We start from the raw sequence: 56,539 nt of genomic DNA on the forward strand, positions 1-56,539 counted from the left end.
AACTTGTTGCGCCCCTGTGGCTTCCGGTCCGCTCGGATCTCGAAGTCCATCGCACCCCTTGAGCTGGGGTGTTGCAACGACTCCTAGAACCCAAGGGTCGGACGGGCCCTTCGGCGTTCACGGATCAGCCCTGGTCCGGGATGAGCCCGTGCTCCTCCAGGTAATCCAGCTGGGCCCGCACCGAGAGCTCGGCGGCCGGCCAGAGCGCCCGGTCCACGTCGGCGTAGACCCGGGCGACCACGTCGGCGGCCGTCCGGCAGCCCGTCTCGACCGCGGTCTCCACCTGGGCGAGCCGGGTGGCCCGGTGGGCCAGGTAGTAGTCGACGGCCCCGAGCGCGTCCGCGAGCACCGGGCCGTGGCCTGGCAGCACGGTCCGTACGCCGTGGTGGGAGGCCATCGTGTGCAGGTGGCGCAGCGAGTCCAGGTAGTCGCCGAGCCGGCCGTCGGGGTGGGCGACCATCGTGGTGCCACGGCCGAGCACGGTGTCGCCGGTGAGGATCGCGCCATCGTCCGGCAGGTGGAAGGTCAGCGAGTCCGAGGTGTGGCCGGGGGTGGCGACCACCCGCAGGTCGAGGCCGCCGACGTCCAGGCGCTGACCGCCCACCAGGCCCTCGGAGCCCAGCCGGTGCGCCGGGTCCAGGGCCCGTACCTCGGTGCCGGTCAGCTCGGCGAAGCGGGCCGCGCCCTCGGAGTGGTCGGCGTGGCCGTGGGTGAGCAGGGTGAACGCGATCCGCTTGCCCCGCTCCTCGGCGAGCTCGACCACCCGGCGCAGGTGGCCCTCGTGCAGCGGGCCCGGGTCGATCACCACCGCGAGGTCCGAGCCGGGCTCGGAGAGCAGCCAGGTGTTGGTGCCGTCCAACGTCATCGGCGACGGGTTCGGCGCCAGCACGCACAGCGCCCGAGGGGTGGCCTCGCCGCCGATCGCGGCGGCGGGGTCACCCGGCAGGAGTCCGCTCACCGGCCGCCCTCGCCGTCGCGATGCAGGACCCTCAGCGGCAGGGCCCGGACGAGGGCGCGCTGGGCGACCTCGACGAAGGGGACCTGGCTGTCGCAGCCGGTGGAACGGGGGGTCAATCGGCGGGCGGGCAGCTCCGGGGCCGTCCGGCGAGCCACGTCGTTGTGGTTCATCGGGTGTCGGTCCTTTCTGATCGGCATCTTCGGATCATTGGTGCGGTCGGGAAATCCCTCAGGTCGGGAAAACCCTCAGCTCAGGAAAGTCCTCGGGTCGGGGTCCTCAGGTCGGGGTCCTCGGGTCAGGCCTCCTCCGGGAACTCCCCGTCGATGGTCAGCTCGTCATACCCGGGCCAACGGACCGTCATCCGGTCACCGCGAACCTCGGCCCGGCCCAGCACCGGCGCCAGCCCCCGGTCGGTGGCCGCGGCCACCGCCTCGGCGGCGGTGCGGACCGACGACAGCTCGCGCAGCACCGACACGGTCGGCGGCAGCATGCCGAACCGGCCCTCCTGGTAGCCCTTGACCGCCTCGGCCGGCGTCAGCCAGGCGACCCGGTCGGCCTCGCCGACCTCCAAGGCCGCACGCTGGCCGGACGGCAGGGCCGCCACGAAGAACCAGGTGTCGTAGCGCCGCTCCTCGAACTCCGGGGTGATCCAGCGGGCCCAGCCGCCCAGCAGGTCGCTGCGCAGCACCAGCCCGTGGTCGCGGAGGAATTCGGCGAAGGACAGCTCGTGCGCCTCCAGCGCGGCCCGCTCGGCGGACCAGTCGCGCGGCTCGGCGACGCTGTCGGCGTCCGGGCCGGCCAGCAGCACGCCGGCCTCCTCGAAGGTCTCGCGCACGGCCGCGCAGACCACCGCCCGCGCCGTCCGGACGTCCGCCCCGAGCCGGTGCGCCCACTCCTCGGGCGTCGGACCGGCCCAGCCCGTCTCGACCTCGGCGTCCCGCGGGTCCACCCCGCCGCCCGGGTAGGCGTACATCCCGGCCGCGAAGGCCATCGAGGTGCGGCGGCGCAGCAGGTAGACCTCCGGCCCGGCGGCGGAGTCGCGCAGCAGCACCACGGTCGCGGCGGGCCGGGGCACCGCCGGGGTCAGCGCGCCGGAGTCGAACGCCCGGATCCGGGCGGGCCAGCCGGGCGGCATCGGGAGCGTCGTTGCTCGATGGTCCATGCCCGGATGCTAAGCGCACGAAGGCGGGGTTGGACAGGCCCGACCCCGCCTTCGCGATCACACTCAGGCGTTCTTGACGCGCACCTGGATCTCGACCTCGACCGGAGCGTCCAGCGGCAGCACCGCGACGCCGACCGCGCTGCGGGCGTGCACACCGGCCTCGCCCAGCACCCGGCCGAGCAGCTCGCTGGCACCGTTGATCACGGCGGGCTGGCCGGTGAAGTCGGGGGCGGAGGCGACGAAGCCGACCACCTTCACGACCTGCTCGACCCGGTCCAGGTCGCCGATCACCGACTTCACGGCGGCCAGGGCGTTCAGCGCGCAGGTCTGCGCGAGCTCCTTGGCCTCCTCCGCGGACACCTCGGCGCCGACCTTGCCGGTGTTCAGCAGCTTGCCGCCGACGACCGGCAGCTGGCCGGAGGTGAACACGAACTCACCGGACTGCACGGCCGGGACGTACGCGGCGACCGGGGCGGCCACCGGCGGCAGGGTCAGACCCAGCTCGGCGAGCTTCGACTCGACCGTGCTCATGCGTTCTTCTCCCGCTTGAAGTAGGCCACCAGCTGCTCCGGGTTGGGGCCGGGCACGACCTGGACGAGCTCCCAGCCGTCCTCGCCGAAGTTGTCCAGGATCTGCTTGGTGGCGTGCACGAGCAGGGGTGCCGTCATGTATTCCCACTTGGTCATGGCCAGACTCTAGACGAGCCGTCCCGGCGATCGCCGCCGCACCGGGCCGCTCCGGCGGGCCGGGTCGGATCAGGTCGCGGCCCCGGCGTCGCGAGCCCGGGCCGGCTCGCGGGACAGGTCCTGTCGGGCGGCGTGTGAGGTGGGGCACAAAGGGGGCATGATTCAGTCCCTGTACCCCAGGTGCTCCGGGCATCGGGCGTGGACCCTGGTTACCCTCGCGAGAGGGCACCCTCGTGAGGGGCACCTCCGTCGGTAGGGGCACCCTCGTCACAGGGGCATCCTCGTCGGAGAGGAGGCCCGTAGGACGGAGACGGACGGAGACGGAGCGTGGCACGCACCCCCGGCCAGGCGGCCCGGCGCGACCCCGACTGGGAGGGTGTCCGGCTGCACGTGGTCAGCGGCAAGGGCGGCACCGGGAAGACCACGCTGGCCGCCGCGCTGGCACTGGCGCTGGCCGCCGACGGCGGACGGGTGCTGCTGATCGAGGTCGAGGGGCGGCAGGGCATCGCCGAGCTGTTCGGCATCGCCGCACTGCCGTACGAGGAACGCCGGATCGCCTCGGTCGCCCGTCCCCAGCTCGGGCTGCCCGCCGGGGAGGGCGCACCCGGCGAGGTCTTCGCGCTGGCGATCGACACCGAGCAGGCGCTGCTCGAGTACCTGGAGATGTTCTACAAGCTCGGCCGGGCCGGCAAGGCGCTGCAGAAGATCGGCTTCGTCGACTTCGCCACCACCATCGCCCCCGGCGTGCGGGACGTGCTGCTCACCGGCAAGGCCTGCGAGGCGGCCCGCCGCAAGGGCCCGGACGGGCGGCGCCGGTACGACGCGGTGGTCATGGACGCCCCGCCGACCGGACGGATCACCCGCTTCCTGAACGTGAACTCCGAGGTCGCCGGGCTGGCCCGGATCGGCCCCATACACACCCAGGCGCAGGCCGTGATGCGGGTGCTGAAGTCACCGGAGACCGCAGTGCACCTGGTCACCCTGCTGGAGGAGATGCCGGTGCAGGAGACGGTCGACGGCATCGCGGAGCTGCACGAGGCGAAGCTCCCGGTGGGCGGCGTGATGGTCAACATGGTCCGGCCGCCGGTGCTGGACGCGGCGGCGGTGGCCGCGGTGGGCGGGGACCACCGCGAGGAGGTGGCGCTGGCCCTCGGCGAGGCCGGGCTGGGCGGCCGCTCGCGCAAGCCGGCGACGGTCCGCGCCGCGGTGGACCCGCTGCTCGACCCACTGCTGGAGCAGGCCCGGGAGCACGCCGAGCGGGTCGAGCTGGAACGCGAGCAGCGCGCCGACCTGCAGCAGCTGCGGCTCCCGACGTACGAACTCCCGCTGCTCGGCGAGGGCGTGGACCTCGGCGGGCTGTACCGGCTGGCGGGCGAACTGAGGCGGCAGGGGGCGGCGTGAGCGAGCGAACCATCAAGAGGTGCGGCATGTGCGAAGCGGCTACCGAGCGCAGCGAGGTGGGCGCATGAGCAACGGGGTACAAGGCACCGGAAGGCGGCTCGCGGTGGACGAGCTGATCAACGACCCGAAGACCAGGATCATCGTCTGCTGCGGCTCCGGCGGCGTCGGCAAGACCACCACCGCCGCGGCGATCGGCCTGCGGGCCGCCGAGCGTGGCCGCAAGGTCGTGGTGCTGACCATCGACCCGGCCCGGCGACTGGCCCAGTCGATGGGCCTGACCGAACTCGACAACACCCCCCGGGTGGTCAAGGGCGTCACCGGCGACGGAGAGCTCCAGGCCATGATGCTCGACATGAAGCGGACCTTCGACGAGGTCGTGCTGGCCCACGCCGAGCCCGAGCGGGCCCGGGCGATCATGGAGAACCCGTTCTACCAGTCCCTGTCGGCCGGCTTCGCGGGCACTCAGGAGTACATGGCGATGGAGAAGCTCGGGCAGCTGCGCGCCGCCGAGGAGTGGGACCTGATCGTCGTGGACACCCCGCCGTCCCGCTCGGCGCTGGACTTCCTGGACGCGCCCAACCGGCTCGGGTCCTTCCTGGACGGCCGGGTGATCCGGATCCTGACCGCGCCGGCCAAGGTCGGCGGCCGCAGCGCGATGAGGTTCCTCAACGCCGGAATGGGCCTGCTCACCGGGGCCCTGGGCAAGATCTTCGGCGCCCAGCTGCTCACCGACGTGCAGACCTTCGTCAGCGCGATGGACTCGATGTTCGGCGGTTTCCGCGAGCGCGCCGACCGCACCTACCAGCTGCTCAAGGCGCCGGGCACGGCGTTCCTGGTGGTGGCCGCGCCGGAACGGGACGCGCTGCGCGAGGCGGCGTACTTCGTGGACCGGCTCGCCGCGGACCGGATGCCGCTGGCCGGGCTGGTGCTCAACCGGGTGCACAGCACGGGCGCACCGCAGCTCACCGCGGAGCGGGCGCTGGCGGCTGCCGAGGCCCTGGAGGAGAACGGCTCGGAGCACTCCTCGCCGGAGGCGGAGCTGCTCGCGGCCGGATTGCTGCGGCTGCACGCCGAGCGGATGCAGATCATGGGGCGGGAGCGCCGCACCCGCGACCGCTTCGTGTCGGTGTACCCGGACGTGCCGATCGTCGAGATCCCGGCGCTGCCGGGCGATGTGCACGACCTGGACGGGCTGCGGGCCATCGGGGACCGGCTGAGCGGCACGGCGTAGTCACCCCGGGGGCGACCGGCGCGGTCCGGCGCGGTGCGGTCCGACTCGCCGCGGTCCGTCCGGCTTCGGCCGGACTCAGCCCGCCTGGGCGTAGTCCGTCAGTATCACGCCGGTCGCGAGGGACTCCTCGTACTCGGTGCGGGCCGTCTCCAGCAGCTTCCGCCACGAGATGACCGTCGGGCGACGGCGCAGCAGCGCCCGCCGCTCGCGCTCCGTCATCCCGCCCCACACACCGAACTCCACCCGGTTGTCCAGAGCGTCCGCAAGACATTCCGTGCGGACGGGGCAACCGCTGCACACCGCCTTCGCGCGGTTCTGTGCCGCCCCCTGGACGAACAGTTCGTCCGGATCACTCGTGCGGCAGGCGGCCTGCGCACTCCAGTCGTCAACCCAGCCCATGCCGGCGCCGTCCTCTCCCGTATTCGAGGCTCCCCCACGGCGGCAACGGCATATTCACCGTTGCCAGTTGAGGACGTTACGGAAGAACGACAGCTTGCAACAGCCCCGTCGGGCTCAATCTCGAATGACCCGATTGGACTATGGGTATCGGCCAGCTCACTCGTTGGAGTGATCGCAGGTCGCAAGCCTTGCCAAGTTCGGCGCCCCCACTCTCGCCACAGGCGTTGTCACGGAGCGCTACCGTTCACTCGAACACGGCAGGCCACAGCCACCTCAGAACCCGGACGAGAACGGGCAATTCGGACAAGTCTTCCCACTCACAAGAGTGAATGATGTTGACGCACCGAAGCTGTCGCAAGCTTGTGACAAGCCTAGGCGAACACCTGCCCCTATGTGCGGGATTCGGGGACGTAGGGTTCTCCCCATGGCACCGAAGCGCCCACAGGCATCCCAGCCCCCAGGCAACACCGGAGCTCCGCGCCGCAAGAGCAGCGGATCACCGTTGGACCACGTCGGCAACGGCGTGAAGTTCCTGGGCGTCAGCGTGCTCTCCGGAGTCCTGCTGGCAGGCCTCACCCTGCCCGCCGTCGGCGCCATCGGGCTGACCGCCAAGGACACGGCGGAGAGCTTCGACAACATCCCCGACGACTTCAAGACCCCGCCGCTCACCCAGGCCACCCAGATCTTCGACGCCAAGGGCGGCCTGATCGCCAAGGTCTACGAGCGCGACCGCACCGTCCTGACCGCCGACCAGATGTCGCCGCTCATGCGGCACGCCCAGGTCGACATCGAGGACGCCCGCTTCTACGAGCACGGCGCCGTCGACCTCAAGGGCGTCCTGCGCGCGGTCGGCAAGAACGCGGAGAGCGGCACCGCCTCCCAGGGCGCCTCCACGCTGACCCAGCAGTACGTGAAGAACGTCAACGTGGAGAAGGCCGGCGACGACCAGGCGGCCGTCCTGGAGGCCCAGCGCAAGACCCTGGGCCGCAAGATCCAGGAGCTCAAGGTCGCGATCAAGCTGGAGGAGGACCTGACCAAGGATCAGATCCTCACCAACTACCTCAACATCACCTTCTACGGCCACCAGGCCTACGGGGTCGAGGCCGCGTCCCAGCGCTACTTCAGCAAGAGCAACAAGGACCTGACCGTCGCCGAGGCCGCCACCCTCGCCGGGATAGTGCAGAACCCGTCGTCCTACGACCCGGTGCGCTACCCCGACAACACGGTCAAGCGTCGCAACGTCGTCATCGACAAGATGCTGGAGAACAAGCACATCACCGCCGACCAGGCGAAGGAGGCGAAGGCCGCCCCGCTGGGTCTGAAGTTCAAGGACCCGCAGAACGGCTGCATCACCGCCCAGGCCGGCATGGGCTTCTTCTGCGACTACGTCCGCCACGTGGTCAAGCAGGACCCGGCCTTCGGCAAGTCCGCCGACGAGCGCAAGAAGCTCTGGGACACCGGCGGTCTGAACATCTACACCACGCTGGACCCGGACAAGCAGGCCGCCGCCCAGAACGCCGTCACCAAGAACGTCAACGTGACGGACCAGGTGTCGGCCGCGGCGACCATGATGGAGCCCGGCACCGGCAAGATCCTGGCGATGGCCCAGACCCGTCCGTACGGCCTGGACCAGAACAAGAACCAGACCGTCGTCAACCTGAACGTCGACGCCTCGATGGGCGGCGGCAACGGCTTCCAGACCGGTTCGACCTTCAAGCCGATCCTCGCCGCGGCGGCGCTGGAGTCGGGCATGTCGAACACCCAGGCGTTCCCGTCCCAGAACAAGATCGAATACCCGCAGATGACCACCTGCTCGGGCACCTGGAAGAACACCGACAAGCCCAAGGCCACGGTCAAGAACGAGCAGGACAGCGAGGTCGGCCCCTACGAGCTCAAGGAGGCCATGGCCCGCTCGGTCAACACCTACTTCGTGCAGATGGAGCAGCAGGTCGGCCTCTGCGCGATGAAGCAGATGGCGAACAAGCTGGGCATCACCCAGTCCGCCAAGGGCGACCAGTTCCAGGAGGTGCCCTCGATGGTCCTGGGCACCCTGGAGCTCTCCCCGCTGACCATGGCGAACGTCTACGCGACCTTCGCCGCCCGCGGCAAGTACTGCACCCCGGTCGCGATCAACAAGATCACCACGGTGGACGGCAAGGAGCTCAAGGTCCCGCAGTCCCAGTGCAGCCAGGCCTTCTCCGAGCAGACCGCGGACTCGCTCAACGCCGTCCTGCTCAACGTGACCGAGAAGGGCACCGCAGCCGCCCTCGGCCTGGACGACGGCCGCAAGATCGCCGGTAAGACCGGTACCACCGACGAGAAGAGGGCCGCCTGGTTCGACGGCTACACCCCGTCGCTGGCCACCGCGGTCTGGCTCGGCGGCCCGGCCGGCGGCGTCAAGATGAAGAACATCAACATCGGCGGCAAGCACTTCGACGAGGTGTTCGGCGCGACGGGCCCCGGCCCGATCTGGCAGATGGCGATGAACCAGGCACTCAAGGGCACGCCCCTGGAGCCGATCCAGACCACCAACATCCCGGACCCGCAGCCGGCCACGCCCCCGGCGACCGCCACCCCGCCGGCCGACCCGAACACCCAGCCGCAGCCGCCGGCCGGAAACCCGCAGCCGCCGGCCGGGAACCCGCCGCCGCCTCCGGGCAACGGCAACCCCGGTGGGGTGATAGGGGGAGGGTTCACCCTCCCGCCGGGCCTCATCGGCGGCGGCAACGGGAACGGCGGCAAGCACGGCGGCGGCAACGGCTGACGGGCCGTCCGCGCGACCGCACGGCGAAGGGGCGCCCTCCGGTTCTTCCGGGGGGCGCCCCTTCGGCGTGTTCCGGGGCTCCGCGCCTACGGCGCTCAGGCCAGGGCGGCCTTCACGGCGGCGGCGACCCGGCCGCCCTCGGCGAGGCCGTCCACCTTCGGCTTGACCAGCTTCATCACGGCACCCATCGCCTGCGGGCCACTCGCCCCGCTCTCGGCCACGGCGGCGGCCACGATCGCGGTCAGCTCCTCGTCGGAGAGCTGCTTCGGCAGGTACTCGGCCAGCAACTCGCCCTCGGCGCGCTCGCGCTCGGCCTGGTCGGCCCGACCGCCCTTGTCGAAGGCCTCGGCCGCCTCCCGGCGCTTCTTCGCCTCGCGGGTGATCACCTTGAGCACCTCGGCGTCGGACAGCTCTCGCTTCGCCTTGCCCGCCACCTCCTCGGCGGTGACGGCGGCCAGCGTGAGCCGGATGGTGGACGAACGCAGCTCGTCCCGGTCCTTGATGGCAGCCGTGAGGTCCTCCTGCAGCTGCGCCTTCAGCGTGGTCATGGGCATGAGTCTCCCACCTGCGACGTTCGGTCGCTCGCCATTAACCGGGCGCGGAGCGGGAGCAGTGCCCCGGAACGCTCTGTAACCATTTATCCTGGTTACATGACCCATGGAGAGCGGGAGCCGGCGACCGGTCTGGTCCTCACCACCCCCGGCGGAGGCCGCTTCCTCTTCGACCCCGGCGCCCTCTGCCTCGAACTGCTCCCCACCGGCGGCCCCGGCGACTACGCACGGTACGAGGTGCTGCACCGGCCCTCCGACCTCGCCGACTGGCTCCCGCAGTCCCGGCTGCGGCTGCCCGCCGACACCGTACGGATCTCCGCCGACCAGCTCGCCGACGCCCGCACCCTCCGCGACACCCTCTGGCGCCTGGCCGCCGCCCGCGCCCGGGGCGAGGACGGCACCGCCGAGGACTACACCGTCCTCAACCGGGCCGCGGCCCACCCGTCGCTCGTCCCCCAGATCGCCCCGGACGGCACCGCGGCGGCCCCGCTGACCGCCGACGGGGCGCAGCTGGTCTCCACCCTCGCCCGGGACGCGATCGCCCTGCTCACCGGCCCGTACGCGGACCGGATCCGCGAGTGCGGGGCGCACGACTGCCGGCTGCTGTTCGTCGACACCTCGCGGCCCGGACGGCGGCGCTGGTGTTCGATGGAGCGGTGCGGCAACCGCAACAAGGTCCGGGCCCTGCGCGCCCGCCGGGAGCCCGAGGAACCGGCCCCGGTCACCGCCCCGGTTCCGTCCCGGGAGCCCGTTCCCGCACCGGGCCACCGCACGTTCACCAGCTGATCCACCGTCTGAGAGCATGGGCTGATGCGACCGCTGTACTCCGTTCCGCTCGGCTTCGCCGCCGCCGGCGCCGCCTGTCTCGCCTACTCCGTCGGGTACGAGGTACGTGCCTTCCGGCTCCGCCGGGTCGAGGTCCCCGTCCTGCCCCGCGGTGCCAGGCCCATCCGGATCCTGCAGGTGTCCGACATCCACATGGTGAGCGGACAGGGCAAGAAGCAGCGCTGGCTGAAGAGCCTGGCCGGCCTGCACCCCGACCTGGTGGTCAACACCGGCGACAACCTCTCCGACCCTCTCGGCGTCCCCGCCACCCTCGACGCGCTCGGGCCGCTCATGGAGTTCCCCGGCGTCTACGTCTTCGGCTCCAACGACTACTACGGCCCGGCCCGCAAGAACCCGGCCCGCTACCTCCAGGCCATGCGCAGCGGCGTCCACGGCATGAACAACCCCGACGGCACCGCCAACCGCGGCATCAGCGGCGCCGTCCACAACCCCTGGGAGAAGCTCCGCGACGGCTTCGACGCGGCCGGCTGGCTCGACCTCACCAACACCCGCGGCCGCCTCACCGTCGCCGGCCTCGACCTGGAGTTCACCGGCCTCGACGACCCGCACATCCGCCGCGACCGCTACTCCGAGGTCGCCGGCGGCCCCTCCGCCGACGCCGACCTCTCCCTCGCCGTCGTCCACGCGCCCTACCTGCGCGTCCTCGACGCCTTCACCGCCGACCGCTACCCGCTGATCCTGGCCGGCCACACCCACGGCGGCCAGCTCTGCATCCCCTTCTACGGCGCCCTGGTCACCAACTGCGACCTCGACACCCGCCGGGTCAAGGGACTCTCCACCCACCTGGCCGGCGGCCACCGCTCCTACCTCCACGTCTCGGCCGGCTGCGGCACCAACCGCTACACCCCGATCCGCTTCGCCTGCCCGCCCGAGGCCACCCTCCTCACCCTCACCCCGGCACCCCGCTGACCAGCGCCGGACGCCCGCACGAAACCGGATTTCGTGTCTCGGCGAGCGTCCGGTAGAGTTCTACTCGTCGCGAAGGAGACGGAGCGACAAACCGCAGGACCGGGGTGTGGCGCAGCTTGGTAGCGCGCTTCGTTCGGGACGAAGAGGCCGTGGGTTCAAATCCCGCCACCCCGACCCAGTCCAGAGGGCCTATCGGAGAAATCCGGTAGGCCCTCTGGCGTTTCCGGCTGCCACGCTTGTTGAGGCAGCGTCGGCCGGAGCCATCCGTTCGGGCCGAAGCCCCTGCCGTGTGGTCCAACGCACACGGCAGGGGCTTCGGCGTTCCGAGGTGACAGGGCGTCCGCTCCGAACGGCGGGTCCGCGCTGCGCGGAGTGGGGCCGAGGACGTCGCCCGGGTCCTCGTAGCACGCGGCCGAGCCCTCGGGCAGACCGGAGACGGCCCTGCCGGTGCCGGGGGGCCGGCCGCCCCGCTTGGTGCATGAGGGCCGATGGGAGTGCCGCTGTCAGAGCGCGGCTGCGAGCTCCGTTCGGGAGGTGATGCCGAGCTTCGGGTAGGCCTTGTAGAGGTGGTGGGCGACGGTGCGGGGGCTGAGGAAGAGTTGGGCGGCGATGTCGCGGTTGGTGAGGCCTTGGGCGGCGAGGCGGGCGATCTGGAGTTCCTGGGGGGTCAGGGCGGCCAGGGGGGCCGCGGGGCTCTGCGGGGAGTGGGGGGTGTCGGGGGCGGGGGCGCCGGTGGCGGAGAGTTCGGTGCGGGCGCGGGTGGACCAGGGGTGGGCCGAGAGGCGGTCGAAGGTTTCGAGGGCGAAGTGGAGGTGGGGGCGGGCGTCGGTGCGGCGGCGGGTGCGGCGGAGCCATTCGCCGTAGAGGAGGGCGGTGCGGGCGTGCTCGAAGGGGCGGTGGGTGGTGGCGTGGAGGTCGAGGGCGGCGCGATAGGCGGGTTCGGCGAGTTCGTCGGGGCCGAGGAGGGCTTGGCAGCGCAGGCGTAGGGCTGCGGCCCAGGGGCGGTCGGCGGCGGCGGTCCAGCGGGCGAAGCGTTCGTAGGGTTCGGCGGCGCGGTCCGGGGTGCCGAGGCGGACGGCTGCCTCGACCAGGTCGGGGACGGCCCGGGTGGCGCAGACGTGGTGGCGGTGCGGGCCGGTGGTGAGGGGGTGGAGGCGGTCCGCGGCGCCGGCGGCGCGGCCCTGGCCGAGGTCGAGCAGGGCGAGGGCCCAGTGGGCCCAGGGGCGGCCGGCCGCGGGGGCGGCGGTCTGCGGGCCGGTGGTGGCGAGGGCGGTGGTGGCCAGTTCGGTGCAGCGCTCGGTCCGGCCGTCCAGGGCGGCCAGGTAGGCGAGCAGGGCGCTGAGTTGGCTGACCCACTGGTGCTGGCCGGTGTCCTGGGCGAGCGCGAGCGCCTCGGTGGCGGTGAGTTCGGCGTCGGCGTGGCGGCCGTGGAAGAGCTCGGCTTCGGCGAGGAAGAACTGGAGGGTGGGCATCACCCCGACGGTGCCCTTGGCGCGGGCCTCGGCGACCAGTTCGCCGCCGAGTTCGACGGTCTCCTCGTCGCGGCCGAGGATGAGGGTGGCGCCGCAGAGCTGGACGAGGTCGACGGGGGTTTCGGCGCCGGCCTTGCGGGCCGCCTCGGTGCTCTCCCGGACGGGCAGCAGGGGCGCGGCGGGTCTGCCGAGGGCCGGGAGGACGGCGGCGGGCAGGTGGCGGGCGAGCGGGGCCAGGGGGTCGTCGGGGGCGAGCGGGAGGGCGGCGAGCCGGTCGAGCACGGCGGTCACCGCCTCCTCCCCCGCGTACCAGGCAGCGTGGAAGGCCTGGAAGAGCATCCGGGCGGCGTGCGCGGGCTCGATGTCGGTACCGGCGGCTTCGAGCAGCAGCCGGTACGCCGTCGGGTAGGAGCCGCGCCAGAAGTGCGCGGTGGCCCGAACCTGGTCCAGCAGGGCGTGTGCGAGGACGCTGTCGGTCCGGCCGGCCGCCTCCTCGGCGAGCGTCTCGGCCCGTGCCAACTCGCCTTCCTCGGTCGCGGCTTCGGCGGCCAGGACGAGGCGGCGGGTGGCGGCGTCGCGGTCGGGGGTGAGCCGGGCGGCGCGTTCGTACGCGGCGGCGCCGCCGTGGCCGCCGCGCCGTTCGGCGCGGACGGCGGTGCGTTCCAGCGCCTCGGCGAGGGCGGCGTCGGGGGCGGTGGCGGCGAGGGCCAGGTGCCAGGTGCGGCGGTCCCCCTCGGGCAGCGCCTCGGCGATGGTCCGGTGGACGGTCAGCCGCTGGTGGTGCGGGGCGCGTTGCAGGATCGCGGAGCGCAGCAGCGGGTGGCGGAAGGCGATCCGGCGGTCGGCGGTGACCGTCACCAGGCCGGATTCCTCGGCGGGGGTGAGCTGTTCGACGCCGACGCCGAGCGCGGCCGCGGCGGGCAGGACGACGTCGAGTTCGCCGCTCTCCTCGGCAGCGGCGACCAGCAACAGGGTCTGGGTGGCCGGGGGCAGGCCGGTGACCTGGCCGTGGAAGGCGATCAGCAGCCGGCTGGTGAGCGGCAGGCCGCCCCCGGTGTGCGCCTGCTGGCCTGCGGCGACCGGGAGTTCGGTGAGGGCGAGCGGGTTCCCGGCGGCCTCGGCGAGCAGTCGGTCGCGGACGGCGGCGGGCAGGTCGGGGCCGGCCCGGTCGGCCAGCAGCCGGGTGGCGTCGGACTCGGCGAGGCCGCTCACCCGCAGTTCGGGGAGGCCGAGTCGCCGGTCCGCGAACGCGCCGCCCTCGGTGCGGGCGGCGAGCAGCAGGGCGACCCCTTCGGCCTGGAGTCGCCGGGCGGCCAGCAGCAGCGCGTCCAGGGAGGCGCGATCCAGCCACTGCACGTCGTCGAGTACGCACAACAGCGGCTGTTCGGAAGCGAGTTCGGCGAGCAGTCCGAGGGTGGCGAGGCCGACCAGCAGTCGGTCCGCGGTAGCCGTCGACGTGTCGCCGAGTCCGAACGCCGCTTCCACGGCCCGCCGCTGCGGTCCCGGGAGGGCGTCCAGCCGGTCCAGGCCGGGGGCGAGCAGCAAGCTCAGCCCGGCGAAGGGCAGTTCGGCCTCGTACTCGACGCCCGCCGCCCGGATCACCCGGAACCCGGACCCGGCCCGCGCGACGGCGTCGTCCAGCAGCGCCGTCTTGCCGATCCCGGCCTCGCCCCGCAGCAGCAGGGCCCCGCTGCGTCCGCCCCGTGCCGCCGTCAACAGACCGTCCACGGCGGCCTGTTCGCGTTCCCTCCCGTACAGCATGCCCCCGACCCTACCGAGCCGGCCGCCAGTACCCCCACCACGAAGGCTACGTACGGCCATGCCTATACGTGACCGATTCGGCCGCGCCGCTCCGTCCATACCTTGGTTGAGCAGCGGGAACGACCCGCCGAACCACTCACCGGAACACGGGAGACAGCCGTGACCGAGATCACCGCCGCCACCCTGCAGCAGCTCGCCGAGCGCTACCTCGCGGTCTGGAACGAGACCGACCCGGCGGCCCGCCGCAAGCTGATCGACGAGGTGTGGGCCGAGGACGGCCGCTACACCGACCCGCTGGCCGCCGTCGCCGGCCGGGACGCGATCGACGCGCTGATCGGCGCGGCCCAGGCACAGTTCCCGGGGCTGGAGTTCACCCTCGGCCCGGTGGACGCGCACCACGACATCGCCCGGTTCACCTGGAACCTCGGCCCGGCCGGCACCGAGCCGGTGGTGATCGGCTTCGACGTGCTGGCGGCCACCCCGGACGGCCGGATCGGCGCCGTGTACGGCTTCCTGGACCGTGTCCCGGGCGCCTGAGCCACAGGCGCGACCCACCCCCGAGGGGCGCTGCCGAGCCACCCCGGCGGCGCCCCTCCCCGAAAGCCGACCCCCTTGAGGAGAGCCCGAGATGAGCATCGCCCTGGACACCCGGCGGTCGGCCGAAGCCGCGGCCGCCGCTGCGACGAAGGCAGCCACGGCCCCCAAGGGCCTGCTGCCGGTCATCCTGACCGCCACCTTCATGACCGCCCTGGACGTCTTCGTCGTCAACGTCGCCGTCCCCTCCCTCCAGGCCGACCTGGGCGCCGGCCCCGCCGCCGTCCAGTGGGTGATGGCCGGGTTCAGCCTGGCCCTGGCGGCCGGGCTGGTCACCGCCGGCCGGCTCGGCGACCGCTACGGTCGTCGCCGGGTGTTCGCGCTCGGCCTGGCCCTGTTCACCCTCGCCTCCGCGGCCTGCGGCCTCGCCCCCACCGCCGCCGCGCTGGTCGGCTCCCGGGTCGCCCAGGGGCTGGCGGCGGCGCTGATGGGCCCGCAGGTGCTGGCGATCCTGCGGACGGCCTTCAGCGGCGCGGCGCAGGCGCGGGCCTTCGCCCGGTACGGGCTGACCATGGGTGTCGGCGCGGTGTTCGGCCAGCTGATCGGCGGGCTGCTGATCCGCGCGGACCTCCTCGGCCTCGGCTGGCGCAGCTGCTTCCTGATCAACCTGCCGATCGGCCTGGCCGCCCTCGCCCTGGTCCGCCGCTGCCTGCCGGAGTCGCGCGCCCCGCAGCGGCCCGGGCTGGACCCGGTCGGCGTCCTGCTGGTCACCCTCGGGCTGACCGGCCTGGTGCTGCCGCTGATCCAGGGGCCCGGGCTGGGCTGGCCGCTGTGGACCGGACTCTGCCTCGCCGCCTCGCTCGCCCTGCTCGCCGCCTTCGCCGTCCACCAGCACCGCACCACCCCGACCTCCGCCGAAGGCAACACAGCCCCGCTGGTCGACACCCGGCTGTTCCGCAGCCGCGCCTTCAGCGCCGGCCTGCTCACCCAACTCGCCTTCTGGCTCGGCCAGGCCTCCTTCTTCCTGGTGCTCGCCCTGCACCTGCAGCTCGGCCGCGGCCTGGACGCGCTCGGCGCCGGGCTGGTGTTCACCGCGATCGGCCTCGGCTACCTGCTCACCTCCAACACCACCCACCGGGTCACCGCCCGCCTCGGCGAGCCCCGCACGATCACCGTCGGCGGCCTGCTGATGGCCGCCGGGCTGGGCCTGCTCGCCCTGGCCGCCTACGGCGCGGCGGACGGCGGCGTCTGGTGGCTGGCGCCCGGGCTGTTCGTCGACGGCCTCGGCATGGGCCTGGTGATCGCCCCGGTCACCACCGTCGCCCTGGCGGCCGTCGAGCCGGGGCTGGCCGGTTCGGCGGCCGGGGTGGTGTCGACCGTGCAGCAGGTCGGCGGCGCCGTCGGGATCGCGCTGATCGGCCTGGTCTACTACGGCGCGGGCGACGCGACCGCCGCCTTCGGTCGCAGCGTGACGGCGCTCGCGGTGCTGGAGCTGGTGCTCGTCGGACTGGTCCGGCTGCTGCCGCGGGCGTCCGAGCGGGAGGCCGGGCGTTCGTGAACACCGTGGGAGCGGAACGGGCGGGTGGGTCGAACCCACCCGCCCGTTCCGTTCCCTCCCCCGGATCGGGTTGGATGGTCGGATGAGCGAGGAGAAGAGCGCCGCACCGGCGTGGGAGCAGCGGTTCAGGGCGGCCCGGGTGTCGCTGCCGGACTGGGCCGACGACGCCCCCGACCGGGCCCTGTACGTGTCCAACTCGACCGGCACCTACGAGGTCTACGCCTGGGACCGCGCCACCGGAACCCACCGCCAGGTCACCGACCGCCCGAACGGCACCACCGACGCCGAGCTGTCCCCGGACGGCGCCTGGGTCTGGTGGTTCGACGACCACGACGGCGACGAGTTCGGCGTCTGGCGCCGCCAGCCCTTCGCGGGCGGCCCGGACGAGGAGGCCGTGCCCGGCCTCGCCCCCTCCTACTCGGCCGGCCTGGCCCTCGGCCGCGACGGCACGGTGGTCGTCGGCCGCTCCACCGACGAGGACGGCACCACCCTGCACCTGCGCCGCCCCGGCGCGGCCGAGCCGGTCGAGATCTACCGGCACGAGGAGTACGGCGGCGTCGGCGACCTCAGCCACGACGGCACGCTGCTCGCCATCGACCACACCGAGCACGGCGACGCGATGCACTCCGCGATCCGCGTGGTGCGGCTCGGCGGGGACGGCGTCGAGACCGTCGCCGAGCTGGACGAGGTGACCGGCCGGGACGAGCCGCGCGGTGTCGCCTGCCTGGGCTTCGCCCCGGTCGAGGGCGACACCCGTCTGCTGGTCGCCCACCAGCGCACCGGCCGCTGGGAGCCGATGATCTGGGACGTCGCCACCGGCGCCGAGACGGCCCTCCCGCTGCGCGACGAGCAGGGCCGCGAGCTGCCCGGCGACGTCTCCGCGCAGTGGCGGCCGGACGCCGGGTCGCTGCTGGTCGAGCACGAGTACGAGGCGCGCAGCGAGCTGTTCTCGTACTCGCTCGCGGACGGCCGGCTGACCCGCCTGGACACCGCGCGCGGCACGGTCGGCGGCGCCACCGCCCGTCCGGACGGCACCGTGGAGTACCTGTGGTCCTCCGCCGCCGAGCCCTCGGCCGTCCGCTCCACCGCCGGTACGGTCGTGCTGCGGGCGCCCGGCCCGGTGCCGCCCGGTTCCGTCCCGGTCGAGGACGTCTGGGTGGACGGCCCCGGCGGACGGGTGCACGCCCTGGTACAGCGCCCGGCCGGCCGCACCCCGGCCGACGGCCCGCTGCCGACCGTCTTCGAGGTCCACGGCGGCCCGACCCACCACGACAGCGACTCCTTCGCGGCCGGCCCGGCCGCCTGGCTGGACCACGGCTTCGCGGTGGTCCGGGTCAACTACCGCGGCTCGACCGGCTACGGCCAGGCCTGGACCGACGCGCTGCACGAGCGGGTCGGCCTGATCGAGCTGGAGGACATCGCGGCGGTCCGGGAGTGGGCGGTCTCCAGCGGCCTGGCCGACCCGCGGCGCCTGGTGCTCACCGGTGGCAGCTGGGGCGGCTACCTGACCCTGCTCGGCCTCGGCGTCCAGCCCGACAGCTGGTCGCTCGGCGTCGCCGCCGTGCCGGTCGCGGACTACCACACCGCGTACGCCGACGAGATGGAGGCGCTCAAGTCGCTGGACCGCACGCTCTTCGGCGGCACTCCGGAGGAGGTCCCGGAGCGCTTCACCGCCTCCTCGCCGCTGACCTACGTCGAGCGGGTGCGGGTGCCGGTCTACATCAGCGCCGGGGTGAACGACCCGCGCTGCCCGATCCGGCAGATCGACAACTACGTCGAGCGGCTGGAGCAGCTCGACAAGCCGCACGAGGTGTACCGGTACGACGCCGGGCACGGCTCGCTGGTGGTGGAGGAGCGGATCAAGCAGCTGCGGCTGGAGATCGACTTCGTCCGCCGGTACCTGGGTGTTCCCGGCGGGGCCCCGGGAGGGGCGGCGTGAGACGTCTGCTGACGCTCGCGGGGGTGGCGGTGGCCGGGGCACTGGTGCTCACCGGCTGCTCGGGCTCGCACGGCGACGAGGCGGCCTGCCCGCCCCCGGCCGGTCCGGTGCTGCCCAGCCCCGAGGCCGCCGTGCCGACCGGGCCCGCGCTGCCGTCGCCGACCGCCTCGACGCCCCCGGCGGGCGCCGTACCCGGCGGGCCGGTCGCGACGGCGACGAAGGCGGGCGCGGCGGGGTCGGCCGGCTCGCTCGTCGTCCGGGCGGCGTACCAGCCGGACGGGGACACCGTCCAGCTCGCCAAGGGATCGAAGGGGTCGAGCGGGTCGAAGGGCTCGTCCGGCTCGAAGGGCTCGGGGTCGAAGGGGTCGAGCGGGTCCAAGGGCTCGTCCGGCTCGAAGGGGCGCACCGTGCACCACCACATCGACCACGACGACTCCGACGGGAACGGCAGCCGGAGCCACTGCCACAACGGGACGCCTGAGGAGGACGCCGACATGTCGACGCCGTTCGGCGACGCCAGCCCGGCCGTCCCCGCCCAGACACCGACGCAGACGCCGACGCAGACGCCGACGCAGGCTCCCACCCCGACCCTGACGGCGGTCGCGACCCCGACCAAGCCGGTGCCGGCGCCCGGCAGGCCCACGCGGTAGGACCCTGGAGACAGGCCCCGAGGTCAGTCCAGGACCGGGTCCAGCCCGAGGGCCCGGTCCTGCGCCGCCTCCGCCTCGCGGCGCACCAGGCGGAACCACATGAAGACCACGAAGCCCGCGAAGACGAACCACTCCAGGGTGTAGCCCAGGTTCTGGAAGGCGCGCAGGGTGAGCCCGTCGCCGCCCTGCGGCTGCACGGTCGGTACGGCGGTCAGCCCGGCGGGTACCTGGTCGGCGGCCACCCAGCCGTCGTACCAGCCGTCGTACTCCAGCACGTTCAGCAGCGCGGCCCGGTTGATCATGCCGAGCTGCCCGGCGGGCAGACCGCCGGCCACCGCGCCGTTGCTGCCCACGGCCTCGTTGGCCTGCAGCCGCCCGCTCACCGTCACCTGCCCGGTCGGCGGCACCTCGGCCACCGCCCCGGACGGGGACCCGGGCAGCCAGCCCCGCACCACGGCGACGGCGTGTCCGTCGGCGGTGCGCAGCGGGGTGAGCACGTAGTAGCCCTGCTTGCCGTCCACCACGCGGTTGGGGACGAGGAGTTGGTGCTCGGTGTCATAGCTGCCGGTCACCGTAACGGGCTTGCCGACGGTCTCGGTGGTCACCTGCGGGCCGGCCGGGGTGAGCAGGGCGTCGATCGGCTCGGCGTCACCCGAAGCGGTGAGGGACTGCTTGGTCTCCTGGTGCGTGGTGACGCGGTCCTCGAACCGGCCGAGCTGCCAGGAGCCCAGCCAGACGCACACCGCCACGGCCGCCACAGCCAACGCGGTGCCGCCGAGCCAGCGCGGAGTCAGGAGGAACCGGTACACACCCCCACGGTAACCATTCCTCACACCGTCCCGGACCACAGGGTCCGCCGGGGACGGGAGTCACGGGAGGCGGGAGCCCCGTCGGGCGCCCCTCAGCCCGTCGTCGGCGTCCCCGACGGCTGGGCCGCCGCCCCGCCGGTGGCCTGCACCCCGCCCCGGTAGAGCGTCCCCCCGCAGGCGACCGGCAGCACGGCCGTCGCGGCCGTCGGGCTGCCCGGGGCCGGGGTGTGGGCGATGGTGGCGGTCGCCGGGGCGGTGGTGGGGTTGCCGGTCGGGGTGGCCGTCGGGCTGGGCGCCGAGGTGGGACCGGAGGTGGGTGTGGAGCTCGGTTGCGGGTTGGAGCTCGGGGCCGCGGAGTTGCCGGAGGCGGGGGCGGCCGAGGCGGCGGGGGCCTGGGTGGTCAGGGACACCTGGTTGGCCCCGGTGGGCGCGCTGGTCGTGGTGCCGCCGGAGCCGCAGCCCTGGTCGGGGATCCAGGCGAACGGCACCCGGTACCCGGCCTGCGGCGCCAGCACCGGCGGCTCGGTGTCCATGGCCGGCAGGCTGCCCGCCGGGTCGCCGGGGGCGTGGTCGGCCGTACGGACGCGGCTGCGGTCGGTGCCGCTGACCTCGGTGACGGCCACCGCGCCGGGACCGCCGAGGCGGCAGCTGTGCCCGGAGACGTTGTAGACCGTGAAGGATCCGAGGATCCGCCCCTGCCCGTCGGCCGAGCCGACCTGCGCGGTGCCCTGCCCGAGGTCCGACCGGGTGCACAGCGGGATGATCCCGCCGTCCCCGGTGCCGGGGGCCCCGGTGGGGGTGGCGGTGCCGCCGACCCGGGTGGCGTCCGCGCCGGGGCTGGGCGAGGCGGCGGCGGTGCCCGAGGAGGGCGCGGTGTCCCCGGTGCCGCTCGGGCCGGTGCGCGAGGCCGCGCCGCTGCCGCCGACCCCGCCGGTCGTCCTGCCGCTGGGGGCCGCCGGGGCGGGACTCTGGGCCTCGGTCGAGCCGGGTCCGCCGGAGAGCCCGAGGTGGTCCCCCTCGTGCAGGACGGGCAGCGCGATCGCGACGGCCAGCGCCAGCGCCGCCGCGCCGGTCCAGGCCCCGCGCCGGGCGGCCCGGCGCCGGGGGACGGCCTGACGGATGCGAGGCAGGGCACCGGACTCGGGCTGGATCCCGGCCACCGCGTGGCGCATCAGCTCGCGCAGCGCCCGTTCCTCGGAGGTGAGCCCCGAGAGGTCGTCGTCCCCGGGCCGCTGCCAGGCGCCGTCAGCCATGTCCGGCCTCCATCTGGGTCCGGAGGGCGGCTAGTCCGCGTGATCCGTAGGCCTTGACCGATCCGAGCGAGATGCCCAGGGTCTCGGCGACCTGCGCCTCCGTCATGTCCACGAAGTAACGCAGCACCAGAACCTCCCGCTGACGGCGTTGCAGACCACGCAGCGCGGCCTTCAACTGGTCGCGCTCCAGGGCATCGTAGGCACCTTCTTCTGCACTGGCCATGTCAGGCATGGGCTTCGGCAGGAGTCGCAGGCCGAGGATCCGGCGGCGCAGCGTGGAGCGCGACAGGTTCACCACCGTCTGCCGCAGGTAGGCCAGGGTCTTCTCGGGTTCGCGCACCCGCCGCCGGGCGGCGTGCACCCGGATGAAGGCCTCCTGCACGACGTCCTCGCAGGTGGAGAGGTCGTCCAGGAGCAGCGCGGCAAGCCGCAGCAGCGAGCGGTAGTGCGCCTGGTAGGTCTCGGTGAGCAGGTCCTCGCTGGTACCCGCGTCGGTACCCGCGCCGGAGTCCGCCGCACCGGGTGCGGCCGCCGTCATCTGGTCGTCTTCCGGCCTACTCGAAGACCACGGGGCGCGCGACGGGAAGGCCACCGCGGCTCTCGCCGGGACGCCCGTCCTTGCCCCCACCATCACGTTCGCCACGCCCGTTGGACACTCGATCCCCTGTCATGGTTGCCCATCCCGGGGACCATTCTTCCGTATCGGCGGAAGAGGCCTCCAGGGGATTCCCCCGGGATTCCGGACGGATTGTGTCGAGGAGCGGACACAGGTCCGGACATCCTCGGACACAAGGGACCCTCAGGTCCCGGACTGCGCGGGCCTATTGCTCCCCCGCCGTCAGCTCACGGGCCACCAGCTCGGCGATCTGCAACAGGTTCAGCGCGGCACCCTTGCGCAGGTTGTCGCCGCAGAGGAAGAGGTCGAGGGCGTCCGGCTCGTCCAGCGCCCGGCGCACCCGGCCGACCCAGACCGGGTCGGTGCCGACCACGTCGTTCGGCGTCGGGAACTCCCCGGCCGCCGGGTCGTCGTAGAGCACCACGCCGGGCGTCTCGCGCAGGATGTCCTGCGCGTGCTCCTGGCTGACCTCGCGTTCGAAGCGGGCGTGCACGGCCAGCGCGTGGGTGCGGACCACCGGGATGCGGACGCAGGTCGCGGAGACCTTCAGGGCGGACAGGCCGAGGATCTTGCGGGTCTCATCGCGCAGCCCGAGTTCCTGGGCGGACCAGCCGCCCTCGCGCAGGCCGCCGGTCCAGGGCACGGCGTTGAGGGCGAGCGGGGCTGCGAACGGCCCGTCGTCGGCGATCACCGCCCGCAGGTCGCCGGTCTGCCGGCCGACCTCGGTACCGGCCACCAGCGCGGTCTGCTCGCGCAGCGCCGCGACGCCCTCGCGGCCCTCGCCGCTGGCGGCCTGGTAGGTGGCGACGACCAGCTGCTCCAGTCCGTACTCGGCGTGCAGCGCACCGACCGCCGCGACCATCGTGAGCGTGGTGCCGGCCGGGCTGGCCACGATGCCGCGCGGACGGATCCGCAGCGCCGCCGCGTTGACCTCGGGAACGACCAGCGGCACGTCCCCGGCGGTCCGGAAGACGGCCGAGTCGTCCACCACCACGACGCCCTTGGCCGCCGCGATCGGAGCCCACTGGGCGGAGACCTGGTCGGGGACGGCGAACACGGCGATGTCGATCCCGGCGAAGGCCTCCTCCGTCAAGGGGACGACCCCGACCGCCTCCCCGCGCACGACCGGCTCGCGGCCGGCCGAACGCGGGGAGGCGACGAGTCGGATCTCGCCCCAGATGTCCTGACGGAGCGAGAGGAGCCCGAGCAGCACCTCGCCGACCGCGCCCGTGGCGCCGACGACGGCGAGGTTCGGACGCCGGGTCATCGCCCGGAGCCCCCGCCCGGCTTCCGGGTCATCGCCCGGTGCCGCCGTAGACGACGGCCTCGTCCGTCTCGCTGTCCAGGCCGAAGGCGCTGTGCACGGCGCGGACCGCCTCCGGCACGTCCTCGGCGCGGGTGACCACCGAGATGCGGATCTCCGAGGTGGAGATCAGCTCGATGTTGACGCCCGCGGCGGAGAGCGCCTCGAAGAAGGTGGCGGTGACACCCGGGTTGGAGCGCATGCCGGCGCCGACCAGCGAGATCTTGCCGATCGCGTCGTCGTAGCGCAGCGACTCGTAGCCGATGCCCTCCTTGACCCGGCCCAGCGCGTCGATGGCCTTCTGGCCCTCGGTCTTGGGCAGGGTGAAGGAGATGTCGGTCAGGCCGGTCGACGCGGCGGAGACGTTCTGCACCACCATGTCGATGTTGACCTCGGCGTCGGCGATGGCGCGGAAGATGCGCGCCGCCTCGCCCGGCTTGTCGGGCACGCCGACCACCGTGACCTTGGCCTCGGAGGTGTCGTGGGCGACTCCGGAGATGATGGCCTGCTCCATCTCGCCCCCTTCGGGCTTGTTCGGGTTGTCGTTGCTGACGATCGTCCCGGGAAGACCCGAGAAGGACGAGCGTACGTGAATCGGGATGTTGTAGCGGCGGGCGTACTCCACACAGCGGTCGAGCAGCACCTTGGAACCGGACGAGGCCAGCTCCAGCATGTCCTCGTACGCGATCCAGTCGATCTTGCGGGCCTTCTTCACCACGCGCGGGTCGGCGGTGAACACGCCGTCCACGTCGGTGTAGATCTCGCAGACCTCGGCCTTGAGCGCCGCGGCGAGGGCGACGGCGGTGGTGTCCGAGCCGCCGCGGCCCAGCGTGGTGATGTCCTTGCTGCTCTGGGACACGCCCTGGAAGCCGGCCACGATCGCGATGTTGCCCTCGTCCAGGGCGGTGCGGATGCGACCCGGCGTCACGTCGATGATGCGCGCCTTGTTGTGGACGGAGTCGGTGATGACACCGGCCTGACTGCCCGTGAACGACTGGGCCTCGTGGCCCAGGGATTTGATCGCCATGGCCAGCAGCGCCATGGAGATGCGCTCTCCAGCGGTCAGCAGCATGTCGAACTCACGGCCGGCAGGAAGCGGTGACACCTGCTCCGCGAGTTCGATGAGCTCGTCCGTCGTGTCGCCCATCGCGGACACCACGACGACGACCTCATGGCCGGCCTTCTTGGCGTCAACGATTCGACGGGCCACGCGCTTGATGCCTGCGGCATCCGCAACGGATGAGCCGCCGTACTTCTGCACGACAAGGCCCACGTGCGCTCCTCGACTTGTGTCGTTTTCCGGGGGCGACTGGCCCCCGTACCCCCCGGGGGAGAGGGGGGTGCGGTCGGCGTCAGTCTACCGAGCAGGGGTCCCGCAACTGCTGCTTTCCATATGATGAGACGGGTGTTTCAGCACGTGAGCGGCATGACGGGTGGTGCCACCGGCAGGTCTGCGGGGCGTTCGGCACGGTTCCGAAGAATCGTCGGACGAATGGACGGTGCCACGGCCGGATTTCTTTTCCAGGCGGATTACTGAGGCATTCGTCACATATTCGCGGCCCGCTGCCGGATCCGCCGCCCACCTGCCTTCGGACACGACGCCCGACCACCGCTGTCAGCGCCCGAGACCGAGCTCGGCCGCCATCAGGTCGCCGGCCTGCTGCTCCAGCTGCTCGTCCGTGAGCCCGTCGTCGTCGATGTCCGCGCCGTCCGGCACCGCCCCGATCGGGCTGTCCAACCGGACGTGGGCGATCAGCGACTGCAGCGCCCGCAGCACCGCGGTGCAGGTCGTGCCCCAGTTGGAGAGGTACGAGAACTGCCACCACCACAGCGCCTCGCTGACCCGGCCCTCGCGGTAGTGGGTCAGGCCGTGCTGGAGCTCGCTGACCACGCCGGCCAGGTCGTCCGAGATCCGGAAGGCGTTCGGCTTCTCCGGCGGGCCGTACGGGTCGAAGACCTCGTGGTAGACGTCGATCGGCGCGAGCAGCGCGGCGAGGCGCTCGCGCAGCTGCTCGCCGTCCGGCTCCGGCCCGGCGTCGGGCTCGAAGCGGTCCTCGGGGACGACGTCCTCGATGGCGCCCAGCCGACCGCCGGCCAGCAGCAGCTGGGAGACCTCCAGGAGCAGCAGCGAGACCGCGCTGCCCGGTTCGTCGCCCTTGGCGACCTCGGTGACGGCGAGCACGAAGCTCTCCACCGAGTCGGCGATCTGCACGGCGAAGTCGTCCGGCTCCGAACCGTGACCGTGGGTGTGCGGGGCGTGGGTCGTGGGCCCCTCGTGAAGCTGAGGGCCGGTGGGCTGCTGGTTGATCGTCCGGTCAGACATCGAGCAGTCGTCTCCCTTCGAAGGCGCGGCCGAGGGTGACTTCGTCCGCGTACTCCAGGTCCCCGCCGACGGGCAGTCCGCTCGCCAGGCGGGTCACCTTCAGGCCCATCGGCTTGCAGAGCCGGGCCAGATAGGTGGCGGTCGCCTCCCCCTCCAGGTTGGGGTCGGTGGCCAGGATCAGCTCGGTGACCGTGCCGTCCGCGAGGCGCGAGAGCAGCTCGCGGATGCGCAGGTCGTCCGGGCCGACGCCCTCGATGGGGCTGATCGCGCCGCCCAGCACGTGGTAGCGGCCGCGGAACTCACGGGTGCGCTCGATGGCGACGACGTCCTTGGGCTCCTCGACCACGCAGATGACGCCGAGGTCGCGGCGCGGGTCCAGGCAGACCCGGCACTGCTCGGCCTCCGCGACGTTGCCGCAGACCACGCAGAAGCGGACCTTGTCCTTGACCTCCAGCAGCGCGTGCGCGAGGCGGCGCACGTCGGTCGGGTCGGCCTGCAGCACGTGGAAGGCGATCCGCTGGGCGCTCTTGGGCCCGACGCCGGGCAGCCTGCCCAGTTCGTCGATCAGGTCCTGAACCACGCCCTCGTACACGTCGCGCCTTCCCTCGGATGGTCGGTGGTGCTCCGGTGCCATCATCCAACGAATCGGGCGCCGGACACACCGCCCGACGCCCGACCCCCGCAGAAATCACACGGGTCTGTCGTATGAACTTCAGACCGTCTACTGACAAACCGGACGCTGATCGACGCCCCGGTCTGGGCCCTGACCTGCGCCCCGAACCGGCCCTGACCTGCGCCCCGAACCGGCCCTGACCCGCATCAGAACGGCAGGCCGGGGATCCCGCCGCCCAGGCCCTGGGTGAGCGGGCCCATCCGGTCGGCCTGCATCTTCTGCGCGGCCTGGTTGGCGTCCCGGACGGCCGCCAGGATCAGGTCGGCCAGGGTCTCGGTGTCCTCCGGGTCCACGGCGGCCGGCGCGATCGTCAGCGCCACCAGCTCGCCGGACCCGGTCACCGTGGCCTCGACCAGGCCGCCGCCCGCCGTACCGTTCACCTTCGCCTCGGCCAGCTCCTGCTGGGCCTTGGCGAGCTCTTCCTGCATCTTCTGCGCCTGCTTGAGCAGCTGCTGCATGTTGGGCTGACCACCACCGGGGAACACGGCTCACTCCTTGCTGTCATGCGGTTCGTCGTTCGTCGCCGCCGAGCCTACGTCTTCGCTCGATTGCCGGGAGTCGGTCGCCAGGAGTCGGTCTCCGGGACTCGGTTGCCGGAAGTCGGCCGGCGGAGCTCGGTCGGCCGGGCTCAGTTGCCCCGGTGGTGGATCTCCTCCAGCACCGTGGCACCCAGCTCGCGGATGATCAGCTCCTGGCCGGAGAACGCCTCCTCGTTGAGGTCCGGGTCGTCCTCCTCCGGGATGTCGTCCTCCGGGGCCACCGACCGCACCGGACGGGCCTGGGGCACCGCCGCGGGCGGCGGGGCCTGCACCGGCGCCGGGGCCGGCGCCTGGACCTGGGGCTGCGGCTGGACCGGGGCGGGGGCCTGCTGAACCGGGGCCGGGGCGGGGGCGGCCATCGGCGGCGCGGCGGCCGCCGGACGGGCCGGGGCTCCCCAGCCGCCGCCGGTCGGGGCCGCGCTCGGAGCCGCGCCGGCACCGCCGGACGGGTCCACGATGCACTCGATCCGCCAGTCCACTCCCAGCGCGTCGCCCAGCGCCTGGCGCAGCACGTCGTCGCTGTTGCTGCCGACGAAGCTGTCCCGGGCGCCGGCGTTGATGAACGACACCTGGAGCGTGCTGCCGTCGAACCCGGCCACCTGGCCGTTCTGGCTGAGCAGGATCCAGGTGAAGCGTCGGCGGTTCTTCACCGCCTCCAGGATCTGCGGCCACAGCTGCCGGACCTGCGCGGCGCCCTGCTGCGCGGCCGCGGACGGCTGGCCGCCGGGGGCGGCCGCCGCGGGCGTAGGCGAAGGCGTGGGCACAGGGGCCGGGGCCGGTGCCGCGACGGGCGCGGGGGCGGCCTGCGGCTGCGGCACGGGAACCGCGGCGGGGGCCGGGGCGCCTCCGGCGGGCGGGAAGCTGCGCGGGATCGGCCAGGCACCCGGCGCGGGCCCGGCGGGGGCCGGGGGCGGCGGGGCCTGCACGGGGGCGGCCTGGACGGGCGGTGCCTGGACGGGCGGTGCCGCCATCGGGGCGGCCTCGGCCACCGGGGCCGGTGCCGTCACGGGCGCGGGCGCCTCCATCGACGGGACACCCACCGGAGCGGCCATCGGCGCGGCCATGGGGGCCATGCCCGCAGCCGCGGCGAACCCACCGGCCGCCGCCCGCCGCTCCAGCTTGTCCAGGCGGGCCTGCAGCGACAGCTCGTCGCTGTACGCGCCCGGCAGCATCACCCGGGCGCAGATCAGCTCCAGCTGCAGCCGGGGCGCCGCGTTGCCGCGCATCTCGGTCAGCCCGGTGTTGACGATGTCCGCCGCCCGGCTCAGCTCGGCCGCGCCGAACGCGTCCGCCTGCGCCTGCATCACCGCGACCCGGTCGGCCGGGGCGTCGATCAGCCCCTTCTCCCCCGCGTCCGGCACCGTGGCGAGGATCACCAGGTCACGCAGCCGCTCCAGCAGGTCGGTGACGAAGCGGCGCGGGTCGTGCCCGCCCTCGACCACCCGGTCGACCACCTGGAACACCGTCGCCCCGTCGTGCGCGGCGAAGGCGTCCACCACCTCGTCCAGCAGCGCGGAGTCCGTGTACCCGAGCAGCGCGGTGGCCATCTGGTACGTGACGCCCTCGTCCGCGGCACCGGCCAGCAGCTGGTCCATGACCGACATCGAGTCGCGCACCGAGCCCGCGCCGGCCCGTACCACCAGCGGGAACACCGGGTCCTCGACCTGGATGCCCTCGCGGCCGCAGACGTCCGCCAGGTAGTCGCGCAGCGTGCCGGGCGGGACCAGCCGGAACGGGTAGTGGTGGGTACGGGACCGGATCGTCCCGATCACCTTCTCCGGCTCGGTGGTCGCGAAGATGAACTTGAGGTGCTCCGGCGGTTCCTCGACCACCTTGAGCAGCGCGTTGAACCCGGCCGAGGTCACCATGTGAGCCTCGTCCAGGATGAAGATCTTGTACCGGCTGTGCACCGGCGCGAAGAAGGCCCGCTCGCGCAGCTCGCGCGCGTCGTCCACACCACCGTGCGAGGCCGCGTCGATCTCGATCACGTCGATCGAGCCGGGCCCGCCGGTCGCGAGGTCCCGACAGGACTGGCACTCCCCGCAGGGCGTCGGCGTCGGCCCCTGCTCACAGTTCAGGCAGCGGGCCAGGATGCGCGCGCTCGTCGTCTTGCCACAGCCGCGCGGCCCGCTGAACAGGTACGCGTGGTTGACCCTGTTGTTGCGCAGGGCCTGCTGGAGCGGAGCGGTCACGTGCTCCTGCCCGATGACCTCCGCGAAGGTCTCGGGGCGGTAGCGGCGGTACAGGGCTAGGGACACACCACCGACGATATCGGGACGGGCCGACAAACGCGTCGCCCCTCCACTCCCGGCCCCTCACTCCGTGCGACCTCGCACGGTCCCGCGCGGCCCCGGGAACGCGAAGACCCCTCGTGCACCCGCCAGAGCCCTCCTACCCTTGCTGCCTTCCGGCCCTGGGGGGGTTCAGAGAGATGACGCCACACGAGGGGCTGACACCCACACTACCGGATCCCGGGCCCGACGATCCACAGGCCACCCCCGCCCCTCCGCCTGCGGGATAGCTGGTCGCGACCACCCCGAAACATGTACTAAGCTCTCCCTCGGAGGATTCGCCTAGAGGCCTAGGGCGCACGCTTGGAAAGCGTGTTGGGGGCAACCCCTCACGAGTTCGAATCTCGTATCCTCCGCCTTTGCCTAGTAAGGCAGTCGAAGGCCCCGTCCGGATTTCCGGGCGGGGCCTTCGTCGTGTCGCGGTCTCACCGCCGGGCCCGAGGCGCCGCTGACGACGGAGAAGTGGACCAGCCGGGCCGCGAGCCCCGCAGGCGACCACGAGCGTGTCCGAAAGATCGTGTAAGTCCGTGATGTGACAGGCTGGCCGGGGCCTGCGCTCCGGGCCTTGATCGGCCGGGACGGGAGATGCACCGTGACAGTCCTGCGACCCACGCTGGCGAAGGTGCCGTGGATGCTCGCGGCGCTGGTTCTCGTGGCCGGCCTCGCACTGGACCTTTTCGCGCCTCAGCCGTACACGGGGCTCCCACTGCTGGCAGCCGCACCGCTCATCGCGGGGGCCACCCTGCCCTTCCGCTCCGCGCTCGCCGTCGTGTGCGTCACCTGCGTGGTCTCGGTGTCGGTGGACATCGAACGCGGGCGTCCGGCGACACCACTGATCGTCGATCTCGCCGTGGTCAGCGTGATCGGCGTGCTGGCCCTCGCGGTCAACCAGCTGATCGTGCGGCAGGGGCGCGATCTGGCACTGACCAGGGACGTCGCGGAGAGGGTCCAGCGGGCGGTGCTCCCGGAGCCACCGAGGAACGTCGGGCCGCTGGCCGTGGCCGCGGGGTACACGGCGGCGCAGGCCGAGGCACGGATCGGCGGTGATTTCTTCGCCGTGCAGGAGACGCCGTTCGGGGTACGGATGATCATCGGCGATGTGCGGGGCAAAGGTGTTGCGGCTGTCGCCGTCGTGTCGATCGCGATCGGGGCCTTCCGTCAGGAGGCCGAGTACTCTCCCAGCTTGGTCACGTTGGGACAGCGGATCGACGAGGCGGTGACCAGAGAAGCAGCCCGGAGCGACCCGCTGTCCTCCACGGAGGGCTTCGTCACCGCCGTGCTGGCCGAGGTCTCCACCGACGGCGAGGCACTGAGCCTGGTGAACCGCGGGCATCCGCCCCCGTACCTGATGCACGACGGACGGCTCGCGCGGCTCGACCCGGCCGTCCCGCAGCTGCCCCTCGGCCTGGGACTGGGCGATCTCACCCCTGCCGGCTCCGTGCCCGCCGATGTCGTGCGGCTGCCCCCGGGGGCCTCGCTGCTGCTGGTGACCGACGGTGTCACCGAGGCGCGGGACAAGCGGGGGACCTTCTACGATCCGCTCGCCTCAGAGCGCATGCACAGGCGGTTCAGTGACCCCGACGCAGTGGTGGACGCCCTCACCGAAGACGTCGGCCACTGGACCGAGGGCAAACGCGACGACGACATGGCCATCCTGGTGGTCACCCGGCGCCACCGCCCTCCCCACGTCGCCTGATCAGGAAGCGAACTCCCATGCCGCCGCCGGCGGTGCAGTGCGCCACATCGCCGTCGGGGCGTGCTCAGTGGCGGGAGTCGCCCGCGTGGATGGCCTTTCCCAGGCGGTGACCGGGGTGCGGAGTGGGCGGGCGGTGGATGACGACGAGCGCGGCGTCGTCGTTGAGTCGCCCGCCGACGTGGGCGAGGAGGTCGCGGCGGATGTGGTGCAGGAGCACGTCGGGAGAGCTGTCCGTCCAGCGCGCGGTCCGCTCCGCGAGGGGGTAGAAGTCACCGTAGTGATCGCGGGCCTCGATGACGCCGTCGGTGTAGAGGAGCAGGGTGTCGCCGGCCTGGAAGGCGACCACATCGGGGGCGTGGTCCGCCGCCGCCATCTCGGCCACGCCCAGCGGAGGCGCGGGGTGCAGGCTCAGGGGGGAGACGGAGTGGTCCGGCGTGAGAAGCAGAGGCGGGGGGTGTCCACAGCTGATCATCTGGGTGGCGGAGCTGCCGTCGGGGATCTCCAGCAGCAGAACGGTGGCGAAGTGCTCTCCCGCGTCGCCGTCCGGTGACGCGAACTCGGCCTGGTAGCGGCTGATGCTGTGCTCCAGGGCCGCGGCCAGCGCCGGAAGGTTCGTGTGCTGGTGCGCGGCCTCGCGGAAGGCCCCGAGGAGGATCGCGGCCTCGCCGACCGCGGGCAGGCCCTTGCCCCTGACATCGCCGATCATCACTCGGACCCCGTCCTCGGTGCGGGTGGCCGCATACAGGTCACCCCCGATCCGGGCCTCTTCCTCGGCGGCCAGATACAGGCAGGAGATCTGCAGCGGGCCGATCTGCTCGGGCAGCGGCCACAACAGGACGTGCTGCGCGGCCTCGGACACGGACCGCACCTTGGCCAGCTGGCGTTCGCGCCGCTCGCGCACCAGACAGAAGCAGACGACCAGGACCGACAGCACGGCGAGGGTGGCGATCTGCACCAGGTGGTTCGTCGTGGTCAGTCCCCCGTGGAAGACCGCGATGATCACCTGCGCGGCCAGGGCCAGCACTCCCATCGCCCCGGTCAACCGGGGACCGGCGAACGACGCGGTGATCGCGGGCGCGATGACCAGAGCCGGCCCCAGGTGGACGCCCTCGGGAGAATGAAGGTCCACCACGGTGATCACCACGATGAGCACAAACGGGAGCACCAGCAGCGCATGGCGCGACCGCCATGGCTGCCCCAGACCGGCGAAGCGCCGTCCGACACCCACCCTTTTACTGTGCACCTCTCCCGCGTCGCCGACGACCGCGGAGCGAGGGCGGCCGTTCCGAAACGGCCCCTCCGCCGGACTCCGAAGACCCACCGCGATAGTGCGGCGATAGCGGTGCGTTGGTGCGGCTGCTTAGCCTCGTCCCCGCACCGGAGGAGGACGGATGGACAGACATCGGCTGGTCGTGGGCATCAGTGGCGCGACCGGGATCGTGTACGGGCTGCGGGTGCTGGAGCTCGCACGCAAGGCCGGCGTCGAGACACACCTCGTCGTCACGCCTGCCGGGCAACAGACCCGCGCGTACGAGACCGACTTGTCGGCGGCGGATCTGGCAGCCATGGCGGACGTCGTGCACCGGCCCGCCGACGTGGGCGCGGCCATCGCCTCCGGCTCCTTCCGCACGGCCGGGATGATCGTCGCGCCGTGCTCCATCCGCACGCTGTCGGCGATCGCGCAGTCCAACGGCGACAACCTGCTGACCCGGGCGGCGGACGTGACGCTCAAGGAGCGCCGCCGCCTGGTGCTGATGGTGCGGGAGACGCCGCTGACGCTCGGGCACCTGCGGGCGATGGCCGCGGTCACCGAGTCCGGCGGGATCGTCATGCCGCCGGTGCCGGCGTTCTACCTGCGGCCCGGCAGCGTCGACGAGATCGTCGAGCACACGGCCGGGCGGGCGCTGGACCTGCTCGGGATCGACGTGCCGAACCTGCGGCGCTGGGGTGAATGAGCCTCCCGTGCACACCTCCGGGCGCACGCCGGCACCACGAGCACGGTCCACCGAAGAACGGGAGAACCGATGAGCAACCCCACCACGACCCGGGCCAACGCCGTCATCACGGTGGCGAAGTACGAGCCCACGGTCTACGACCGGCCCGCCGAGGGCCCGACGCTGACCCGCATCCACGTCGAGGAGAGCTTCGCCGGTGACATCACCGCCGACGGCGTCGTGGAGTTCCTGCAGTCCGCCGGCAGCGACGGGTCGGCGAGCTTCGTCGGGATCGAGCGCGTCAGCGGCTCACTGGCCGGTCGCACCGGCACGTTCCTGCTGCAGGACCAGGGCACGGTCGAGGGCGACCTCGTCAAGGGCGACTGGTTCGTGGTGCCGGGTTCGGGCACCGGCGAGCTGACCGGTCTGCACGGCACCGGCGGGTTCCAGGCGAACCTCGGCGAGGGCGCCCAGGTCTGGCTCGACTACTGGTTCGAAGCGTGAGCAGCGTCGAGAAGCGGGACCTGACCGGGCGGACGGCGCCGGTGTGACGGCTGCGACGCACAGAGCACGGCGTGGCGGCCGGTGCGGCTTCCTCCCCCGACCGCCACGCCCGCCTCACGCGTAGACGTACTCCGGCTGCCACTGGTCCCGGGGCCGCTGGTGCAGCTCCACGTACACCTTGGCGATGGCCGCCGGGTCGAACCGCTCGTCGCCCGGGCGGATGAAGCCGCGGATGGTGACCGTGGTGACGTGCACGCCCGCGTCGCGCTGCTCCTCGTGCAGGGCGTGCGCGTAGGCGCGCAGCGCCGCCTTGCCGACCGAGAGGGTCGTGTAGTCGGGGGACGGCGCGAGCGCGAAGCCGCCGCCCGTGAACAGGACGGTGCCGCGGCCACCGCGGAAGGCCGGGATCACGTGGCCGGCCACGACCGTCGCGCCGATGACGTTGACCGCGAGACCGGCCGCCCAGCCCTCCGGGCTGACCGCGGTGGGGGTGTCGGGGCGGGCGTGGGCGGCGTTGTAGACGAGCGCCTCGGGGGCGCCCAGGTCGGTGACGGCCGCGTCCAGCGCGGAACGCAGCTGCGCCGGGTCCGCCGCGTCGGCCTGGTAGGCGTGCGCGGCGTGCCCCTCCTCGTGGAGCCGTGCGGCCAACTCCTTCAGCTTGGGGCTGGTCCGGCCGATCAGCGCGACCGCGTGGCCGGCCTCGGCGAAGGCGCGGGCCACGGCCACGCCGAGGCCGGGTCCGACACCGATGATCAGGGCACTGCCTTTGTCGGTCATGAACGCTCTCTCTCAACTCTCGTGGACGGGCACGCGGGCGGGGGCGGCGGCGAGCCAGGCCGCCTCCTGGCCGGGTTCCGGCATGATCCGGCCGCCTTCGAAGATGTAGCGCGACGGCACGTCACGGACGATGACGGCCACCCGGGCGACCGGACGGTCCGTCACCTCGCCGACGGCCTCCGCGATGCGGACGAGCAGCCGCTGCTTGTCCGGGTCGGAACGGCCTTCCCGGATGTGACCGATGACCATCACGGCGTCCGCCGCCGGTTCCCCGGCCACGAAGTGGTCGCCGGGTGCGACGGCGTCGAAGTAGGTGTGGACGAACTCCGCCGGCGCCGCGGTGACCTCGACGTGGATCCCGGTGATCGCCTCGGCGATCCGGCGCTTGTCCTCCCGGCTCAGGCTGTAAGCCGGGGCGCTGACCTGGTAGACCGGCACGGCCGCCTCACTCCTTCGCACTCTTGAAGCCGTAGGCCTCCCAGTTGTCCAGCACGTGCTGCTGGAGCTCCGGCGACCAGTTGTGGGCGAAGTCCGAGGCCACCGGCCGCTGGTCGGCCGGGAACCGGTCGGCGAGCAGGCAGTTGTAGACGACCTTGGTGGCGTGGTAGCTCAGCCGCTCGTGCTCGTCGAGATAGACCGGGATGATGTTCTGCGGCTGGGCGGGGAAGTGCGCCTCGCCGTGCTCCGGGTGCGAGCGGCTGGCGAACGCCCAGATGATCTGACCGGCATCGGCGATGTCGAAGTCGTGCTCGACCAGCAGCAGCTTGGGCACGCCGAAGGCGAGCTTGCCCGCGCCGAACACCACCTCGCCGACCCGCTGGGCCATGGCCTTGGAGTCCAGGCCCGAGTCCTCGTGCCAGGACGGCTTCAGCGCGACGACCCACCAGTGCGCCGCCGACTCCAGCACACCCCAGCAGGCCGACACCGGCACATCCGCCTCGCGCAGCACGTGCGTCATCTCGGCCGCGTGCGGCAGGCCCCAGCCGGTGTGGTCCTCCTCGACCGGCGCGCCGGCGACGGCGACCGGCAGGATCGCGTCGTCGCGGTAGGTCACCGCGGTGACGTGCAACACGGGCTTGGGCGAGTGGCTGCCGCGGTCCAGGTAACCCGGGTACTCGCCCATCGGGCCCTCCTCGACCAGATCGGTGCGGGAGACGTAGCCCTCGATGACGATCTCGGCGGTGGCGGGCACCAGCAGGTCCACGGTTTCGGCCGGCACCAGCTCCAGCGGCTCACCGAAGTAGGCGCCGAGGAAGTGCGACTCGTCGTCACCCTCCGGCAGCGGCATGCCGCCGACGTAGGGCAGGCCGGGCTCGACACCGAGCGCGACCGCGACCGGCATGTCCTCGCCCCGCTCGGTCCACTGCGCGCGGATCATCCCCAGGTGCTGGGGCGGCGGGATCAGGCAGGCCAGGCGGTTGTGGTCGACCAGCATCATGCGGTTGATCGACCAGTTGGTCCACGACCCGTCCGGCGTCTTCGCGATGTTCATCCCGAAGGACTGGATGTAGCGGCCGCCGTCGCCGTCGTGGATCAGCGGGGTGGGGAACTTCAGCAGGTCGATCGCGTCGCCCGTCATGACGTTCTGCTTGCAGGGCGCGGCGGCCCGCTCCACCACCACCGGCGGGATCGGCTCGCGCTGCCGCGCGTCGGCCAGCGCCGTGACGATCTCGGCGCCCTTGGCGTCCGCCGGGAGGCCGAGGGCCAGCGCGATGCGGCTGTAGGCGAGGCCGGGCTGGGCGGACAGCCCGCCGGGCGCCGACAGCACGCGGAAGCCCTTCTCGATGCCGGTGATCGTGTTGAAGAGCGGGGCCGGGGCCCGCAGTTCGTAGGTGCGACGCGCCACCGCGCCGAGTTCGAGCCGCCAGTCGACCTCCTTGTCGATCGGCTGGAGCTCGCCGATCGCGTCCAGGGCGTCGATGAAGGCACGAAGGCTTTTGAGGTGATTCACGACAGTCCTCCTCGTTCGTGCCCCTGACGCTAGACACGGCCGATATCGCGGCCCTAACGCCGGGACATCGCCGGAACCCGGTGCCCGTCCGCGCCGTCGGCCGTCGTCGGCTCGTACTCGGCGAGGCGGCGCTCGGCGTGCTCGGCACGCGTCGGATTCTCCGACCGCGCACGCAGGCTGACGTCCAGCCAGATGTCGCGTGCCGAATCCAGCCGGCCGTTGGCGGCCAGCAGTTCGGCGCGGGCCAGCCGGTAGTCGACGTCGAGCGGTTCACGCAGCCGCCGGATCAGGTCGAACGCGTTGCGGTAGTACACGGCGGCGGTCTCCAGATCGCCCAGCTTCCAGTGGATCCGCCCCAGGGCGTCGAGCGTCCAGGCCTCCTGCTGCGACCGGCCCAGGTCCCGGGCCATGGCCAGCGACTCCAGGCAGTGGACGTGCGCCTCCCGGTACTCCCCGCACTGGATCAGCGCCCAGCCGAGGTCGTTGAGCGCGTAACAGATCTCGTCCTGCCTGCCCGAGTGCCCGGCGGCCGTGAGGTGTTCCCGGGCGTGGCGGGCGAACTCACGGTGTTCACCCTGGCGGTAGGCGCACTGGCCCAGGACGCGGTGGACCTCGCCGAGGTACTCCGTGGCCCCCGCGGCGCGGAACATCCGGAGGGCACGCCGCAGTTGGAAGCGGGCGGTCTGGTACTCGCCGACCGAGGTCAGGGTGCGGCCGATCAGCAGGTAGCAGTAGCCCTGCGCGATCGGATCGCCCAGGAGCTTGGCGGCGGCCAGCGCGGCCCGCGCCTGCCGCAGCTCCTCGGGCCGGCCGCCGCGCAGCGCCAGTCCGTAGGACTGCGCGGCCGCCAGGCGCCACGCGTAGGAGTTCAGGCCGCGCGCCGCCGCCTGGGCGATCAGGGTGGTGAGTACCTGCTGCTCGTCGGCCAGCCAGGCCAGGGCGGTGTCGCGGTCGGCGAAACCCGCCGGCGTGAGGCTCGCCGGGAGCGGAACGTGGTCGGGCTCGATGTCCGCCGACAGGGCGCTGCAACTGCGGTCGGCCGCCAGGGCCCAGCGCAGGTAGTAGTCGTAGAGCCGGTGGCGCGCGGCCTGCTGTTCGCGCGCGTCGGCCGCGTCGTCCACCAGCTCGACGGCGAACGCCCGGAGCAGGCTGTGCATCGTGTACCGGCCCGGGGCGCGCTCGGTCAACAGACTCATCGCCGCCAACTCGTCCACCAGCGGCACCGCTTCGGCCAGCGGGACGTCCGCGACCGCCGCCGCCGCGGCCGCCGTCAGCTCCGTGCCCGGATGCAGGCCGAGGAATCGGAAGACGCGTGCGGCCGACTCCGTGAGCCCGACGTACGACCAGGACAGTACGCTCCGCACGCTGCTGGCGTCGTCCCCGGCGCTCAGCGCGTTGAGCGCGCCGCGGTCCAACTGGTCGGCGAGCGTGGACAACGGCGTGGCGGACACGGCGGCGCGGTCCGCCGCGACGGACAGCGCCAACGGCAGGTGCGCGCAGCGCTCCGCGATGGCCTCGATCGCCTGTCCCTGCCCGGACGTCCGCCGAGCCCCGAGCCTGCGCACGAGCAGCCGATGCGAAGCGTCCGCGCTGAGCGGAGCCAGCACCAGCGCCTCGGCGCCTTCCAGCGCCACCAGGCTGCCCAGCGACCTGCGGCTGGTCACCAGCGCGCGGCAGTCCTTGCCGGACGGCAGCAGCGGCCGGACCTGGGTCGCGTCGCGCACGTTGTCGAAGACCACCAGCAGCCGCTTGTCCGCGACCAGGCCCCGGTAGAGCGCCGCCCGGCCCTCGGGCGTGGCGGGAAGACGGGTTGCGGGGACGCCCAGGAAGTCGAGCAGCGCGTCGACGGCGCCGTCGGTCGCGACGGGTCTGCCCTCGGCGGTGAAGCCGTTCAGGTCCAGGTACATCTGCCCGTCGGGAAACCGTTCGGCGATGCTGTGCGCCCAGGCCAGGGCAAGGGTCGTCTTGCCGACGCCGGCGGGCCCGACCACGGTGGCGACACGCACGCCGGCACCGGCGTCCAGTGCGCAGGTCGCGATCGGGCCGTCCCCGATACGGGAGGCGAGCGGGGCGGCTGCCGCCTCCGGCAGCGGGGCGGGTGGGGCCAGCAGTCGGGTGAGCTCCCGCAGCTCCTGCTCACGACCGACGACCAGCTGCGGCGGGCGCGGCAGCTGCGACAGCGGGAACCCGGCGGACGGTCCGCCCGGCGGGTCGCCCTGCGCCCCCTCCGTCAGGCCGTCCCGCGCAGGTGCGACGGGCCCCGTCACGGTCCTCGCCGCAGCCCGGGCCGTGCCCGCCGCAGACGCCCCCGCTCGGGACGGCACCCGTCCGGTCCGTGCCGCCGCGGCCTTCGCCCGCGCCACGGACCGACCGCCGGAGCGGGCCAGGGTGCGCGCCTGGTCCCATACCGCCATCAGCTCCGACAGCGGGGCGTCCCGCAGTACCAGTCCGTGCAGTTCCCGCAGGCACGGCGAGGGGTCGGCGCCGATGCCGTCCCGCAGCGCCCGCCGGGCCCTGCCGTAGCAGCTCAGTGCTTCGGCCCGGCGCCCGGTGCCGTACAGGGCCACCATGGCGCGTTCGTACATCGGCTCCAGCAGCGGGTGCGCGACGGTGAGGTCCATCAGCCGCGGCAGCGCCCGGTCGAGGTAGGCACCGCTGAGCAGCGCGTCCAGCCGGACCTCCTCCAGGCGCAGCTGGAGGAGGTCGAACGAGGGCACCCAGTCGGCCCGGAGCCGCTCGCACGGCACATCCTCCAGGGGTTCACCGCGCCACAGGGCGAGGGCCGCGTCCGCGTGCCGCTCGCCGGACCGCCAGTCCCCACCGCAGACCGCCTTCCGGGCCCGGGTCTCCAGCGTCGCGGCCCGCAGGTGGTCGAGCTCGGCGTCGTCGCGGACCTCCAGCCGGTAGCCGCCGGCCGTGGTCTGCAGACGGTCGGCGACCCCCAGCAGGTTCCGGCGCAGCCGGGCCACGTAGTTGAGGATCGCCGGTTTGGCGTTCACCGGCTTGCGGTCCGGCCAGACGGCCTCCATCAGGGCGCCGGTCGAGACGGTGAGGTTGGCGCGCAGCGCCAGGCAGGCCAGGAGGGTGCGCTGCTTGGGCGCGGCGACGACGAGGCGATCTCCGGCGTCCGTCTCGACCTCAAGCGGCCCCAGCACGCCCAATCGCATTTCAAGCCCCTCCCCCGCCGTCCCTCACCACAGTAACTCGCTCTCGGAGCACGGGGTGTGATCTTGTGTCGGTTCCCGGCAGGAGCGATCACCGCGCACCTCGAGGGCCGGCCGGCGAGCACACGGCCGGGCGACGGCACGACCTCTTCGGGGTGGCCGGAGCCCGGCGGCCCCGGGGCCGCGTCCGTGCGGCGGGCAGCCGGCCCCGGGGCATCATCCAGCCGACCGAGCGGGACCGCTCGGCCACCGGCCGGTCGTCTGGCCTGTTCGGGTGCCATCTGTGGGCCATACCGGTCACCGGGGGCGAAGGCCTCCGAGGCGAAGGCCGCGGGCCCGTACAACCTCGTGTGGGGCGCCGGCTTCCCGCCGCTTCCGGGCAGGACGGCCATGGCCGTGGCCACGGCCCCGGTTCCGCGCCGGCGAGCAGCAGAAGGAGGAGGGACGTGCCTGCGACCATGGGTGCCCGGCACCGCTGGATGGCGGCCGCGACGGTGATGGTGACGGCTGGGGCACTCGGTTCGCTCGGGGCAGGCACGTCCGCAGCGTCCGACCCGACGGGATGGGACCGTGCCCAGTGCGCGACCCGGCCCGCCCCGCCGGTGACGAACGTACCGCCACCGATCACCTCCGGCAGCGATGTGTGGAGCTTCGTGTCCGCGCCGAAGCTGCATCCCATGCGGGTCACCGTGACCGCGCGACAACCGGGCACGGCCCCGGGGGACGTCTTCGTCGCCCCGTACAACCTCACCCAGCCGGTCGGCCAGACCGGGGCGCTGATGCTCGAAGACTCCGGCGATCCGGTCTGGTTCCGCCCGCTTCCCGTCGCGAACCTCGAGAACGGCGACTTCCGGGTGCAGACGTACCGCAACCCCCGGACCGGCGTCACACAGCCGGTGCTGACGTTCTGGCAGGGAACCATCGCGATTCCCCCGTACTACACCGACCTGCCCGGCGGCGCCCCCGAGCCGGGCGGCTGCTACTACGTCTACGACGACCACTACCGCCTGCTCAGCACGGTCTCCGCCCGGCACGGCTTCTACCCGGACTTCCACGAGTTCCTCCTGACGCGCCGGGGGACCGCGCTGTTCATCGCGTCCAAGCCGGTCCCGATGGACCTCACCCCGTACGGGGGGCCGAAGAACGGAGCCATCGAGGACAGCGAGATCCAGGAGGTCGATCTCGCGACCGGGAGACTCGTCTTCTCGTGGGACGTCCTGGACCACGTGAACCCGGCGGAATCCGAGGTGTCGGCCTCCTCGGCGTCCTCGTCCGGCGGGGTGTGGGACGCCTACCACGTGAACTCGATCGACGAGGGCCCCGACGGCCAGCTGCTGATCTCGGCCCGAAACCTCTGGGCGGTCTACGACGTCGCGCGGAAGACAGGCGACATCCGCTGGCAACTCGGCGGCAAGAGAAGCGACTTCGGCTTCGGCCCGAACGCGGACTTCTACTGGCAGCACCACGCCCGGTTCCGGCCGGGAAACCGGATCAGCATGTTCGACGACGGCTGCTGCAACCAGCCGGACGGCACCCCCGAACAGCAGTCGCACGGCCTGATCCTCGACCTCGACCTCCCCAACCACCGCGCGACCGCGGCGCGGACCTACTACCACGCACCGGGGTTGTACGCGGCGTCCCAGGGGGACACCCAGGCGCTCACCAACGGCAACGAGTTCGTCGGGTGGGGGCAGGAGTCGTACTACTCGGAGTACAGGGGTGCCGGGAACACCGAGGGTGACGGCTCGAAGAACCTGCTCTACGACGCCATGATGCCGGGCTCCGACATCTCGTACCGGGCGTTCCGCCACGAGTGGGTCGGCAAGCCGTGGTACCCGCCCAGTGCGGCGGCGCGCGGCGGCAGCGGCGGGCGGAGCACCGTCTACGCCTCCTGGAACGGTTCGACGGAGACCAGAGCGTGGCAGGTGCTCGCCGGACCGGACGCCCGTTCCCTGTCGGTGGTCGTCGACCACGCCGACCGGACCGGCTTCGAGACGGCCGTCACGACGGACAACCCGGGACCGTACTTCCAGGTGAGGGCGCTGAACGCGAAGGGGGAGGTCATCGGGACGTCCCACGTCGTGACCCGCTCCGGTTGAGGTGGGGGTGTGATCGACACCGAGTCGGACTCCGCGGAGAATCGGAGAGCGTGTCGGGGGCGACCCCTCACGGGTTCGGATCCCGCATCCTCCGCCTCCGCCCGCGGCGCCGCGATCGACGCCGACGGACGGGCCGGCACCGGACACAACGGCGGTCCGCGGTCAATGGGCGGCCACGGACTCCGGGCCGGCGTCCGCCACCCCCGCGCGTCCGCCGTCGACCCCGCGCAACACCTGCGCCTCGGCCAAGGCCTGCGGCGAGAGCGGCTTGCGCCCCCGGCCGTCCCGGCAGGCCGGAACCCGGGGCTGCTCCAGGCGTGCCGGGCGCTCCAGAGTGTTCGTTTCTGCACCGTCGGCCATGGTTCGGGCCGACCCGGGCGGCGCGAACCGGTGGCGGGCGATGACCGCGCCCGTGGGGGTCGCGATCGACAGGTACGGCTCGTCCAGTCGGTGGTGGACCGTCACCAACGCGCCGACGAGGTCGGGCTGGACCGCGTAGAAGCTGTCTCGGTACGGCACCAGCCCCTGCGGGCCGACGACCCGGTGAGTGAACAATCGCGCGGGGAACGGGGTGGCCGGCAGGGCCGGCAGCCGATGGTCGTCCTGGGTGTCCTGGGTGTCCTGGCACAGTGCGAGCCGATCGAGCTCGTCCTGGGCGTCGGCCAGCCAGATGTCACGCGCGACGCCGCGCCACCAGTCGCGCAGCACCGCCTCCCGGGCCTCGCCCGGCGGGTCGACGTGGTCGGCCGGACCGAGCTGGACTGCCGCGCCGTAGTAGCGGGCCACCTGGGCGAAGGCCGGCTTCGGCTGGCCGGTCGTGACGGTGCACGCGACCGGCGTCCGGCCGAGCCGCCAGCATCCGGGGGTGCCGTCGAACCGGCGCAGCACCCGGTCGATCGCCTCCACCAGGTGCGGAAGGTCGTCGCCGTCGCTCAGCACGCCGCGCCAGCGACCGGAGGTGCTGAGGGTGCCGATCAGCAGCTGCGCGTGGGTACCGCACCCCCATCCCGCCGGCGGGGCGGGCAACCGGAGCCAGTCGAACCGGATCTCCTGGCCGCCTCGTAGCGCGTCCACCGGCCCGCCCGGGTACGCACCGGGCGGGCAGTGCGCACAGGGCGGACGCAGCAGGTGCCGACGCAGCGCCCGGGTGAAGGTGGAGTAGGCACCGGGGTAGCCGAGCTCGACCACCTCCGCGAACAGCCGGGTCGCCAGGAGGTGCGGGTCGTCGGCCAGCCGCTGCCGGCAGTAGGGCAGGAAGAGCAGGAACACGTCCGGCGTCGCACTGCGCACGCCCGCGATCCGGCCGCCGCCGAGATAGGACCGTACCGTTTTGCGGTCGTGCCCCAGATGCCGGGCGATCGCCGAGATCGACCAGCCCTGGAGATGCAGCTCCCGCATCTCCAGATATTCCTTTCTGGCGAGCATTCCAGTCCCCTTGCCGAAACCGACTCAAAAATCATGCCGGGTGCATGTGGATGGCTGATCCCTCCAACGAGCCAAAGACCTTACATGAGCATCCGGAAGATGCGAAGCGGGCAGGATGTCTACACCAATGATTCGTTGAGCATTGCGGGGAGGATGCGGCCTCCGCGTGCGCCACCCCGCCGCACCATCCGGGGAGGATCATCAAGCAGGTATGGCCAGTTATGAACATATGACCACCATTCCGATGGTGGGGAATTTTCGCGAGCGCCATGCGAAATCTTTAATACAGCAGGCCAGGTGGACCGCCCGGGGAATTCCATGTAGCATGCCCGAAATGAGCTATTAAAGGTCGCCCGGATTGCCGACATTCGATGGGCCATCCCTGTCGTTGATCGGGGTATGAGCGTAATTCGTCAATGGCAAAATTTGCCCCCGGCAGACCGGGACCCCGTGTGCAGCGTCGGCACCTGGCTATTTGTGCCTGATCGTCGAAATGCTGCGGGAGACGTGCAGTGCGGCTACCTGTCGCGCAACGGGGAGCGCGTCGTCCTGGCGCACTGTTCCCGGCTGCTGGCCGACTTCCTGCGCACGATCCGCCACCTCCAGGAGAGCCACACCCACCGCGCCGGCTCCTCGACCCCGGCCGAATGCTGACCCGCGCGACTCGGCGGCGGGCGAGCAAGGCAGCGGACGGCACAAAGTTGGGAGTTGGCGATGTACGACCCGATGGGCGAGTCCTCCGTCTGGCCCGGGGCCGGGGGCAGTGTCCTCGGCGCCCCGACCGCCGAGGGATGGGTCAGTTGGGACAGCGGGCAGCCCGAGCCGCTCCACGCCTACGCGTCGCTGGACGACCTCACCCTGCTCGACACCGTGCCGCACCAGGCGATGAGGGAGCCCACTCCCACCGTCCGGCACCGCCGCGAACAACCGGTGACACCGTGGCCGTTGATCTTCCGCAGGCTGTTCGGGGTGCTGACGGCCGTGACGGTCACCGCCGTCTGCGTGCTGGACTGGCTGCTCTGCTACGCCCCGCTGCGCGACCTCGCCGGGCCCCGGGTGCCGCACGGAATGGACTACCTGTGGCCGGTGATCATCTACGGGCCGTGGCTGGTGGGCAGCCTCTCGACGCTGCGCAGCACACTGGAATCACGCAGGCTGGTGCACGCCTGGGTCGTGGTGGTCGTCTTCTCCGGCATCGCGACGGGGCTGTGCTCCTTCGAGGTGTACCGGACGTCCCTCGATCCGCTCGACATCGTCGTCGCGGGCCTGCCGCCGATCACCTCGGCCGTCTGTCTGCACCAGTTGGTGCGGCAGATCGCAGCGACCTCTCGTCCCCGCCGCCCATCGCCCCGGCACACCACCCACCGGGTGTCGCGACGGCGGAGGCGCTGAGCCCGGCCGAAGGCCCGTCCCCGTCGGCCCGCTCAGCCGTCGTCGCGCGCCCATGACACCGACCAGCCACGAAGACCACCCGGGCCGTCGGGCCGCCGACCGCGCCCTCGGGGCGTCTGCGCACTCTGGAGGGCTCCGACCGGGTTGCGGTCGGGGCCCTCGTCGTTCCCCCGCCCCAGTCCCCGGACTCAGTCCCCGGACCCAGTTCCCGGCGCGGCTGCAACGGCCCCCTGTCGATACGGGCTTCTGTCCGGCGGGTCGAGTATGTCATCATGCGATGACATCGTCTGATGACATCGCATGATGACAGTCGTCGGACACCCGATCTCCGACAAGGGAGGGCGCGTCCATGGAGACCCCTACGGGCCTGTCGACGCGACGTGAGCGGGCCCTGGTGCCCGTGCTGGTGTTCCTCAGTGCCGTGGTGGCGGTGATCAGCAGCCTCGGTGCGCCGATGATCCCGACCATCGCGGCCGTCGACCACGTGTCGCTCGCCGAGGCGCAGTGGTCACTGACCATCACCATGCTGGTCGGGGCGGTCGCCACCCCGGTGCTCGGCCGCCTGGGCGACGGGCCGGCCCGGCGTACGGTCACCCTCACCGCCGCCGCCATGGTGGTGCTCGGCAGTGTGCTGGCCGCGCTGCCGCTCGGCTTCGGCTGGCTGGTCGCGGGTCGGGCGCTGCAGGGCGTCGGGGTCGGACTGACCCCGCTGGCCATCGCCACCGCCCGGGACGCCCTGCCCGCCGCGGCCTCCCGCTCGGCGGTCGCGCTCCTCTCCATCACCACCGTCGCCGGCGTCGGCCTCGGCTACCCGATCACCGGCCTGATCGCCCAGTCCTTCGGCATCCACGCCGGATTCTGGTTCGGCGCCGTGATCAGCGCTCTGGCCCTGGTGCTGGCCGCCCTGGTACTGCCCCCGACGACGGGCCGCGAGCGGCGCCCGCTGGACGCGCTCGGCGCGGTGCTGCTCGGGCTGGCGCTGGTCGGACTGCTGCTGGTGCTCAGCGAGGGCGAGACCTGGGGCTGGGGCAGCGCCCGACTGTGGACGATGGCGGGAGTGTCCCTGCTGTTGCTGGTCGGCTGGATCCGGCACGAACTGCGCACCGCCCACCCGCTGGTGGAGCTGCGCAGCCTGGCCAACCCCGTGGTGCTGACCGCGGACGTGGCCGGACTGGTCGCGGGCGTCGGGATGTACCTGCTGATGTCGCTGGTGATCCGCTACGTCCAGACCCCGGTCAGCACCGGCTACGGCCTGGGCGCCTCGGTCGTCGTCGCCGGCCTGGTGCTGCTGCCGTTCTCGGCGGTCAGCCTGCTGTCCAGCAAGGTGGTCCCGGGCCTCACCCGGCGCACCTCGTCCGCCCTGGTGCTGCCGCTGGGCTGCGCGGTCTCGCTGGCCTCGATGCTGTTCTTCCTGTTCGCCCGCGCCCACCTGTGGGAGCTCCTGGTGGTGATGGGGATCGCCGGACTCGGCGTCGGCTGCACCTTCGCCGTGATGCCGGGGCTGATCGTCAACGCGGTGCCCGCCGACGAGGTGGGCAGCGCGGTCAGCTTCAACCAACTCCTGCGCACCGTCGGCTACTCCACCGGCAGCGCGCTGTGCGGTGCCGTGCTCCAGGCGCGCACCGCGCCGGGACAGCTGCTGCCCGCGGACAGCGGCTACCGGGACGCCGCGCTGATCGGCTGTGCGGTGTGGGTGGTGATCGGCCTGACTACGATCGTCCTGCCGCGGCTCAGTGCCGCGACCGCCGCCCGCAGGGGTGCGCGCGTGGACGAGGAGCTGATGGTGGAAGAGAGCATCGCCGACGGCGTGGCCGGCGAGGCCGAGGTGCCCGCGCTGCGGGCCGGGGCCGAGCGGTGACCGACGCGACCCCCGGGGCCGACGGGACCACCGCCGCGGACAGCGGACGGCCGGAACCCGCGGCCCCCCGGCGCCGGGACGCCGCCCGCAGCCGGGAGCTCCTGATCCGGGCGGCGCTCGAACTCTTCGCCGACCGCGGCTTCGAGCGCACCACCATCCGGGAGATCGGCGACCGGGCCGGCGTGGACCCGGCACTGATCGCCCGCTACTTCGGCGGCAAGACCCAGCTCTACCTGGCCACCGTACGCATGGAGTTGGGCGACTCGGCACCCGCCGACCTGCTGGACGAGGACCGCCTGCGCACCCTGGTGGAGCGGCTCACCCGCCGCGGCCCCGGCCCCTCCTTCCAGGCCGCGGTCCTGCCCGGCGACAACACCGAGGTCCAGCAGGCCGCCCGCACCTACCTCCACGAGCGCCTGGTGCAGCCCCTGCACGACCGCTTCGCGGCCGAGGACGTGGACCGCCCCCAGCTGCGCGCCGAACTCGCGGCGGCCGCCTTCGCCGGAATCATCCTGGCCCGCTCCAGCGGCGCCTTCGGCGAACTCGCCAAGGCCGAACCCGGGGAACTGCTCCCGCTCCTCCACGACCTCCTGGCCGCCAGCCGCCCGACCCGGTAGCGGAGGTCGGCCTCACCGGTTCCCCGTGCGCGGCGGGGCCGCCCAGACCGCGGCGAGGCGGGTGACCAGCTCGGCGGCGAGCGATGGCGCTGGACCGGGGATGACCTCGCTCGCCGGCTTCGTCCTGGCCTCACTGCTCCCGGTCGCCGTGCCGGGGCCCGATCCGGTCGACATCGTCACCCGCAGCTGGCCGCCGTCCTGGCGATGGGCGCCGACCGGTCCACGTGGACCACCAAGGACGTCGGCGAGTACGACAAGCTGGTCCTCACCACCGACCCGCTCTCCTTCGACACCATGAAGACCGTCGTGGTGCGCTCGCTCTGGTTCTCACCCCTGCACACGCTGCGCGGCCTGCGGTCGTACATGAAGGCCATGGAGTTCTCCGAGCGCCTCCAGCTGGAGGCCGCGACCTTCGACGAGCGGGCCGAGGGGACGGAGTTCCGGATCCCGTTCTTCGTCTTCCAGGGTGACGGCGACGTCCTCACCCCGCCGCAGCCGGCCGAGCGCTTCTTCGACGAGGTCACCGCGCCGGTCAAGGAGTTCGCCCTGATCCGGAACGCCAGCCACTTCGCGAGCTTCCGCCACCCCGACCAGTTCCTCGACCTGATGCTCACCAAGGTCCGCCCGGCGATCACCGCCCAGCCGGTCGCCCGCTGACCTCGGCGACGCCCGTCGCCCGGCGCCCTGCGCCCGTCGCCCGGCACCGGCACCGGCACCGGCACCGGTCACCCGGCGACGACGGTTATCTCATGGACGGCGTTCCGGTCGCCGGTGAGCGGCTGGACCCGCCCGGCCGAGTCGGTGGCCCGGCAGCGGATGCGGTGCGGGCCCGGAGCGAGGTCGTACCGGAACCGGAAGCGCTGCCAGCTGGGGTCCGGACCGCGCCGGTCCAGCTCGGCGGGCTGCCAGTCGGCGTCGTCCACGGCGACCTCGACGGCCGCCACCTCGGTGGAACTCCAGGCGTAGCCCGCCAGTTCACAGACTCCGACCGGGACGTGCCGCCCGTCCCGCGGGGTGAGCAGCTTGCTGCTGACGTCCTTCTCGCGGGCCGGCCGGGACTCCCTCTCGCCGGGCAGGACGCGGGTGTACAGCCGGGTGGTGAAGAGGTGCTCGGGGCGCTCGGCGGCCAGCACGATCCGGGTCAGCCACTTGACCGAGTTGGTGCCGAACATCCGGGGCGCCACGGCGCGCACCGGGTAGCCGTGGTCGGGGCGCAGCGGTTCGCCGTTCATGGTGTGCGTGAGGACGACCTCGGCGCCCGCCTGATCGAGCGGCAGGTCCTTGAGGTAGCCCACGCCGCTCTCCCCGGCGAAGTCGCCGCGGTCGGCGCCCTCCAGCCAGACGTGCCGGGCCTCCGGGCGCGGGCCGGCCAGCTCCAGCACGGCGGCGAGGGGGACGCCGGCCCACTCCAGGTTGGTGACGGCACGGGTCGGCACCTCGGGGCGCAGCGGGTTGCCGAAGCACTCGTGGACGGCGGTGAAGCGGGTCTGCGGCAGGCCTTGGAAGGTCCGGAAGTCCAGCCGCAGGGGCCGCTCCACCAGGCCCTCGACGGTGAGCGACCAGCTGTCGGGGTCGAACCGCGGGTGCGGTCCGAGATGGTTGCGGATGAAGACGTCCTCGACCGGAGTGAGGTAGAGGTCCGGTGTCTCCGGGTCTGTCCTGATCATTCGTCACACCCCCGTGCAGTGACCACTGTTCCACGATCGACAGTACAAGGAGCGACTGACAGCGGGCCTTTCCAGCCGCCGCTCAGGCCCTGAAGGCCCGCGCCCGCGCCTGCGCCTGCGCCATGAGTTCGGCCACGGTCGCGGCCTTGTGCTCGGAGTAGGCGAGCAGCCGCCCGGCAGCCAGAGCGGCGTCCCGCTTGGCGCGGGCGTAGCGGGCGGCCGCCTCCGGATGGCCCCGCAGGTGGTCGCGGAACAGCAGGTTGTCGGTCCACAACTGCCCACGCAGCCCGACCACATGGACGTTGGCGGGCTGCTCCGAGCGCCGCCGCAGGTACTCCCGGCCCGGGACGCCCGCCTCGCCCAGGTGCTCGAACCCGAGCCCACGGACGTACCCGACCACCGCGTCGACGTCCCCGGCCGCACAGCCGATCTGGACGTCGAGCAGCGGCTTGGCGTCCAGGCCGGGGACGGAGGTCGAGCCGATGTGCTCGACCTCGGCGTGCAGGCCGAGCTCCCCCAGCCCGGCGCTGAGCCGCTCCACCAGGGCCCGGCCGCGGACCGCCCAGGCCGGGTCGTACGGGGCGAGGTGGACCGGTTCGTCGAGGTCGGGCGCGGTGGACACGTCCGCGAGGGTAGCGGCCACCGGCCCGGGTCGGCCGGACCGGATGTCCGATTCCTTCAAGACCGCCCGCCCGCACCCCGCCTAACGTGGCGACCATGAACAGCGCACCCGCACCGCAGCTCGCCTTCTTCGGCCTCGCCGTCTCCGACATGGCCGCCTCGGTCGCCTTCTACCGGCGGCTGGGGATCGTCTTCCCCGAGAGCTCCGAGCAGGAGCCGCACGTCGAGGCCGAGCTGCCCGGCGGGCTGCTCCTGGTGCTCGACGCGGAGTCCACCGTCCGCTCCTTCCACCCCGGCTGGCGGCTGCCGACCGGCAACGGCCGGGCCGCGCTGGCGTTCCGCTGCCAGAGCCCGGCGCACGTGGACGCGGTCTACGAGGAGCTGACCGGCGCCGGGTACCACGGGGAGCTGAAGCCCTGGGACGCCTTCTGGGGCCAGCGGTACGCGACCGTGCACGACCCGGACGGCAACGGGGTCGACCTGCTCGCGCCGCTGGCCCGGTAGCCCTGGGAGCCCAGCAGCGACGTCACCGACTGCCCGGCCAACTCCCGTACCTCGCGCGCCAGATGCGCCTGATCGGCGTAGCCCGTCCGGGCCGCCGCCTCGGCGAGCGGGACGCCGGAGCGGGCCAGCCCGAGGGCACGCTGCAGGCGCAGGATCCGGGCGAGCGTCTTGGGGCCGTAACCGAAGGCGGCCAGCGAGCGGCGGTGCAGCTGCCGGGCGCCGAGCCCGACCGCCTCGGCCGTCGCCGCGACGCTCCGCCCCGCCGCGAGCGCGTCGGCCACCGCCCGGACCAGCGGGTCCTCCGGCTGGGCCGCGGCCGCCAGGCGCAGTGCCAGCCGCTCCAGCGCGGCGGCCGGGTCGGGCGCCGCGTCGATCCGCTCGGTCAGCCGCCGCACCTCGCCGTCGGGGCGCAGGTCGGCCAGGTCGACCCGCCGGTCGCGCAGTTCGGAGGCCGGCACCCCGAGCAGCGCCGGAGCGGCCCCGGGCCGGAACCGGACGCCCGCCCACGGCCCGCGCAGCCCGGGCCCGGGCCGGAACGCCCGGGTGTCGGGACCGGCGACCAGCAGCCGGCCCTCCGTCCACAGCAGGTCCATGCACCCGTCCGGCAGCACCGGACCGCCCGCGCCACCGCCGGTACGGTCGGCGCCCTTCGTCCACACCACCGCCCCGGGCAGCCGGGACGCGCGCTCCGCGTAGTCGGTGGACATGCCTCGAAGGCTACGCCCCGGACAGACCGCCGGGCCCCGGGTGGACCGACGGCCCCGGACAGCCCACCGGCCCCGGCTGCACGTCGCAGCCGGGGCCGGTGGGTGGTGCCGCCGGTGGGGGCTCAGCCCACCGCCTCGACGGCGGGCTCGGCGGACTCGGCGGTGGTCTCCTGGCCGGTCTCCTGCCCAGCCGTCCGACCGCCCTCGCCGCGGTCGCGCATCAGCACCAGGGTCAGCGCCGCGGCCGCCAGGACGGCGAAGCCGCCGGCCGTGAAGGTGGTCGAGGTCGCGGTGTTGAAGGCCTCGCGGGCCGCGCTCGCCAGGGCTCCGTCACCGGTGGTGGCGGAGAGGGCGAGCGCATCGGTGATGGCGTGCCGGGCGGAGGCCGGGGCGCCGGTCGGCATCGAGTCGGTGTAGGTGCTGGACAGCACGGTGCCGAGGACGGCCACGCCGAGCGCGGCGCCGGACTGCTGGATGGTGTCGTTGAGCGCGGAGCCGACGCCCGCGTGCTCGCCGGGGATGGAGCCCATCAGGGCGTTGGCGGCGGCCGGCATGCCGAGGCCGGAGCCGATGCCCAGCACCAGCATGGCCAGGGCGACCTTGGTGAAGCCGTCGTCGACCGACAGGGTGGCCAGCAGGGCGAAGCCGCCCGCGATGATCACCATGCCGATCGAGGTCAGCACCCGCGGCTGGAGCTTCTTGCCGAGCGCCGCGCCGATCGCGTTGAAGGCGAGCGAGGCGATGGCCAGCGGGATGAAGGCCAGGCCGGTGTCGGTGGGCGAGAACTCCAGGACGAACTGCAGGTACTGGGTGAGCACCAGCATCAGGCCGCCGGTGGCGAAGGTCAGCAGGACCAGCGAGAAGCTGGCGCCGGTGAAGACCCGGTTGCGGAACAGCCCGAGCGGGACCATCGGCGAGTCGGTGCGGACCTGACGGACGCCGAAGCCGGTCAGCGCGGCGACCGCGACGGCGAGCGAGCCGAGGGTGTCGGGGTCGGTGAAGCCGTCCCGGGGCAGCACGATGATCGACCAGACCAGGGCCGTCATGCCGACCATCGAGAGCAGCATCCCGGGGAGGTCGGGCCGGCGCCACGGCCCCTTGGACTCCGGCATCAGCACGACCGCCGCGACGATCGCCACCGCCGCCACCGGCACGTTGATCAGGAACACCGCGCCCCACCAGAAGTGCGCGATCAGCGCGCCGCCCAGCGCCGGGCCGCCGACCAGGCCGACCATGGCCACCGCGCTCCAGGCGGCGATCGCCTTGGGCCGCTCCTCGTTGTCGAAGACGGTGATCAGGATGGACAGCGTGCTGGGCATGACCAGCGCGCCGCCGACGCCCATCAGGACGCGTCCGGCGATCAGCTGGCCGGGGCTGGCGGCGACCGCCGCGACCAGTGAGGCCGCACCGAACAGCGCCAAGCCGGTGATCATCACTTTTCGCCGTCCGAAGCGGTCGGAGAGGCTGCCCGAGGTCAGCAGCAGCCCGGCGAAGACCAGGATGTACGAGTCGATGATCCACTGGATGTCCTGCGCCCCGGCCTTGAGGTCCTCCGCGATCGGCGGGATGGACACCGTGAGCACCATGTTGTCGATCACCAGCACCAGGCTGCTGAGACAGAGCACGACCAGGATGAGCCAGCGACGCGGGTGACGATCCACCGCGATCCCCCTTCGGTATCGGCGCGCCGACCGCAGCCGCGCACAAGTCCCCGCATCGGCGACAGCCGCGCGGAAGTCCGCGTGGGCACACCGTCCGCCGTCCCCAGCCGTACGGCGTGCGCCACGCCGAACACTGTACGGTCGCCGTACAGTGTTCGCAACGCCGTACAGCGTGCGGCGCGGCTTATGCTGAATCGGAAGAACCCGGACCGAGAGCGAGGAGGGCCGATGGCGGCCAGGTCAGAGGACACATCGTCGGACGGTCGACCGGACCCGGCCGGCTTCCAGTCGCCGTGGAACCGCCCGCCGCGACGGCGGGACCAGCCCGCCCTCAGCCGCGAGCAGATCGTCACCGAGGCGCTCGCACTGCTGGACTCCGACGGCATCGAGGCGCTGAGCATGCGCAAGCTCGGCGCCCGCCTCAACGCCGGCGCCACCTCGCTCTACACCCACGTCGCCAACAAGGACGAACTGCTCGCTCTGGTCGTCGACCAGGTCTTCGGCGAGCTCCCGATGCCGACGGCCGAAGGCGCCGAGGACCCCGCGGTCTGGCGCGCGGCCGTCGTCGGCTGCGCCGACAACATGCGGGCGGCCATCATGCGCCACCCGTGGATGGTCTCGGTGATCGGCGACGTCGGGATGGTCTACCTCGGCCCCAACTGGATGCGGCTCTCCGAGTCCCTCCTGGCCCTGATGGAGACCGCCGGTTTCGAACTCGTCGAGGCCAACGAAGCGATGAGCGCGGTCATGGGCTACACCATCGGGACCGCCTGTGTGGAGGCCGCCTGGCTGAGCGCGCTGACCAAGAGCGGCCAGGACGAGCGGGTGTGGATGGAACAGCTGCTGCCCGCCGTCCTGGAGGCCACCAAGAGCCATCCTCGACTGCACCGGCTGTACGCCACCCAGGTGCAGCAGGAGGTCAACGAGGGCAGCCGGGACAACAGCTTCATCCGTGGCGTCGGGGTGATCCTGGACGGCATCGAGGCGACCCGGGCGGCACAGGGCAAGGGCTGAGCTCCACCACCACGGCCCGGGCGGGTGCACCGCGAACGCCCGGGCCGTCGATCGCCGCCGATCACCGCCGGCCACCACCGAGCAACGCCGATCACCGCCGAGCAGCACTCAACTCCCGCTCAGCGCCTGCACATCGGCGTACCCCGGCACCGGACCGACCGCTCCGCCCGAGGCGACGGCGGCCGCCGTGGCCACCGCCGCCGCCAGCGCCGCACGGTACAGCAGCGAGCCCAGACTGACCCGGGCCACCCCGAGCTCGGCCAGCTCGGCGAGGCCCGGGCCGGTCGGCGTCAGCAGGATGTTGAGCGGGACGGCGACCCTCCCGACCAGCCGGGCGATCGCCGCCGGTTCGACCAGACCGGGGACGAACACCCCGTCCGCGCCCGCCTGTTGGTAGTGCTCCAGCCGCCGGACGGCCTCCGGCTCCGGGTCCTCGTGCCCGCACCAGTAGGTGTCGGTGCGGGCGTTCACGAACAGCTCCGGCACCGCCGCCTTCACCGCCGCGACCTTCGCCGCGTGAACGGCGGCCGGCGCCAGCGTGCCGTCCGCCCGACCGTCCTCCAAGTTGATGCCGGCCACTCCGGCCTGCACCAACTCCACGGCCAGCGCGGCCACTTCGTCCGGGTCATCGGTGAAGCCGGACTCCACGTCGACGCTGAGCAGGAAGTCGTCCCGCCCGAGCCGGCGGGCCAGCCGTACGGTCTCCGCCCGGGTGGCGGCGGCGCCGTCGGGCAGCCCGGCGGCGGCCGCCACGCCCAGGCTGGTGGTGCCGATCGCCGAGTAGCCCTCGGCGGCGAGGGCTACGGCCGAGGCGTGGTCCCAGGCGTTCGGGAGCAGCAGCGGGCGGCCGGGACGGTGGTGCAGTGCGGCGAACGGGGTCATCGGGCCACCTCCGGGGCCAACTTCCCGACCGAGTCGGCGTAGTAACCGGACCCGGCCAGGTGACAGACGATCTGACGGAAGCTCCAGCCCCGACCCGGCGAGTCGTCCAGGTGCCCATCCGACAGCGCGGCGACCCGCTGGGCCCAGATCCGCCCGAGCCGGACGAGCCGGCTGCGGGCCTCGTCCAGGTCGGCGGCGGTGAACGGCGCGAGGTCGGCCGGGGTGGTGACGTTGGAGGCGTGCCAGTGATCGGGCTCGGTCGGCTGGCCGGCCAAACGGGCATCCCACTCGGCCAGGTGGTCGAGGAGATGATCGGCGACCCGGCGAACCGCCTTGTGCGGGGTGTAGGTCCGGCCGTCGGCATTGACGATCGGGCGGCCGTCCCAGGCCGTCCAGGTCGCGGCGAGATCGAGCACGTGATCCACCATCTCCGGCACCAGTGCGGCGAGTTCGGCCTTGCCGATGTCCCGCGAGGACGGCACGGAGGCATCCGCCGGGTCCGAGGCGCCGTACAGGATGCCCTCGGCGAGGACCAGCGCGTGCGCGCGGCCCGGACAGAGCCGGGGCTCGGCGCCGAAGGCCAGCGACTCGCGGCCCGGCTGCCGGGCGACTGCGACGTCCAGCAGCACCTGCGCCCCGGCGGGTACGGCGACCCCGCCGACCTCGGTCGCCCGGGCGGCGAACCGGCGCATCACCCGTATCGGAGAGTCCTCCCGCAGGGCGCCGACCAGGCCGTCGGGATGCCGCCGGGCATGCTCGACCAGGGTGGCCGTGGCGTGGCAGGCCTGCACGAGCAGGCCGATCCGGTTCGCCGCCGTCTCCTCGTCGGCGTCCCCCATCGCGGGCAGCAGCCGGGCCACCGCCGCATCGGCCTCCGGGTCGTCCGGCGCCGGCTCGAAGTACGCCCGGGACACCGCCTTCACGTCCCGCGCGACGGCCTCCGGCTCGGCCAGCCCGAGCGCCGCCGCCAGCACCCGGACCACCCGCAACCGGACGTCCGTCCCGTAGCCGCCCGCCGCCGCGACCCGCAGCACAGCCGGGTCCAGCCGCTCCAGGTCGGCCAGCACCAGCGCCCGCCGCCGGGCGTGCGGCTCACCCGCGCTGAACCGGGCGACTGCGGCCCGCAGCCAGGCCACCGTGCCGTACCGGCCGGGCGTCGCGGGCGGTGGGACCAGCGCCGGGTCGGCCAGGGCCGCGATCACGTCCTCGTACCGGGAGAAGTGGAGTCGGACCTCCGTCGGGTCACTCATGCGCCCGCCTCGCTTCGCTCAGCAGGGGCATTCGCCCACACGCACCTCTCGACGACTCTCCCCCAGCCTTCGGCCGGGGGGACCCCCATGCTTCGCTCACTCATGCGCCCGCCTCGCTTCGCTCACTCATGCCGCCATCGTGGCCCCGACTCGTTTCGGTCCCGGCCGAACTGTGCCGGGGCGACCATGGCGGCATGCCCGACCATGGACGCATGCCACTGGACCACCGGGGCTCCTCGCTCGCCGCCCTCGCCGCCCTGCTCGCCGACCCCACCCGCGCCGAGTTCTGCTCCGCACTGCTCGACGGCCGCGCCTGGACCGCCGGCGAGCTGGCCCGGTCGGCGGGCGTCGCGCCCTCCACGGCCAGCGAGCACCTGTCCCGGCTGATCGCGGGCGGCCTGCTGGCCGAGGAACGGCAGGGCCGGCACCGGTACGTCCGGCTGGCCGGCCCGGCCGTCGCCACCCTGATCGAGGACCTCACCGTCTTCGCCGAGGCCGGCGGCAAGCCCGACCGGGCACCCACCACCCTCCGTGAGGCCACCCGGCAGAGCGCCGAGGCCCGCGCCCGGACCTGCTACGACCACCTGGCCGGCCGCCTCGGAGTGGCCGTCGCCGACGCGCTGCTCGACCGCGGCCTGGTCAGCGACGACGCCGGACTCGCCGTCACCGAGCGCGGCCACGCCTGGCTGGCCGCGCAGGCGATCGAGCTGCCGCCGCGCGCCGGCCGCCCCGGCGCGCGCCCGGTGGTGCGCAGCTGCCTGGACTGGACGGAGCGCCGCAGCCACCTCGGCGGTGCGCTGGGCGCGGCACTCTGCCGCACCCTCCTGGACCGCGCCTGGGTGGAGCGGATCGGCTCCGGCCGGGCCCTGCGGGTCACCCCGGACGGCTGCCGGGCGCTGCGCGAACTCCTCGGCGTCGAGGTGTCCGTCGAGGTGTCCTGAGCCCGCTCATCGTGTCCCGGGCCCGCTCAGCCCATCGACTTCGCCCCGTCCAGCGACTCCCGGATGATGTCCGCGTGCCCGGCGTGCTGCGCGGTCTCGGCGATCAGGTGCAGCAGCACCCGCCGGGCCGACCAGCTCGCCCCCGGCTCGAACCAGGGCGCGGGCGGCAGCGGGTGGGCGAGGTCCAGGTCGGGCAGGCTGCGGACCAGCTCGTCCGTGCCGCGCGCGACCGCCTCGTACGCGTCGAGCAGCCCGGCGAGCGTCTCGCCCTCCGCCATCCGGAACTGGGCCGCCCAGTCCCCGTCGCCGCTGCGCATCGCCTCCGCCCCGCCCGTGATGAACCGCGCCCAGCGCGCCTCGACCGCGGCCACGTGCTTGATCAGGCCGCCCAGGCACAACTCGCTGGCCGTGGTGCGCCGGGCCGCCTGCTCGTCGGTGAGGTCGCCGACGGTGCGGCGCAGCAGGCCTCGGTGCTTGTCCAGGGTCTCGACGAGGTCCTCGCGCTCCCCCATCAGACGTCCACGGTCTTCGGCTGCTCGCCCACGGTCCGGCCGAGGTCGATCAGCCCGAAGGCCGCGCCCTGCTGGTCTCCGACCGCCGCGAACCGGCCGAACGGGCTGTCCATCGGCCCGAAGTACACCTTGCCGCCGCGCGCCGTCAGCCGCTGGATCGCGGCATCGGTGTCGTTCACGGCGAAGTAGACGCTCACGTACGAAGGCGCCTCAGGCGGCAGGAGGTCGCCCTCCGCCCCCATCCGGCCCAGCACCGGCCGGTCGCCGACCTGGAACATCCGGTAGTCGACCTCCGGGGAGTCCATCTTCCTCACGCCGTACGGGAAGACCGCCGGGAAGAAGGCGTCGGCCTTCGCGGGCTCGCGGGTGACGATCTCGGCCCAGCTGTACGCGCCGGGCTCGCCCTGCTTCTCGAAGCCCTCGTGGATCCCGGCCTGCCAGACGCCGAACACGACCCCGCCCGGGTCCCTGGCGATCACCATCGTGCCGACGTCACCGATCACCATCGGGCCGATGACCACCTCGCCGCCGTTGGTGCGGATCCGCTCGGCGGTGGCGGCGGCGTCCGGGGAGGCGAGGTACAGGCACCAGGCGGGCTGCACCTGGTAACCGGGCATCGGCGGCACGATCGCGGCCACCGCCCTGCCGTCCGAGTACGCCTGGGTGTAGTTGCCGTACTCCGACGAGCTCTCGCCGAAGGTCCAGCCGAGGACATCGCCGTAGAAGGCCTTGGCG

Annotated in this window: 51 protein-coding genes, 2 tRNA genes, 1 other RNA gene and 1 pseudogene (1 of these 55 cut by a window edge); 23 read left to right on the plus strand and 32 right to left on the minus strand. The window is 73.1% G+C overall.

Annotated elements, in window-relative coordinates; all coding sequences use genetic code 11:
• Positions 1–124: 124 nt before the first annotated feature.
• The 5 genes from ABZW30_RS00005 to ABZW30_RS00025 all read right to left on the minus strand — a co-directional run bounded on the left by ABZW30_RS00005 (position 125) and on the right by ABZW30_RS00025 (position 2,806).
• Entirely contained in the window at positions 125–958 is an 834-nt protein-coding gene (locus tag ABZW30_RS00005) for an MBL fold metallo-hydrolase (RefSeq protein WP_355668719.1), read from the minus strand.
• On the minus strand, positions 955–1,128 hold the full coding sequence (locus ABZW30_RS00010; RefSeq protein WP_355668720.1) for a hypothetical protein: 174 nt from the start codon (positions 1,126–1,128) through the stop codon (positions 955–957). The genes ABZW30_RS00005 and ABZW30_RS00010 overlap by 4 nt, the downstream gene beginning before the upstream one ends.
• 125 nt (positions 1,129–1,253) lie before the next feature.
• Positions 1,254–2,120, minus strand: a complete 867-nt coding sequence (locus tag ABZW30_RS00015) for an NUDIX hydrolase (protein WP_355668721.1) — start codon at positions 2,118–2,120, stop codon at positions 1,254–1,256.
• Positions 2,121–2,183: 63 nt separating this feature from the next.
• Positions 2,184–2,651 carry a RidA family protein gene (locus ABZW30_RS00020; RefSeq protein ID WP_355668722.1) on the minus strand — a complete coding sequence of 156 codons (468 nt, stop codon included), beginning with the start codon at positions 2,649–2,651 and terminating at the stop codon, positions 2,184–2,186.
• Entirely contained in the window at positions 2,648–2,806 is a 159-nt protein-coding gene (locus tag ABZW30_RS00025; protein ID WP_094743074.1) for a DUF4177 domain-containing protein, read from the minus strand. The genes ABZW30_RS00020 and ABZW30_RS00025 overlap by 4 nt, the downstream gene beginning before the upstream one ends.
• Before the next feature lie 327 nt (positions 2,807–3,133).
• Between ABZW30_RS00025 and ABZW30_RS00030 the strand changes: the two genes are divergently transcribed.
• Together ABZW30_RS00030 and ABZW30_RS00035 are read left to right on the plus strand one after the other, a co-directional pair.
• Entirely contained in the window at positions 3,134–4,207 is a 1,074-nt protein-coding gene (locus ABZW30_RS00030) for an ArsA-related P-loop ATPase (RefSeq protein ID WP_355668723.1), read from the plus strand.
• A gap of 64 nt (positions 4,208–4,271) precedes the next feature.
• Complete coding sequence (locus tag ABZW30_RS00035) at positions 4,272–5,438, plus strand: ArsA family ATPase (protein ID WP_355668724.1); 1,167 nt, start codon at positions 4,272–4,274, stop codon at positions 5,436–5,438.
• 75 nt (positions 5,439–5,513) lie between these two features.
• On the opposite strand, the gene ABZW30_RS00040 is transcribed toward ABZW30_RS00035, so the two are convergent.
• Positions 5,514–5,837, minus strand: coding sequence for a WhiB family transcriptional regulator (locus tag ABZW30_RS00040; RefSeq protein ID WP_195911063.1), 324 nt, complete (start codon positions 5,835–5,837; stop codon positions 5,514–5,516).
• A gap of 424 nt (positions 5,838–6,261) precedes the next feature.
• On the opposite strand from ABZW30_RS00040, the gene ABZW30_RS00045 reads away from it, so the two are divergent.
• The gene (locus ABZW30_RS00045) at positions 6,262–8,601 is read left to right on the plus strand and encodes a transglycosylase domain-containing protein (RefSeq protein ID WP_355668725.1); all 2,340 of its coding nucleotides are present in this window, start codon (positions 6,262–6,264) and stop codon (positions 8,599–8,601) included.
• Between the two features lie 95 nt (positions 8,602–8,696).
• Here ABZW30_RS00045 and ABZW30_RS00050 read toward each other — a convergent pair whose 3' ends face one another.
• Positions 8,697–9,149: a GatB/YqeY domain-containing protein gene (locus ABZW30_RS00050; protein WP_355668726.1), complete on the minus strand. Its 453-nt coding sequence runs from the start codon at positions 9,147–9,149 to the stop codon at positions 8,697–8,699.
• Between the two features lie 102 nt (positions 9,150–9,251).
• On the opposite strand from ABZW30_RS00050, the gene ABZW30_RS00055 reads away from it, so the two are divergent.
• From ABZW30_RS00055 to ABZW30_RS00065, 3 genes are all read left to right on the plus strand, one after another.
• The gene (locus tag ABZW30_RS00055) at positions 9,252–9,938 is read left to right on the plus strand and encodes a CGNR zinc finger domain-containing protein (protein WP_355668727.1); all 687 of its coding nucleotides are present in this window, start codon (positions 9,252–9,254) and stop codon (positions 9,936–9,938) included.
• A gap of 24 nt (positions 9,939–9,962) precedes the next feature.
• Positions 9,963–10,907 carry a metallophosphoesterase gene (locus tag ABZW30_RS00060; RefSeq protein WP_355668728.1) on the plus strand — a complete coding sequence of 315 codons (945 nt, stop codon included), beginning with the start codon at positions 9,963–9,965 and terminating at the stop codon, positions 10,905–10,907.
• Between the two features lie 100 nt (positions 10,908–11,007).
• Positions 11,008–11,081, plus strand: a tRNA-Pro gene (locus tag ABZW30_RS00065).
• Positions 11,082–11,410: 329 nt separating this feature from the next.
• Here ABZW30_RS00065 and ABZW30_RS00070 read toward each other — a convergent pair.
• Positions 11,411–14,140 (minus strand): AAA family ATPase, encoded by a 2,730-nt coding sequence (locus ABZW30_RS00070; RefSeq protein ID WP_355668729.1) that lies wholly within the window; start codon positions 14,138–14,140, stop codon positions 11,411–11,413.
• 159 nt (positions 14,141–14,299) lie between these two features.
• Here ABZW30_RS00070 and ABZW30_RS00075 point away from each other — a divergent pair, with 159 nt between their 5' ends.
• From ABZW30_RS00075 to ABZW30_RS00090, 4 genes are all read left to right on the plus strand, one after another.
• Positions 14,300–14,677: a nuclear transport factor 2 family protein gene (locus ABZW30_RS00075; protein ID WP_355668730.1), complete on the plus strand. Its 378-nt coding sequence runs from the start codon at positions 14,300–14,302 to the stop codon at positions 14,675–14,677.
• 91 nt (positions 14,678–14,768) lie between these two features.
• On the plus strand, positions 14,769–16,232 hold the full coding sequence (locus ABZW30_RS00080; RefSeq protein WP_355668731.1) for an MFS transporter: 1,464 nt from the start codon (positions 14,769–14,771) through the stop codon (positions 16,230–16,232).
• 82 nt (positions 16,233–16,314) lie between these two features.
• Complete coding sequence (locus ABZW30_RS00085) at positions 16,315–18,171, plus strand: prolyl oligopeptidase family serine peptidase (RefSeq protein WP_355668732.1); 1,857 nt, start codon at positions 16,315–16,317, stop codon at positions 18,169–18,171.
• Complete coding sequence (locus ABZW30_RS00090; RefSeq protein ID WP_355668733.1) at positions 18,168–18,821, plus strand: hypothetical protein; 654 nt, start codon at positions 18,168–18,170, stop codon at positions 18,819–18,821. The genes ABZW30_RS00085 and ABZW30_RS00090 overlap by 4 nt, the downstream gene beginning before the upstream one ends.
• A gap of 23 nt (positions 18,822–18,844) precedes the next feature.
• On the opposite strand, the gene ABZW30_RS00095 is transcribed toward ABZW30_RS00090, so the two are convergent.
• From ABZW30_RS00095 to ffs, 10 genes are all read right to left on the minus strand, one after another.
• The gene (locus ABZW30_RS00095) at positions 18,845–19,630 is read right to left on the minus strand and encodes an SURF1 family protein (RefSeq protein WP_355668734.1); all 786 of its coding nucleotides are present in this window, start codon (positions 19,628–19,630) and stop codon (positions 18,845–18,847) included.
• Between the two features lie 92 nt (positions 19,631–19,722).
• The gene (locus ABZW30_RS00100) at positions 19,723–20,883 is read right to left on the minus strand and encodes a hypothetical protein (RefSeq protein ID WP_355668735.1); all 1,161 of its coding nucleotides are present in this window, start codon (positions 20,881–20,883) and stop codon (positions 19,723–19,725) included.
• Positions 20,876–21,421 (minus strand): SigE family RNA polymerase sigma factor, encoded by a 546-nt coding sequence (locus ABZW30_RS00105; protein ID WP_355668736.1) that lies wholly within the window; start codon positions 21,419–21,421, stop codon positions 20,876–20,878. The genes ABZW30_RS00100 and ABZW30_RS00105 overlap by 8 nt, the downstream gene beginning before the upstream one ends.
• 283 nt (positions 21,422–21,704) lie before the next feature.
• A complete protein-coding gene (locus ABZW30_RS00110; RefSeq protein ID WP_355668737.1) occupies positions 21,705–22,766 on the minus strand; it encodes an aspartate-semialdehyde dehydrogenase in 1,062 nt (353 codons plus the stop codon).
• A gap of 28 nt (positions 22,767–22,794) precedes the next feature.
• Positions 22,795–24,075 (minus strand): aspartate kinase, encoded by a 1,281-nt coding sequence (locus ABZW30_RS00115; RefSeq protein ID WP_355668738.1) that lies wholly within the window; start codon positions 24,073–24,075, stop codon positions 22,795–22,797.
• Between the two features lie 342 nt (positions 24,076–24,417).
• The gene (locus tag ABZW30_RS00120) at positions 24,418–25,125 is read right to left on the minus strand and encodes a DUF5063 domain-containing protein (RefSeq protein ID WP_355668739.1); all 708 of its coding nucleotides are present in this window, start codon (positions 25,123–25,125) and stop codon (positions 24,418–24,420) included.
• A complete protein-coding gene (gene recR, locus ABZW30_RS00125; RefSeq protein WP_355668740.1) occupies positions 25,118–25,717 on the minus strand; it encodes a recombination mediator RecR in 600 nt (199 codons plus the stop codon). Before recR ends, ABZW30_RS00120 begins: the two co-directional genes overlap by 8 nt.
• Before the next feature lie 227 nt (positions 25,718–25,944).
• Complete coding sequence (locus ABZW30_RS00130; RefSeq protein WP_355668741.1) at positions 25,945–26,283, minus strand: YbaB/EbfC family nucleoid-associated protein; 339 nt, start codon at positions 26,281–26,283, stop codon at positions 25,945–25,947.
• Positions 26,284–26,426: 143 nt separating this feature from the next.
• The gene (locus ABZW30_RS00135; protein ID WP_355668742.1) at positions 26,427–28,595 is read right to left on the minus strand and encodes a DNA polymerase III subunit gamma and tau; all 2,169 of its coding nucleotides are present in this window, start codon (positions 28,593–28,595) and stop codon (positions 26,427–26,429) included.
• A 99-nt stretch (positions 28,596–28,694) separates the two neighbouring features.
• An RNA gene (gene ffs, locus ABZW30_RS00140) (signal recognition particle sRNA small type) lies at positions 28,695–28,791 on the minus strand.
• 108 nt (positions 28,792–28,899) lie between these two features.
• Between ffs and ABZW30_RS00145 the strand changes: the two genes are divergently transcribed.
• Positions 28,900–28,984 (plus strand) — tRNA-Ser (locus ABZW30_RS00145).
• Positions 28,985–29,220: 236 nt separating this feature from the next.
• Positions 29,221–30,324 (plus strand): PP2C family protein-serine/threonine phosphatase, encoded by a 1,104-nt coding sequence (locus tag ABZW30_RS00150; RefSeq protein ID WP_355668743.1) that lies wholly within the window; start codon positions 29,221–29,223, stop codon positions 30,322–30,324.
• A gap of 64 nt (positions 30,325–30,388) precedes the next feature.
• On the opposite strand, the gene ABZW30_RS00155 is transcribed toward ABZW30_RS00150, so the two are convergent.
• The gene (locus ABZW30_RS00155) at positions 30,389–31,552 is read right to left on the minus strand and encodes a PP2C family protein-serine/threonine phosphatase (RefSeq protein ID WP_355668744.1); all 1,164 of its coding nucleotides are present in this window, start codon (positions 31,550–31,552) and stop codon (positions 30,389–30,391) included.
• A gap of 163 nt (positions 31,553–31,715) precedes the next feature.
• Between ABZW30_RS00155 and ABZW30_RS00160 the strand changes: the two genes are divergently transcribed.
• Both ABZW30_RS00160 and ABZW30_RS00165 read left to right on the plus strand, forming a co-directional pair.
• Positions 31,716–32,279: a UbiX family flavin prenyltransferase gene (locus tag ABZW30_RS00160; RefSeq protein WP_355668745.1), complete on the plus strand. Its 564-nt coding sequence runs from the start codon at positions 31,716–31,718 to the stop codon at positions 32,277–32,279.
• Between the two features lie 69 nt (positions 32,280–32,348).
• Entirely contained in the window at positions 32,349–32,762 is a 414-nt protein-coding gene (locus tag ABZW30_RS00165) for a DUF3224 domain-containing protein (protein ID WP_355668746.1), read from the plus strand.
• Between the two features lie 114 nt (positions 32,763–32,876).
• Here ABZW30_RS00165 and ABZW30_RS00170 read toward each other — a convergent pair whose 3' ends face one another.
• The 4 genes from ABZW30_RS00170 to ABZW30_RS00185 are packed head-to-tail and all read right to left on the minus strand — an operon-like array spanning position 32,877 to position 38,657.
• Complete coding sequence (locus ABZW30_RS00170) at positions 32,877–33,539, minus strand: SDR family NAD(P)-dependent oxidoreductase (protein ID WP_355668747.1); 663 nt, start codon at positions 33,537–33,539, stop codon at positions 32,877–32,879.
• 12 nt (positions 33,540–33,551) lie between these two features.
• A complete protein-coding gene (locus tag ABZW30_RS00175; protein WP_355668748.1) occupies positions 33,552–33,977 on the minus strand; it encodes a tautomerase family protein in 426 nt (141 codons plus the stop codon).
• 7 nt (positions 33,978–33,984) lie between these two features.
• Complete coding sequence (locus ABZW30_RS00180; protein ID WP_355668749.1) at positions 33,985–35,490, minus strand: UbiD family decarboxylase; 1,506 nt, start codon at positions 35,488–35,490, stop codon at positions 33,985–33,987.
• Between the two features lie 53 nt (positions 35,491–35,543).
• The gene (locus ABZW30_RS00185; protein ID WP_355668750.1) at positions 35,544–38,657 is read right to left on the minus strand and encodes a BTAD domain-containing putative transcriptional regulator; all 3,114 of its coding nucleotides are present in this window, start codon (positions 38,655–38,657) and stop codon (positions 35,544–35,546) included.
• A gap of 674 nt (positions 38,658–39,331) precedes the next feature.
• Here ABZW30_RS00185 and ABZW30_RS00190 point away from each other — a divergent pair.
• Positions 39,332–40,753, plus strand: coding sequence for an arylsulfotransferase family protein (locus tag ABZW30_RS00190; protein WP_355668751.1), 1,422 nt, complete (start codon positions 39,332–39,334; stop codon positions 40,751–40,753).
• A gap of 162 nt (positions 40,754–40,915) precedes the next feature.
• Here ABZW30_RS00190 and ABZW30_RS00195 read toward each other — a convergent pair whose 3' ends face one another.
• Entirely contained in the window at positions 40,916–42,178 is a 1,263-nt protein-coding gene (locus tag ABZW30_RS00195) for an IS21 family transposase (RefSeq protein ID WP_355668752.1), read from the minus strand.
• A gap of 507 nt (positions 42,179–42,685) precedes the next feature.
• Between ABZW30_RS00195 and ABZW30_RS00200 the strand changes: the two genes are divergently transcribed.
• The 5 genes from ABZW30_RS00200 to ABZW30_RS00220 all read left to right on the plus strand — a co-directional run bounded on the left by ABZW30_RS00200 (position 42,686) and on the right by ABZW30_RS00220 (position 46,702).
• A complete protein-coding gene (locus ABZW30_RS00200; RefSeq protein ID WP_355668753.1) occupies positions 42,686–42,832 on the plus strand; it encodes a hypothetical protein in 147 nt (48 codons plus the stop codon).
• A 54-nt stretch (positions 42,833–42,886) separates the two neighbouring features.
• The gene (locus ABZW30_RS00205; protein WP_355668754.1) at positions 42,887–43,570 is read left to right on the plus strand and encodes a hypothetical protein; all 684 of its coding nucleotides are present in this window, start codon (positions 42,887–42,889) and stop codon (positions 43,568–43,570) included.
• 349 nt (positions 43,571–43,919) lie between these two features.
• On the plus strand, positions 43,920–45,428 hold the full coding sequence (locus ABZW30_RS00210) for an MFS transporter (protein WP_355668755.1): 1,509 nt from the start codon (positions 43,920–43,922) through the stop codon (positions 45,426–45,428).
• On the plus strand, positions 45,425–46,045 hold the full coding sequence (locus ABZW30_RS00215) for a helix-turn-helix domain-containing protein (protein ID WP_355668756.1): 621 nt from the start codon (positions 45,425–45,427) through the stop codon (positions 46,043–46,045). Before ABZW30_RS00210 ends, ABZW30_RS00215 begins: the two co-directional genes overlap by 4 nt.
• A 204-nt stretch (positions 46,046–46,249) precedes the next feature.
• Positions 46,250–46,702, plus strand: coding sequence for a hypothetical protein (locus tag ABZW30_RS00220; protein WP_355668757.1), 453 nt, complete (start codon positions 46,250–46,252; stop codon positions 46,700–46,702).
• Between the two features lie 68 nt (positions 46,703–46,770).
• On the opposite strand, the gene ABZW30_RS00225 is transcribed toward ABZW30_RS00220, so the two are convergent.
• Entirely contained in the window at positions 46,771–47,712 is a 942-nt protein-coding gene (locus ABZW30_RS00225) for a molybdopterin-dependent oxidoreductase (protein WP_355668758.1), read from the minus strand.
• A gap of 82 nt (positions 47,713–47,794) precedes the next feature.
• Positions 47,795–48,334, minus strand: a complete 540-nt coding sequence (locus ABZW30_RS00230; RefSeq protein WP_355668759.1) for a GrpB family protein — start codon at positions 48,332–48,334, stop codon at positions 47,795–47,797.
• 95 nt (positions 48,335–48,429) lie between these two features.
• Between ABZW30_RS00230 and ABZW30_RS00235 the strand changes: the two genes are divergently transcribed.
• Positions 48,430–48,837 (plus strand): VOC family protein, encoded by a 408-nt coding sequence (locus ABZW30_RS00235; protein ID WP_355668760.1) that lies wholly within the window; start codon positions 48,430–48,432, stop codon positions 48,835–48,837.
• Positions 48,838–48,869: 32 nt separating this feature from the next.
• Here ABZW30_RS00235 and ABZW30_RS00240 read toward each other — a convergent pair.
• A pseudogene (locus tag ABZW30_RS00240) lies at positions 48,870–49,544 on the minus strand (helix-turn-helix domain-containing protein); the annotation flags it as partial.
• 122 nt (positions 49,545–49,666) lie between these two features.
• The gene (locus ABZW30_RS00245; protein ID WP_355668761.1) at positions 49,667–51,205 is read right to left on the minus strand and encodes an MFS transporter; all 1,539 of its coding nucleotides are present in this window, start codon (positions 51,203–51,205) and stop codon (positions 49,667–49,669) included.
• 228 nt (positions 51,206–51,433) lie between these two features.
• Between ABZW30_RS00245 and ABZW30_RS00250 the strand changes: the two genes are divergently transcribed.
• A complete protein-coding gene (locus ABZW30_RS00250; protein ID WP_355668762.1) occupies positions 51,434–52,219 on the plus strand; it encodes a TetR/AcrR family transcriptional regulator C-terminal domain-containing protein in 786 nt (261 codons plus the stop codon).
• Between the two features lie 108 nt (positions 52,220–52,327).
• On the opposite strand, the gene ABZW30_RS00255 is transcribed toward ABZW30_RS00250, so the two are convergent.
• Both ABZW30_RS00255 and ABZW30_RS00260 read right to left on the minus strand, forming a co-directional pair.
• Positions 52,328–53,101: an isocitrate lyase/phosphoenolpyruvate mutase family protein gene (locus tag ABZW30_RS00255; protein ID WP_355668763.1), complete on the minus strand. Its 774-nt coding sequence runs from the start codon at positions 53,099–53,101 to the stop codon at positions 52,328–52,330.
• Complete coding sequence (locus ABZW30_RS00260; RefSeq protein ID WP_355668764.1) at positions 53,098–54,351, minus strand: hypothetical protein; 1,254 nt, start codon at positions 54,349–54,351, stop codon at positions 53,098–53,100. Before ABZW30_RS00260 ends, ABZW30_RS00255 begins: the two co-directional genes overlap by 4 nt.
• Positions 54,352–54,563: 212 nt before the next feature.
• Here ABZW30_RS00260 and ABZW30_RS00265 point away from each other — a divergent pair, with 212 nt between their 5' ends.
• On the plus strand, positions 54,564–55,292 hold the full coding sequence (locus tag ABZW30_RS00265; RefSeq protein ID WP_355668765.1) for a winged helix-turn-helix domain-containing protein: 729 nt from the start codon (positions 54,564–54,566) through the stop codon (positions 55,290–55,292).
• A 26-nt stretch (positions 55,293–55,318) separates the two neighbouring features.
• Here ABZW30_RS00265 and ABZW30_RS00270 read toward each other — a convergent pair whose 3' ends face one another.
• Both ABZW30_RS00270 and ABZW30_RS00275 read right to left on the minus strand, forming a co-directional pair.
• Positions 55,319–55,804 carry a DinB family protein gene (locus tag ABZW30_RS00270; RefSeq protein WP_355668766.1) on the minus strand — a complete coding sequence of 162 codons (486 nt, stop codon included), beginning with the start codon at positions 55,802–55,804 and terminating at the stop codon, positions 55,319–55,321.
• Positions 55,804–56,539 carry the 3' portion of a VOC family protein gene (locus tag ABZW30_RS00275; protein WP_355668767.1) on the minus strand. The gene runs 62 nt beyond the window's last position, so the window shows 736 of its 798 coding nt (coding positions 63–798); its start codon lies beyond the right edge, outside the window; its stop codon occupies positions 55,804–55,806. Before ABZW30_RS00275 ends, ABZW30_RS00270 begins: the two co-directional genes overlap by 1 nt.

This window comes from Kitasatospora sp. NPDC004669, assembly GCF_040609455.1.
In the GTDB taxonomy this organism is placed as follows: domain Bacteria; phylum Actinomycetota; class Actinomycetes; order Streptomycetales; family Streptomycetaceae; genus Kitasatospora.

Coding starts and splice junctions, on each gene's coding strand:
- ABZW30_RS00010 (WP_355668720.1), bottom strand. CDS start 1,128: ATGAACCACAACGACGTGGCTCGCCGGACGGCCCCGGAGCTGCCCGCC.
- ABZW30_RS00015 (WP_355668721.1), bottom strand. CDS start 2,120: ATGGACCATCGAGCAACGACGCTCCCGATGCCGCCCGGCTGGCCCGCC.
- ABZW30_RS00020 (WP_355668722.1), bottom strand. CDS start 2,651: ATGAGCACGGTCGAGTCGAAGCTCGCCGAGCTGGGTCTGACCCTGCCG.
- ABZW30_RS00025 (WP_094743074.1), bottom strand. CDS start 2,806: ATGACCAAGTGGGAATACATGACGGCACCCCTGCTCGTGCACGCCACC.
- ABZW30_RS00035 (WP_355668724.1), top strand. CDS start 4,272: ATGAGCAACGGGGTACAAGGCACCGGAAGGCGGCTCGCGGTGGACGAG.
- ABZW30_RS00040 (WP_195911063.1), bottom strand. CDS start 5,837: ATGGGCTGGGTTGACGACTGGAGTGCGCAGGCCGCCTGCCGCACGAGT.
- ABZW30_RS00045 (WP_355668725.1), top strand. CDS start 6,262: ATGGCACCGAAGCGCCCACAGGCATCCCAGCCCCCAGGCAACACCGGA.
- ABZW30_RS00050 (WP_355668726.1), bottom strand. CDS start 9,149: ATGACCACGCTGAAGGCGCAGCTGCAGGAGGACCTCACGGCTGCCATC.
- ABZW30_RS00055 (WP_355668727.1), top strand. CDS start 9,252: ATGACCCATGGAGAGCGGGAGCCGGCGACCGGTCTGGTCCTCACCACC.
- ABZW30_RS00060 (WP_355668728.1), top strand. CDS start 9,963: ATGCGACCGCTGTACTCCGTTCCGCTCGGCTTCGCCGCCGCCGGCGCC.
- ABZW30_RS00070 (WP_355668729.1), bottom strand. CDS start 14,140: ATGCTGTACGGGAGGGAACGCGAACAGGCCGCCGTGGACGGTCTGTTG.
- ABZW30_RS00080 (WP_355668731.1), top strand. CDS start 14,769: ATGAGCATCGCCCTGGACACCCGGCGGTCGGCCGAAGCCGCGGCCGCC.
- ABZW30_RS00085 (WP_355668732.1), top strand. CDS start 16,315: ATGAGCGAGGAGAAGAGCGCCGCACCGGCGTGGGAGCAGCGGTTCAGG.
- ABZW30_RS00100 (WP_355668735.1), bottom strand. CDS start 20,883: ATGGCTGACGGCGCCTGGCAGCGGCCCGGGGACGACGACCTCTCGGGG.
- ABZW30_RS00105 (WP_355668736.1), bottom strand. CDS start 21,421: ATGACGGCGGCCGCACCCGGTGCGGCGGACTCCGGCGCGGGTACCGAC.
- ABZW30_RS00110 (WP_355668737.1), bottom strand. CDS start 22,766: ATGACCCGGCGTCCGAACCTCGCCGTCGTCGGCGCCACGGGCGCGGTC.
- ABZW30_RS00120 (WP_355668739.1), bottom strand. CDS start 25,125: ATGTCTGACCGGACGATCAACCAGCAGCCCACCGGCCCTCAGCTTCAC.
- ABZW30_RS00160 (WP_355668745.1), top strand. CDS start 31,716: ATGGACAGACATCGGCTGGTCGTGGGCATCAGTGGCGCGACCGGGATC.
- ABZW30_RS00165 (WP_355668746.1), top strand. CDS start 32,349: ATGAGCAACCCCACCACGACCCGGGCCAACGCCGTCATCACGGTGGCG.
- ABZW30_RS00170 (WP_355668747.1), bottom strand. CDS start 33,539: ATGACCGACAAAGGCAGTGCCCTGATCATCGGTGTCGGACCCGGCCTC.
- ABZW30_RS00185 (WP_355668750.1), bottom strand. CDS start 38,657: ATGCGATTGGGCGTGCTGGGGCCGCTTGAGGTCGAGACGGACGCCGGA.
- ABZW30_RS00190 (WP_355668751.1), top strand. CDS start 39,332: ATGCGGGTCACCGTGACCGCGCGACAACCGGGCACGGCCCCGGGGGAC.
- ABZW30_RS00195 (WP_355668752.1), bottom strand. CDS start 42,178: ATGCTCGCCAGAAAGGAATATCTGGAGATGCGGGAGCTGCATCTCCAG.
- ABZW30_RS00210 (WP_355668755.1), top strand. CDS start 43,920: ATGGAGACCCCTACGGGCCTGTCGACGCGACGTGAGCGGGCCCTGGTG.
- ABZW30_RS00220 (WP_355668757.1), top strand. CDS start 46,250: ATGGGCGCCGACCGGTCCACGTGGACCACCAAGGACGTCGGCGAGTAC.
- ABZW30_RS00225 (WP_355668758.1), bottom strand. CDS start 47,712: ATGATCAGGACAGACCCGGAGACACCGGACCTCTACCTCACTCCGGTC.
- ABZW30_RS00235 (WP_355668760.1), top strand. CDS start 48,430: ATGAACAGCGCACCCGCACCGCAGCTCGCCTTCTTCGGCCTCGCCGTC.
- ABZW30_RS00250 (WP_355668762.1), top strand. CDS start 51,434: ATGGCGGCCAGGTCAGAGGACACATCGTCGGACGGTCGACCGGACCCG.
- ABZW30_RS00255 (WP_355668763.1), bottom strand. CDS start 53,101: ATGACCCCGTTCGCCGCACTGCACCACCGTCCCGGCCGCCCGCTGCTG.
- ABZW30_RS00260 (WP_355668764.1), bottom strand. CDS start 54,351: ATGAGTGACCCGACGGAGGTCCGACTCCACTTCTCCCGGTACGAGGAC.
- ABZW30_RS00265 (WP_355668765.1), top strand. CDS start 54,564: ATGCCACTGGACCACCGGGGCTCCTCGCTCGCCGCCCTCGCCGCCCTG.
- ABZW30_RS00270 (WP_355668766.1), bottom strand. CDS start 55,804: ATGGGGGAGCGCGAGGACCTCGTCGAGACCCTGGACAAGCACCGAGGC.